The sequence below is a fragment of the Candidatus Brocadiia bacterium genome, assembly GCA_041658285.1.
In the GTDB taxonomy this organism is placed as follows: domain Bacteria; phylum Planctomycetota; class MHYJ01; order JACQXL01; family JACQXL01; genus JBBAAP01.
The window spans coordinates 57,672-110,926 of the sequence record JBBAAP010000006.1 but is presented as its reverse complement, the minus strand read 5'-3'; the positions used below and the strand labels follow the sequence as shown (position 1 = coordinate 110,926).

Sequence of the window (53,255 nt, the reverse complement as noted above, 5' to 3'; positions counted from 1 at the left end):
ATAAGGGACACTAACTCGCTTTTCTCGAAGTGTCTAATCCTAAGTATCGCCTTTGGCGATACCAGAATAAGGGACACTAACTCGCTTTTCTCGAAGTGTCTAATCCTAAGTATCGCCTTTGGCGATACCAGAATAAGGGACACTAACTCGCTTTTCTCGAAGTGTCTAATCCTAAGTATCGCCTTTGGCGATACCAGGATAAGGGACACTAACTCGCTTTTCTCGAAGTGTCTAATCCTAAGTATCGCCTTTGGCGATACCAGGATAAGGGACACTAACTCGCTTTTCTCGAAGTGTCCCTAAATAAAAAAGGGGGCCCGAAGGCCCCCTTTTTACTTTAATCCAACCTGGTTATCTGACAAACCTGGTTGTTATGTTCGAACTGTTACCGGTAGCTGAATCCTGAACAGCGATAGACCACCTATATGTGTGCCCGCTGACCAGCGCTGATATAGAAGCCCTGGTATCATCATTGAACACTATTGATGTCTGGGTGCTGGGCAAATTGTCCCACGTCTCCCAAACATAGTTGCTCCAGGTCCAGCCATATCCGTCTGTAAACTCCTCCTCAACCCGGATACGGTAACTATACACGGCTGGCGCGGAGGTCGGCGCGGCCCAGCTGAATGTCGGCGTCACGCCGGATGTTACATTCAAACTGCCGGCAAAATTATCAATTACGCCTGTAACCGAAGCGGTAACCGTCTCGCTCGTCACGTTGGCAAACCCTACATCCAACGTATAGGTATCGCCTATGTTCGGACGGGCTGAGCGGAAATCTATCCAGCTCCGGAATTCCCACTCCTTGGCCAGGTCTGTCGGGCCAAAGACGTTCGGTCCGGAAAGCAGTGTCACGGTAATCGGCGTGCACTTGCCATCCACTACGCTTACATTAACGCTGTAATTGTCGCCGTAATCCATATCCCGGTGATGGTTGGTCTGGACATACGCCACAACCTTGGAACTCGGGACAGTGACGTTTTTGGTCAGACTGGCGTTGTTAACCATTACCATATCCATATTCCCGCCATTGGTGTTTTGGTAATCGTTGCTGTTAATCACGCCATCACCATTCATATCAATAACCATAAAGAGCATGTATGCCCCGTTGACTACGCCGGGAATGCTGTAATCTATCGTGGCCGGAGGTCCAGCCGGAATCTGATAACCGCTGGTATATATGGTCAGATTGTTCTTATCTTCGGCATATGCCCCGACATACAGCCACTTACCGACAATACCCGGATCGCCTGTCGGCAGGGTCACTGTACCGGAAACAGTGTATCCGCCGGTCTGTGCGCCGATGGTGGTTGATATCACGGTCGTGGGCGAACTTGTTACACTATTGGATACTGATTCCAACACAAAGTAATAGTCTGTCGCATCGGTTAATCCGCCCTTAAAGTAATGGGCATCATCCTTGGCCGGCACTTGAACCTTAGTGCTGTAACTGGACGGCACCGTTGGCGTAATGGCCGGATTCGTACCGTAATAAATATTATAGGCTGAAGCTGCTTCCGTGTCGCTAATCACTGGCGTATCCCAGAACAGCATGAATCCGCCGGCGCCCGGGATGGCCATAACATTAGTCGGAGCCGCGGCTGTGACTGCGCCCGCGTCAGCCACGGTCACGTTCGCGTTGATATAATTAGCATTGAGTGCTATCGAACCGGAAACGCCGGACGGGTCGTTGGCATTAGCCCTGGCATTAAAGTTGCCAATGGAGGTGTCGAGCATGGCAAATATCTTGTAGTTGCCGGACCTAACGCCTCTTACAGTGTATGAACGGGTAGCCTGCGGCGGACCCATCCAGGCAATCGCAGTGCCCCACTCAGTCGTATCGAGGCCGCTGTTATCCCATACCACGAAAACAAACATCACACCCTGCTGGAAACCGCTGTAGGTAATGTTGCCTGAAATGCTGAAGGTCGTGGCCACGTCAAAATTGTTGCCGTAGGAATCGGCATTGTTAATAGTTACGCTCCTATTATCCGGCACCGTGGTAACCGCCGGATCAACCGTGTAAGTGCCGTTGGTCAGGCCTTCGAAGCTGTAAAAACCCGAGAAATCCGTTACCGTGCTCCTGGAAGTCGTGCCGGACAGGTTAACCGTCTGGTTGCCGACTACGTTTCCATCGCCATTCAGCTGGCCGTAAATACCATAGGTGTTGGCCACTGCCTGCGTCGCCGTGAAGTCCTGGTTTACCATATTGGAGTTATTGACAAACAGGGAAATGCTCGAGGGAGCAAAATAGTAATCCATCTTGTTCGGGGTCAGGGTGTAAGAACCGTTCTGAACGTTAAAGAATGTAAAGTAACCATCCGGATTGGTGTTTATGGTCAGGTACATCGAACCGTTCAGGGTCATCATCACATCGCCTACGCCGGCTGATGTGTTGGTGACTACCCGGCCACTGATGGTATAGGTCGTGCCGCCGTAAGTCGAGCCGGTAAAATTAATGCCGGTCCGGTTGGCGCTGCTAACGCTTACATTCTGGCTGTTCGGAGTAATCGTAAATCCCGGCTTGCTGGCCGAAATCGTATAGTTACCGTTGACCAGTCCGGGGAATGTGTAGTTGCCGATACCATCAGTCATGGTGCTGGCGCTGGACGGGCCGTTTAACATAACCGTCGCGCCGGAACCGACGCCGCCTGAAATGTTACCGGAAATGGTATAGGTCGAACCGCCGGCCGATGTGCTGGCCGTAAAATTCACGCCGCTCCAGTTGGAGCCGTTTATGGACAAAGCCATGCTGCCCGGGCTGAATGAATAGCCGGACAGGCTGGGGGTAATAATGTAATTTCCGTTGTTGACCAGGAAGGTGTAATTGCCGTTCATATCCGTGCTGGTGCTGTTGGACATGGCGCCGCCCATGGTCATTACCACATTCTGGAGCGGACCGCTGTTGGATAGCACCCGGCCGGAGATGTAATAACTATAGTTCGTCCCACCGCCGCTATCGCCGGTGTTATCACTTGTTTTGCTACTCATATCAAGGCATCCGCCTTGGCTCAGGATTACCACCGTTCCTAAAAGCAGGAACAGCCCCATCCATCTCATCCAGTTTCTTGCCATATCCGATACTCCTCTCCCCGATATCACATCAGGGGATTTTGTTCTGCAAACCCATGCCACAAATAACATTTGTGGGTGAGTTTGCAAAACTGATTAAGTTATATTGCTGGTTAGCATTTTTATTGCACTTTACCTATTAACCCAAATTTGTCAAGATAAAAATAGCGAATTCCGGAATTATATTAACCATCCCGTAATATGACCCGCCCAGTTTAACTATTGAAACCATCCCGAAGTTATCAAAACCTTGACTTCCGGCGCGTCCCCCGATATACTTCGCCCTTTTAATGTAAAGGAACAAAAACCTTAATAGGAAACTTTGTGTCCTTTGTGGTGAATAAAGGAGTTTATTATGAAGAAACAATTCCCCAAAGTAGTCCTGGCCAGCGGCGCCTGTTCGCCCCCGGAACGGGCCGTGCTGGGTATGTCCTACCGGCAATACCTGACCAATGTCACTATGGAAGCCCTCAAGGCGGCTAAGCTGACCATCAAGGACGTCCAGATCGGCGCCATCTCCTACAACGAGCGCAACATCACCGAAGGCGCCTTGGGCTGCGTCATCGCCGACGCGCTTGGTATGAGCCCGATTCCGTTCATCTCCATCTCCCAGGCCTGTCCGGCCGGCGGCATCTGCGCCGATGTCATCTGGAACTACATCGCTACCGGACGTTACGACGTCGGCATCGTCCTGGGCGTGAACAAGCCCGACAATTTTGACTTCCGCGACGCCATGGGCCCGATCGGCAACTGGTGCGACTACGACCATATGCTCGGCTTCACCCACGAAAACTACGGCGCACTGCGCGGCGAATATTACAAGCTCAAATACGGCTACGACAACAAAGCGGCCGCCCGCTGGTCGCAACAGTGCCACTGGTACGGCCGCCGTAACCCAATGGCCCTGCATAACTCCGGCCCGATGCCGACCGACGAAGAGCTCAACGACCCCACTCCGGCCGGCTACCGCATGCGCACCGCCACCGGACGCAATATGGCCACCTGCCTGGTGATGGTCAGCGAAGCCAAGGCCAAGGAGCTGGGACTGCCGCCCATTTACATTAATGTCTCTTACGCCCACCGGCCGGTCTACATCGGCAATATGTTCAACTTTAACGACGCCCAGGGCGTCTTTAGCAATATGGACCTGGCCGACCAGCCGGCCATCAAGGTGGCCGCCAAAGAGGCCTACGAAATCGCCGGCATCACCGCCAAGGACATCGACATCGCCCAGGTGCACGACCTGTCGCTCTACGACGGCATAATGGCCATGGAATGGCTGGGCATCTGCCCGCCCGGCGAAGGCGGCAACTACGTCCTGGCCGGCAACACCGCCGTGGACGGCAAATGCCCGACCAACACCGACGGCGGCGCCATCGCCTTCGCCCACTCATCGGCCGGCGGCGATTTCCAGTCCAAGATACACGAAAACTGGCTCCAGCTCACCGGCAAGGCCGGCGAACGCCAGGTCAAGAACCCCAAGGTAACAGTCGCCCACGCCTACGGCACGCACCATTCGCTAGACGTGGTTGGCGTATTACGCAAGGAGTAAAATTAGCCACGGAGACGCAGAGCACACAGAGTGCTGAAAAATAACAATTAATTCTCCGTGACCTCTGTGGCAAGATTAAGGAGCAAACTATGAATACCGAATTCACCGAAGTCATCCCCCGCCTGGAAAGTTACGGCACCATCAAGACCTGGCGCGAACGTCACGGCCGTTACCGGCTCCAGGGCACCAAGTGCAAGGCCTGCAGCGAGAAATGGTTCCCGCCCCGGACCGGCATGCCCTGCCCCAAGTGCCACGCCATGAATACCATGGAGGACTACGAATGCGCCCGGACCGGCGAGGTGGTTTCCCTGCAGTCCGAGGTAATGGGCTATCCGGCCATGGGCTACGGAGAACTGGCCCCCCGCCAGATATGCATGATTAAACTGGACGACGGCATACACGTGATATCCGAGGTGATGGACGCGCCCGAAGGCGACGTCAAGCCCCGGTCCGGCAAAACCCCCGGCACCCGGGTCAGGATGACCTTCCGCAAACACAAACGCGAAGACACCGGCAACTGGATGTACGGGTATAAGTTCGTAGTGGAGAAATAGGACGCTGATTTGCGCAGGCCTTCGGCACACAGATTATTATCCTGTCAATCTGCGTTTATCTGCGTACCATAAATGAAAAACATAATCTTACTCATCATCTTCACGGCCCACCTGATTGCCTTTGCAGTATTATATCTCCGATACCAACTCCTCTACCAGGCCCTGTTCACCGGCGGGTTCTCAGGGCTGGTGATATATTACGGCATTAACATCATCTGGCCTAAAGCGCCGGTATGGCTTCCTGCCCGACTGGCCTGGTCAGGCGGGAAAATATTCAGGTATCTGGGTCTGATACTGCTAGCTATAGGCACACCGTTGTTCATATATGTAAGGCCCGTGCTCGGGTCCATCATTACCGGCATCATCCTGCTGTTCCTGGTAGCCAAGTTCATCAACCTCAAACGCAGGCTGATGACCAACCCGCGCTTCATAATGTTCGTGATGCGGGTAATGCTCGCCTGGCTCAAATTCCGGGACAAATTCCGCAAAAACCAGCCGGAATAATCAACCATAAAAAGCATCCCTCACTGTTACAGGTCTTGATAACTATGTGAACGTCACCTGAATTTCCAAAGACAGGTCCATCTTATATTCTTCGGTTATGGGAACAGTCATTTTATTCAGCATGAAATCAATATGAGACGCCCCGCCCGGCCTAAACGGCGCGACATCGGCCGGGCGATATTTTTCCGCCAGCCCGTTAAGGCCTTTATTTGCCTGCTTGAGTTTTTCATCAAGCCGGCGGCTGGCTTTTCTTATTCCCGCGTAATAGAATCCGCCGCAGCCGCCCTTGCGGCTGGATGGTTTATTCGCGACTGATGCCAGGGCATTCAGCCACCATTTTAATTGCGCCCTCTCCTGCAATATCGCCGAACCGCTTTTCATCAGTTGGTTATTTAACGCCTTTTTGAAGTCGGCTATCTTATCCGGCAGGCATATCCGGATTGGCCGGCCGTTTATCTTATCTCCTGGTTTTAGGTATTGTTTATGCAACGCCGGCATATTAGCCAGCGCCATTGTGGCCAATGAGACCAGGCTCTTTCCGGGCGGTTCTGATAAGGTCAAGGGAAAAACAGATTGCATAGCTGATTTCTGATAGAGAGAAGCTGTTTCCTTGATGCAATTTTTGTATTCCTTCGCCTTAATCCCGCCCATCCGCCTGAACATCCGGTTTAACTTGGACAGATATTTTGGCGCCGACCGGAGCACTTTTTTCCGATAGGCGATGATGAGTCCTTGTCGGGAAAGGCCTTTGTCGCGATAATACCCCTCTAACGCCGGATGATAATAGGGGAAATACTTGATAAGCTGACGGGCAATCTTGTCCCGGAACTGGCGCCGGTTGCCCACCACGGCCCGGCGTGCCTTATTAATACCATCGGCCGCCCGGTCACAGGCAGACTGCCAGCGCTGGGTAACCTGCCGGGCATGGGCATCGCTTATCTCCGGCACCTGCACCTTTAACACAAAAACCCGTTCCCTATTTCTCATAATAAATGTTATTATAAAGGTAACCGCGTATTTAGGCAATATTTTGTATCCAAAATCCAGAAATTGGACGTCATCTGATTTACCCATTTTATAACTCATTGTTTTACATATAGTTATACCGCAAAAAACAGTGGGGAGGTGGGGGTATGGGGGGATAGGGTATAGGGGGACGTGCGAGGGGATTCCTGACCCTCCGGTCTAGGGTTCCCGGTACGGCCCTGATGGGTTCCTGGCCTAGCCCTGCCGGGTTCCGGGTACGGCCCTAATGGGCTCCCGGCCCAGCCCTGCCGGGTTCCGGGTACAACCCTAATGGGCTCCCGGCCCAACCCTGTCGGGTTCCGGGTACGGCCCTAATGGGCTTCCGGTACAGCCCTGATGGATTCCCGGTACGGCACTGATGGGCTCCCGGTACGGCACTGATGGGCTCCCGGTACGGTACTGATGGGCTCCGGGCACAGCCCTAATGGATTTCCGGTACGGCGGTAGTGGGTTCCTGGTATTCCGGTAGAAGGCTATCGGAACCCCGTCATACCAAGGCTCGCACCCCGCCAAAGGGCAGGTCAAAAAAAATGATTTTTCGAAAACTATTTCCTATAATATAGATAAACCAACGGTTGCAAAATATGTCCTTACCCGTGAGGGTTCTTGTCCCAAGACCCCTCAGGGTCTAGGGGCAGGAGGCAGTAGCTCTGGTCTGTCCCGCTTACCTCCGCTTACCTATTTACTAAAAACAGCGGCCAGAAATGAGTCTGGCAGGCGGGTTATAAAATCAGGTGTGTGTCACGGGTCTACAACCAGCGCGCACCGGAGGATTATCAACCGATACGACCCAGCGACCTGAATACCTCGATTGCCGTCTGCTCGGTTAATTCCTGTTCAGAATATTCGCTAACCATATATCTTTAGATTAGCGCATGCGTGGAAAAGCCCAACGGCCTGTTTTTGCATTCCACACTTTATTTAAATCATTTTTATTTAGTATAGAAAATACCGCCGGCTTAAGAAAAAGAGTTATTCTTCTCATTACATTCTTGAATTCCCGTGGGGCATTATCCAAACGCGCCTTGCGTAAAAAGGCAATCCATTGCTGCTGTCTTGATTTATCGGCATAAAATTCCGCGCGAAAAACCAAAGGATCATCGGGAAGCGGGGTTTTTCTTCTCCGGAAAGTCATTCCTACTGCCTTTTGAAGTATCTTGCCCTGGAAACTATGGTTAGAGGCAAGAATATAAACATCGTAGAAATCCTTCATCCGGCTATTTGCCATTGCCAGTTTAACCATTGCCTCAAACTTTTCTGAGATAACGCTTTCTAACGAATAAACCTTTATTTTCGGGGGCTCGCCTCCGGCGATAGTCGGGAATACCATCTGGTTAGATTTGGGCCAGATAGCATCGCCAAATCCGGTATCCAATTGCAATCGTTTGCGGGCTTTCCCGAGATAGGCATTTATTTTTAGTCTTATGCCGGGATATTCGGTATCAGGCTTTATTTCTTCTGAGCTGATGGATTGCGAGTCAAATTTAACCCCGTCGTCACAGGATATATCCGCAATCTCAGCAAAAACTCTTTTGATGTCTGCCGGAGTATTTTTCAATCCAACGCCCAGAAAATCCATATCCTTAGTCGCCCTGGATTTGGGGATATTGAGATAGATTAAAAACAAGCCGCCTTTTAAAACAAAATGGCGGTTAAACTTAGAAATGGTAATCCGGTACAAAAACCTTTCCTGGAAATACCGCAAGAGTAAGGCGTCAAAGTCAATCTTCTCCACTCGCGCCAGATTCAGCAATTTGGCTTTAATAGAACCTGCTCTATTTATAATCGCCTTTTTCATTTGTACTTTTACACCATGACGTTAAGCCATGTCTGGACCAGCGGTTTTACCCGGCAGATTTGGGCGTATTTCAGAAGTTCTTCCAGATTACGGTCATGGCGTTTGAGATATTCGGCCAGCCCTTCCTTAACCGTATCCAGCCCCAGTTTATTACGGTAGCGGAAACAGTCGCAAATCGTCTTTTCCGGGCAGTATATCCTGACCTTATCCGAGCCGATTTTTATTTCCCGAATGCCCGCATCAAATTGCCTGGCGGAAAAGTAATAAAATTCGACCGGCGGGTAAATGACTTTAGGACGCCGCATTCCTCTGGACAGCGCCATTGATATTACAGACGGATTAAATGTAGTCAGTTCAAAATAAGCAAGCGCGGAAAGCAGGCAAATTACACCGCCGGGAGCTGCCCGCTTCAGGTCAATAAACCCTTGGTGAGAAATTATATCTATCTCAGCGGAGCGATAAATGCCTCGTTTTACCCGGGTTATCTGACCTTTATCAAGCATTGTTTTGATATCCCGCGGGTGAACGCCTGTTTTTAGGATGTCGCTGGTTCGGGCAAAACCCTTATTAACTTTAAATAGTTTTGTTATAACGTCACTCTTGTTCATAAACAATCTTTAGATTTACTTCGTTCGCTACCGATGGCTAGAACCGTATACACTTCGCAATAAGTGTAAACTGTTTTATCCAAGCATATATCCTCACATCAATTGTGTCAATAAAATACAATATTGGGAACGATTCTCTTTTTAGCCCGCGCCGCTACAACTTTCCTTCCGCCAAATATTCCTGGGTATCTCGACCAGCGCGCGCCGGAGGATTATCAACCGATACGACCCAGCCCATTGGCTATGGCCTTGAGCGTGAATGCCGCCTCTTTCGTGGAGATAATCAGCGGCGGCAACAGCCGCACGGCATTGCCCGTGGACAGCGACGAGTGCACGCCGTTATCCTTGAGATGCGACTGCAATTCCGCCACCGCCTCTTTCGACGGCAGGTCAAACCCTATCATCAATCCTATGCCGCGTATGTCGCCGATTAATCCCGGGAATTGCTTTTTCAGCTTTTCCAGCCCGGACCGGAACTGTTTTGACCGGGCCACGACGTTGGATGTAATGTCTTTTTCGACCATCTGCCGGGTGGCGATATAGGCGGCGACCATGGCCATAGGATTACCGCCGAAAGTAGAACCGTCGTAACCGGGCTTCATCGCGGCGCTGACCTTAGAATTGGTCACCACTGCCGTGACCGGATACCCGCCGCCGAACGACTTACCTATTGCCATAATGTCCGGCACCACGCCGTATGCCTGTGATGCCCACCACTGGCCGGGCCGGGCGGCGCAGCGGCCGAACCCGGTCTGGACCTCGTCGCAGATGAGCGCGCCGTTGTATTTATCGCAGAGCGCCCGGACCTTTTTGACAAACCCCGGCTTGAGCGGCCTGACACCGGCTTCTTCGCTCTGGACCGGTTCCATAATCACAATCTTAGCCCGACCCTGCTTCATCAGTTTGGCAATGGCCTCATCGTCGTTGGGCTCGACGAAATAGACCCAATCCTGCTGGTCCAGGAAGAACGGCGCCCGGTATTTGATGTTATATGTAACCGCCACCGCGCCGTGGGTCCGGCCGTGGAACCCGTTCTTCAGCGCTATCACGCCTTTCTGCTTGGTATAGGCCTTGGCCATCTTGAGCGATTTGTCTACCGCCTCGCCGCCGGAGTTCTGCCAGTAGAACTGGGTCAGCTCCTTGGGGAACATGGGCTGAATCACCTGCAGGAACCGCGCCCGTGGGATATGCACCCGGTCTTCCTTGGTGGCGATTAACTGGCGCGCCTGGTTCATAAGCCCGATGGCTATTTCCCCGTTCTCGTTGCCCAGGTTGGTGGCGCTGTAGTTGGAATCCATATCCAGATACTTGTTACCCAGTGTGTCGTAGAGCCAGGCGCCCTGGGCCCGGCAAAAAACCAGGTCTTTTTCCAGGTGGGAAACCGGTATCTTATACTTTTCGTGCAGATCTATCGCTTCCTGCGTGGAGATTTCGGAGTCGTTGATGAGCGCGGCGAATCTCTTTGCCTCCGAGCCGGACAGCTCCTTAGCCAGCGCCCGGGCTAATTTAAAGGCAAGCTTATCGGTCAGGACCGAGATGCCGTTACGGCCTTTTACGGCGTTCTTGAGATGTTTATCGCATATCACGTCCGCCTTTGCCGGACAGACGATACCCAGCGCCTCCCTGACCCGGCCGACCGTGGCATTAATCCGCTCGGGATGTTGTTTCCTGTCACTGACCAGCGCGTTGTATAATGCGTTTCCCATTTTATACTCCTTTTTTATAGTCTGTCTGACAACTCTAAAACTCTATAAACCCTTTTAACTCTTAAAACTCAACAGCTTAATAGCTGTTGTTATTTGCTTATTGACCGCGTTCGTGGATGTCCCGCCGTAACTGTCCTTCGATTCCACCGACTTTATGGGATTGAATATCTTATAGACATCATCCTCGAAGAGCCGCGAGAATCTTTTGAACTTGGCCAGTTTCAGCGACATCAACGGTTGTTCCTGGCTGAGGGCATAATGAACGAGTTTGCTGATTATGGTATGGCTCTGCCGGAACGGCACCCCCTGCTTGACCAGGTAATCAGCCAGGTCAGTGGCGTATATGAAGCTGTTGATGTCTTCATTCATCCGGGCCGGGAATATCCGCATGGTATTGACGGCCAGAGCCAATATCTGCAGGCATTCTTTGGCTGTGCGCACCGTATCAAAAACCGGTTCTTTGTCCTCCTGCATATCCTTGTTGTAGCCGGTGGGCAGGCCTTTCATCACGGTCAACAGGCTGACCAGGTTGCCGCAGACCCGACCGGTCTTGCCCCTGACAAGTTCCAGGGCGTCGGGGTTGTGCTTCTGCGGCATCAGTGAGCTCGAGGTGGCCAGGCCTTCGGCCAGTTCGACGAACCCGAACTCGGCTGACGACCAGATAATCAGGTCTTCGCACAACCGGCTCAGGTGCGTCATCAGTATGGCGCCGCCGGAAAGCGTCTCCAGCATAAAATCACGGTCGCTGACCGCGTCCAGCGCGTTATCGGAAACGCCGCCGAACCCCAACTGCCGGGCCAATTTATGCCGGTTAATCCTGTAGGCGTTGCCGGCCAGCGCGCCTGAGCCGAGCGGACAAACATCCAGCCGTTTATGGCAATCGGCCAGCCGGCCTTTATCACGCTCCAGCGCGAAGAACCAGCTCATCAGGTAGTAAGAAAACAGAATGGGCTGTGCCTGCTGTAGGTGCGTGTAGCCGGGCATAACCACGCCGATGTATTTCTGCGCCGACTTGACCAGCGCCGACTGTAACCCGGTTACCGCTTTCTGAATCAACCCTATCTCTTTCTTGAGATAGAGCCGCTCGTCCAGCGCCACCTGCTCGTTCCGGCTCCGGCCGGTATGCAGTTTCATGGCGCCGGCGCCCATCAGCCCGGTCAACTTGACTTCCACGGCCGTATGGATATCCTCGACCGACAGTTTCTTGCCGCCCATCCGCGATTTCAGCCGGGCCAGGTTCTTGCGGATGCTCAGCGCCTCTTTGCCGGAAAGAACGCCCACGCCCTTGAGGGCCGACGCGTAGGCGATACTGCCGGCGATGTCCTCCTGCGCCAAATGACGGTCAACCGCGTAGGAGCTCTGGAACTGCTCCACCAGCGGATGTTTCAGTTTCTTCTTGGTCTGATACCACAATGTTTTACTCATAATTCACCGCGAAAGTTATACTAATGTTGGACAGTTCATCTCGGTTTCAACCACGGACCGATGCAACGGGTGAATGGCTTTCTTCATCACCTTGCCGTAGGTCTGCAGGTCCAGGCCCCATAGCTGGATGAACCCTTCGGCCGCCTTGTGGTTGAACGTGTCGCCGACCTCATAAGTGGCCAGTTTATGGTCATAAAGCGAGAAAGGCGATTGTCTGCCTACCACGGTGCAGTTGCCTTTGAAGAGCTTGACCTTGACCTTGCCGGTCACGGTCTGCTGGGTGCTTTCGATAAAGGCGTCCAGCGCCTGCTTCAGGGGCGAGAACCACAAACCGTAATAAACCTGCTCCGCGTATTTCTGCTCGATGCCCTTTTTAAAGTGAGCCAGTTCCCGAGTCAGGACCATCGCCTCCAGCGCTTTATGCGCCGCGTAGAGCACCGTGGCGGCCGGGCATTCATAGACCTCCCTGGACTTGATGCCCACCAACCGGTTTTCGATATGGTCCACCCGGCCGACGCTGTTGGCGCCGGCAACGGTATTAAGCTGGTTAATCAGGTCCAGCGGATAAGTCACCTGGTTGTCCAGTGCAATCGGCACGCCCTTCTCGAAGTCTATGTTAATGTAAGCCGGCATATCCGGCGCCACGGCCGGCGAGCTGGTCAGCTCGTACGCATCCTCGGGCGGCTCCATCCAGGCGTCCTCCAGCACGCCGCACTCGATGCTTCTGCCCCAGAGGTTCTGGTCAATGCTGTAGGTCTTGGTCTTGATAATCCCGTCCAACGGGATATCGTTGGCCTGGGCGTATTCTATGGCCGAGGACCGGGTGAAATCCCATTCCCGGGCCGGAGCGATAATTTTAAGCCTGGGGTTGATGGTCCGGACCGAGACGTCGAACCGGACCTGGTCATTGCCCTTGCCGGTGCAACCGTGCGCCACAGCCGTGGCGTTCTCCTGGACGGCTATCTTGACCAGCAGTTTGGCGATGAGCGGCCTGGAAAGCGCCGTCATCAGGAAATAGTTGTCGTCATAGGCCGCGTTGGCCTTGAGCGCCGGCGTGATGTACTTCCTAATAAACTCTTCCCGGGCGTCTATCATGATAGATTTGATGGCTCCGATTTTGAGCGCCTTGGCCCGGACCTTTTCCAGGTCGCCGCCCTGCCCGACATCGACAATCAGCGTGATGACATCGGCGTCGTATTTGGACTGCAACCATTTGATGGCCACCGAGGTGTCCAAACCACCCGAATATGCCAATACTATTTTTCCCTTGCTCATCTTAATCTCCTTTTCAATAATTGGTTATGTTTTTATTTTCTCCAGCACTTTCTTGAGCGATTGCTTGTCCTTGACTATTATCAAAAACGTATCGTCACCGGCAATCGTGCCCAGGACCTCCGGCAGGTTCAGCCCGTCAACCAGCCGGGCCGTGCCTGATGCCTCGCCGGGCAGTGTCTTGACCACGATCAGGTTGCCGGCGGATTTGATATCAGTTAAATAGCCGCCGAAGCGACGGGTCAGCTCGGCCCGGGTCGCCGGTCCGGTTGCTCCCGGATTCAGCTGGTAATGCCGTCCTGACGTACCGGGCACCTGAAGCACACCCATCTCCTTGATATCCCGCGACAGGGTGGCCTGGGTAACCCGGGTGCCCTTCTGCTTCAGGTATTTCAATAACTCATCCTGGGTGCCGATGGATTGCTCTTTGATTATCTGTGCAATCTTCGATTGCCGGGCTGACTTTTCTTTCATACAAAATCCTCCGTTCCAACTACTGAATATTTATTCATAATTTCTGCATATTTATACAATTAGAAAAGTATTAGTCAAGAAAAATATGATTTTTATGGGCTATCAAGTATGATTTGCGTATCCGATGCTTTCCGGCTGCGCCGGGATATTACCAGAGCTTCAGATGGAAGGCTTTTTTGGCCACTTCTACGAAACTCCAGGCCATCAGGACGAACCAGAGCGCGGCGCTCAACTGGACGGTGGTATGGTATCCGCCAATGTTGCCGAAGCACATTAACCCGATGACACCGGTATAGATGCCCAGGGTCAGCGCGGTGAATACCCAGCGCGGACCGCTCCAGACCGTCGGACCGTCGTGGTCGTGACCGGGCAGGGCCGGACCGAGCAAGGGATTGTAATACAGGCTCAGCAGAATGACGTGGCCCAGCCAGATGGCGTAAAAGGTCATCAGGAACTGGAACACGGCCGGATGGGTAATGGCGCCGGCCTTGATAATGAATACCCAAATGACACCGGCCAGTACCAGGATAGGCAGTTGGCCGTAGCCGACCTCAATGTGGGTGTTGACGCTGAATTTGGCTTTGAGTGTTTCGGCTATCTCGCCGAACAATGACCACATAACGATACCGGCGACGATGCCGGCCAGCCCGGCATAATAGCTGTCTGTCGTGCTGATGCCGTAATACATCAGGCCGATGACTATGATGCCGCAGGCAATGCCGGCCAGCACGGTGGCTCGTGCGCCTATCCGGTAGATGCGGCTTAAGACCACATGGGCCAATCCGAACAGGACAAAAATAATCCCCACCGCGGGCCAGAAAGGATGTTCCATAATCACTAATAAATCCGAATGTCTAAATCCTAAATCCGAAACAATTACTAATAACCCAATTTTCCAAACGGAGAGATAATACACGGAACCCGGAAGGAAGTCAAGGAATAGTAGCACGAATTGATAGCAAAGGTGTTACGGAGAAAGATACGGGATACACGTATCACGAATCGCGTATCCCGCGACTTACAGATAATTCGTCAGCATCATCGGGGAGCGGACGAGTTTGTTCTCGTACTTGGACGCGGTGGCGTAGTCGACCATTAGCTTGTCGTCTATCTGCTCCATGACCAGGTCCTTTTTGGGGCGTTTGGCTTCTATGCCGGCCGTGGTCTTGAAGGACAGGCAATCGCTGCCGGCGCCTGAGCCATATGCGGCTACAAGGACGCGTTCGTCCGGGCCGGCGTTGTCCAGGATATGGGCCAGCGGAATCAAGGTTCCGGCTGAGCCGGTATCGCCCAATGACGGCGTCATAACGCCCTGCATCACCGCGAACATATCCAAGCCTAATTTCCCGGCTGCCATCATCGGCTGGATGCCGTTGGCCTGATGTATTGCCACGTGGTTGAAGTCCTTGGGCGTAAGTTTGAGTTTCTTAAAGAGGTTCTGTCCGGCCGGAACTATGTGTTCCAGCAATCCCCAGGCCGAGACGTAGCCTATCCAGCCACCGCCCAATTGGATATAGCGCTCGCCTTCGGTCCGGAAGTAATCGGCCAAATCGGCGCAGTGCGATGACCAGCCTTCCAGCTTGGCGATAAGGTTGTCCTTGCCAACGATGCAGGCAAAGGCGCCGGCCGAAGCGGAGTATTCCATCTGGGTGCCGGGCGGGAAGTGGCGGTTAAGCGTATCGGCACCGATGGCAATGGCGTAATCACAGGCGCCCGAGGCGACAAACGCCGCGGCCGTGATAATAGCCGAGGTGCCGGATTTTCCGCTGAACTGGATATCGTAAGCGATTATGTCGGACCTGAGCCCGAGCGCGTCCTGAACCACCGTGGCGGCCGGTTTGGTGGCGTAGGGGTTGGTGCCGGAGCCGAAGAACAGCCCACCGATTTGCTCGCGCTTGAGACCGGACCGATCCAGGGCCAGCTGGGCCGCGTTGACGGCGATGGAAATGGAATCCTCGTCGGGCATGAGCACTACCCGCTCGCTGAATGACATCTTGTCGAACATCTCCGGCGTGACGTTGCGCCAGACCCGGTAGATTTCCCGGACGTCTATCCGGTGCTTGGGTATATGCGTGCCGTAACTAACGATACCAGTTTCCATATTTTAACTTTCTAATAATGGAACCGCGAATTTTGCGGATTGGGCTGATTTATTTATCCGCTTCATCTACTTAATCTGCGGTTACTTCTTATTGCGGAACAACCGGAATATTCCAGATGGCGTTGAAGGCGATGCCTTCGGTCATCGGGCCGGTGAATTTCATCTTCTTGGAACGGACCAGGTCCATCGGCTGGATTTTGCCGGTGAAATAACCTATGAAATCGCCGCTTTCCATCTCCAGAATCAGCTTGGCGTTTTCCATCTTGCCCGGATGAACGGTGCACTGCTGGTTCTTGATTTCCAGCCACCACATTCCGGCTTCGGCGCCGGTGATGTTGAGCATGATGTTGCGGTTATAACCCTTGGCCCGGGCTGAGTTAAACATTCCGGGCAGTCCTTCAACCAATTCTTTTACAGTCGCCATAAATTCCTCCTCTTTTCAATACCGCTCTTGCCGCAAAGGCAAGGGTGCGGGATAATTCATATCTATCTGGTCGCTATCATTCCTCCGTCCACGAATATGGTCTGGCCGGTCATATATTTTGATTCATCCGAAGCCAAAAATAGTATGGCCGGAGCAATTTCCTCGGGCACGCCCAGCCGTCCGAGCGGTATCTTATCCTCGAACCACTTGACCCGGTCCGGGTTAGCAAACAGGTTTTTGGTCAGCGTGGTCCGGACCATGCCCGGCCCGACGGCGTTGACGTTGATGCCGTAACAGCCCAGATCGTAAGCCATGCCCTGGGTGAGCATCTTCAACGCGCCTTTGGAAGCGTTATAAGCGTTCTGGCCCTTGCCGGCGATGACCGACATGACCGAAGTGACGTTGATAATCTTGCCGTACATCTTTTCGGTCATGAAAGGCAGAACCGCCTTGATGCAACGAAACGCGCCCGTGAAATTGACATCCATTATCTTGGCCACGTCCTCTTCCTGGAGCACCGGGAAGGGAATAAAATCGTTGATGCCGGCGTTGTTGACCAGAATATCAACCGTGCCAAACGCCTTGGAGGTGGCTTCGACCATTTTGTCTATCTCATCGTTCTTGGTGATATCGACCTTGACAGCAATGGCCTGGCCTTTATATTGTTTATTGATTTTGTCAGCGACTTCCTGTGCGCCCTTGAAGTTGTAATCGGCCACGGTAACCTTGGCGCCTTCCTTAGCGAAAAGCTCGGCCGAAGCCGCGCCGATGCCCGAAGCCGCGCCGGTGATGATGGCCACTTTGTCTTTCAGTCTCATAATTATGCCCTCTTTCTGTAAGCGGATTTAGCAGGTTCAACTGATTATCCGTTAAATCTGTTTAATCCGTGTACTAAAATTCACTCCCGAATACTTTACCCTGGGCGGCCAGGAAACGTTCCATATCGTCGCCCGGGAACAGTTTGGTTTCGAATATGCAGGACTTATCGCCCAGGGCCAGGGTCTGGAGCATCCGGACCACCGGTTTCATGCTGGGCGGAACGAATATCTGGGTGTTCTTTTTGCCGTGTTCCTCGCAATAGGCACACATGGCCACGCCCGAATGCTTGACCGGAGCGTTCATCTTTTTCAAAACCGTATCAAAGATGCTGTATTCCTGGCAGTTGAGAAACTCGGTGGTCTTAACCTTGGGCTCTTTATCTTTCTTGTCTGCCGGCGGCAGGATCTCTTTGGTAATCAGGTCCTGGTCGGCGAACATGCCGTAGCGGCCGATGACCTGGAGGTCGGTCACGTCGGTGATATTGACGGCCGGGAATACTTCCACGAAAAATGCCTTGCTCACCCGCCAGCCGTAATCATCGCGCGATTTGTCCACCAGTTCCTTGATGCCGGCCTCGCCGGATTTCTTGATGGTCAGCCCGGCCAGAACGGCCTGCTTGATCAAGCCGAAGTTATAGGCAATCACGCCGTTCAGGCAAAAAGCCAGCCAGCGTTCCAGAAGTGTGCTATCCATCTTGCCGGAGCTAATGGCCGATTCAGTTTCAGTCATTAGTTTCTTAAGCTGATCGGCCCAGTCATCGGACATCCGGGGCGGATAGTTTTTGGTCACTTCGTTAAGGTATTTTTCGTCCAGCAAATTGTCGCGTTTAATCAGTCCGCGCACATCGTCGATGAAGTCCTGGTAGAACTTCTTAACGTTATCGTTGAATTCCTTATCCTTGGCCAGGTCCGGCAGTGTGGCGTGTTCGGCCATGGCCTCGAACCGGCAGCGCATCATCGAGTCCTCGGCCTTCCAATAAGGCGCCATGACCTTGAGTCCGGGGAATATCCTCTTTTCGTCCTTGAAATCGCCTTGGTAAAGAAGCTTCAGTTCTTCCCTGGCCTGGTCGGCTTTGCCGGCCTTGGACAGCTCGTTGACCTTGAGCGCCCGCTGGACTGATTCCTTAAAGTTCTTGGCCCACTTGTGAGAATGATATTCCGGATAGTTCATATTTTATCCCTTTCGAGAACCGCTATTGTTATCACCCTTAACTAATTTGGCAAGATTTTTAAGACTTTTTATGCACTGCTCAGGACAAAATATATTGACATTAGATAATTTCTATCATAATCTTATCATATGCGGTTATTACTTATCGTTTTAATATTCATTCCCCTGTCTTTATCAGCTCAGGAGGTGATAAACAATCCCGAGTCTGTCGAACCGATGTCGGTTCCGGAATCTATCCGGATGGGTCCGATGATGACCAGCGGCAATAACCTTTTCCATTCGCTGGTTTTAGTCCCGGCGCTGGAATCAGCCCGGTTAATCGAGCCGGACCGGGGATATATTTCTGCGGGACTGAACTATGATAACTCCCAATTCAGTAAACAGAGTCCCGACTGGCTGGTTGATTACGACGCCCGGCTGATCGAAGGATTCCTGGATATCCGCTACGGGGTATCGGAAGAAATCGAAGCCCGAGTTACGATTACCGGCGGCGCTTTATTTGAGGACGCACATAATTTAGTGCTGTCCAAAAATAGTGTTTCTTACCTTGCCGGCAACCGGGGCATCGGACCCAGCGATATGATTATAGGCATCAAGTATAATCTGACCGAACCGGAATTGGGTTCAGCCCAACAACTTTCCGCCAATGCGCTCAAGGTATCGCTAAAAATGCCTGTGGCCGATAAGAAGGACCTGCTCAGCTCCGGCGGGATTGACCTGGCCGCGGCTTATCTGGGCACTTACCAGATAGATGAAGCTACCCGGGTGCATTATCAGGTTGGCTATACCATCACCGGCACCGAAAACGTATTCAGCCATAATGTCAATATTGACAATCTATTCTTCTACGGAGCAGGCGTCAGCTGGCTGATGCTGGAAGATACCGCGATAATCGCCCAGATTCAGGGCAACACCACAGCTTACGATTCCATAAAACCGTTGAAGGCGAATCCCCTGACCATCCATACGGGTATGCGCTACAGCGAAGACGGGCTTTTATTCACCGAAGGCAGTCTCGGCTTCGGACTGAATGACAGTTCGTCCGGACTTATTCTTATGTTCAGCGTCGGCACGGCTTTTTAAACGCTTATTATGAAACCGAAAATCATATTGGCCGTAATAATTATTGCAGGCGCCGGAATGGTCATCGGATTTACATTATTCCATAATAATAAACCGTTTCAACCGCCAAAAACATCTGCCGAACCGGCCAATATCCCGGTAATAAGCACGGCTCATTCCGCAGAACCAACAGTTTCGTTAAATAAGAATGTTTCTCCGGTAACCGCGGAAACGCCCGCCCCGAACAATATTTCCCCGAAACCTGCACAAAAACCGGAGCAATTATTCAAATCCTGGCGGCAGGCAATCATCATTAAAAATCCGGCTAATATCGAACAGTTGAGCATAACCATCAACGGCATGGGCGCGGAAGCCATTCCCTTCCTAAATGAACTGGCTCTAGACGACGATAATGAGCGGGTCAGAGCCTTTGCCGTCAGGTCACTGGGCCGGATGCGCCGGACCGACCTGATGCCGCTGTTTATAAACCTGCTCCGGAACGATTCCAGCGAGTTCGTCAGGACCAATGCGGTCTGGTCGCTGGGAAACCTGGGCGGTGCGGATGCATTAGCGGCCATTGAAAAGGCATCAACAGATGATAAATCGGAGAACATCCGCACTCAGGCAAAAGAAACCCTTAACCGCCTTAATTCGAATAATCCCAAATAAAAGGAGATTTACCATGGAGAAAAATAAACCGAACGCCCCCAAAAAGAAATACCAAGCGCCTAAAGTGCAAACCGAAAAAATATTCGAAGGCAACGCCCTAGCTTGCGGTAAAACCAAGCCTCAAACCGCCGGATGCAGCAGAGCCTTAAAAACGTCATAAGTAGTTGTTCGAATAGTCTATCCGGTCATTATTAAAATGTATACCTTCAGTTTGGACATATGTAATATTGAAACCAAGATTACATTAACATGTAGCCCATTATTCTGGAATGCCGTTAAAGACCGTTACCAAGAGTTCATTAACAACTCAATATCCAATCTGCCGGCAGTATATATAGACATCAGTGTAAGCAACAATAAGAATTTACCACTCGTCCCTAAACCTGAAGTTACATCTTCTAATAATAAGCTTAATATCAAAGGACACGCCTACGAAACAATCCTGTGCAAAAAGGATAATTTATGGTCAGGCAAGGCAAGTATCCAGGAGAACATCTATACGCTTGACACATTATTACGGGTATTATGGACCCAATTACTGCTGGAAAGAAATGGTTTCCTGATCCATGCCTGCGGACTGATTCATAAAGGAGAAGGATTACTTTTCCCGGGTAAATCGAGCAGCGGCAAAACCACCCTGGCCAGAAAGGCCGGGCGGGATAACACCTTAAGCGATGAATTAGTCGGAGTGCAGCTAACTCCGAACGGATGCCAAATAATGGGAACGCCGTTCTGGGGCGAATTCCAAAAAGGAGGCAACCCCATAAACTGCCCGCTTCAGGGCATATATTTTCTGCGCAAAGCTAAAACCATCTCGACCCAAAAGCTGAGCACCAAAAATAACCTAAAAAACATGCTCCGGCTGATTCTGTTTTTCGGAACGAACACCAACCAGGTTAACCAGCTGTTAAGCCTGGCTAAACAATGCGCCGAAATCCTGCCCGGGTTTAATATCCGGCTGGCAAAAGATACAAATTTCGAATCAATCATGGATTTGATAGGAAACAAAAATGCGGTCATCGCCTGATAATCTTAATCATCCGCATGCGCTGGAAATAACCGGCACCAGCATGAAGCCTTTCCTGCAGTCGGGTGACTATGTGCTAACCGAGAACTGCCTTCTGTCAAAGGCGATACCGGGCGATGTCGTTATTGCCAACCTGGCAAATTCAGAGCACCGATTCTGTGTCCACAGATTGCTCTGGCGGACAGCCCGACTGATAATGCTCAAAGGCGACGGTATTTCATCCTTTGATTGTTTGCGTATCGGCCGGGATGCCGAGTTCTCCGGAAGAGCGACGTACCTGTTAAGAAACGGACAGAAGATTACGCTCAAGAATAATTGGGCAAACTTATTTAAATTAATTATTTCTATATACCTTATCCCCTGGTATTTATTGAGAGGCCGGTAACATAAATGAACCAAAACCAGATAATCGAACGAATCGCCGATCACCCCTTCCAGAAAATAGAAGACACTACGGTTATCGTCGACACTAAAGAGCGGATGATGCACCAACTTAACGACCTGGGATCACGCATCTGGGAGCTCCTGGATAAAAAAAAGACCTTCCAGGAATTAATCACACTATTGGCTGAAGAATACGAAGCTGACATCCAAATTATCCGGGCGGATGCAATCAAATTTCTGGAAGACATGTCGCAAAAAGGGTTGGTCAGATTAGACTAATTATGCTAAAATCTATCCTAGAAACCATCATTGAAAAAGCCGAGAAATCTCTGATACCGTTGTCGGCCCATCTAGAAATAACCAGGCAGTGCAATCTCAGGTGCAAGCATTGTTACCAGATAAAATCTGACTGTCGTCCGGAAATGCCCACAGAAAAAATACTAAACGTTATCGACGAGCTGAGAAACTCCGGGTGCCTTTATCTATTAATAAGCGGCGGGGAGCCGTTGGTCCGCCAGGATTTCCTGGATATCTGCCGCAAGGCCCACAAATCCAATCTGGCCATTCACATCGCCACGAACGGCACACTCATAAACAACCACATTGTGGCTCAATTATCAAAGCTGAATATAATGGACGTATCCTTAAGCATTTATGGTGCTTGTCCCGAAACACATGACCGAATTACAGGCAAGGATAGCTCATTTAAACAAACCATAAGCGCGATAGAATTACTTAAGAAATACCGCTTAAACCCCAGGCTCAAATTTATCATGATGCGGGATAATATAACGGAATATGAATCTATGATAAAAATATCCAGCCAACTGGCCATACCATACGACATGGACCCGTTAATAACGCCCTGCGACAACGGAGACAAGAACCCTCTTGAATGCAGGCTGTCCGATAACGAGCTGAGTGAAATCTACCGCAAGGAATATGCAAATATGCCTGCCGGTCCGGAAACGAATGATAATGCCGGGTGCTCACTGGGCAAGTCGCACTGTGCCATCAACGCCTACGGCGATGTTTATCCCTGCATCCAGCTGCCAATATCGGCCGGTAATATCATGAAACAATCTTTCAAAGATATCTGGGACAATTCAAAGCTATTCCAAGAAATACGCCAATATTCAAATAGCCGCGTCGACGCCTGCAAAAACTGTGCTAACAAGGTTTATTGCCGCCGATGCCCGGGATTGGCCTTTGTGGAAAATGGCGATATCTTAAGCGCATCATCCGAGACATGCCGGCACGCCCTGATAACCAGTCAATCAAGATAAGCCCGCCTTAACACCTGAAAAATCAGCCGGCTGACCCGCCAGAGGTGGCTCAGGAAACGAAACGGGTAATACACATACGAAATCATCGGCGATACATTATACCTCCGCTGCATAAAATCAGCCGGAGGCAAGAATGATTCGCTTAGAATCCCCATCCTGCCCGGCCGGGCAAGCGCCCGAAGCACAGGCGCGACATCGTCATTATCGCTCCGGTGTTTAATCAGGTACCGATAGAGCATTAATTCCCAGGATTTTTTACCAACAGGTTTTATAGCATTGAAAGCCTCAGTTGGGATAACAGCATATTTCTGGCGGATGACCTCCGATAGCACAAAATACAAAACGGCTTCAAGCCGGTATTGTTTCATGCGCTTAATTAATTCCGGCCAGTCGAATTTTCCGGCAGCGATTTCCTGGGAGCAGATAATCATAGCTATGTCGCTCAGTACCGTCTGTGTTATCCGGGCATGCCCAACCACGGCGTCAAATCCGGCATATATGATTGCATCTTCGGGACCAAGCACCAACGCATCAATTCCGTTCAGCTTAACCTGCCGGGCCTGGGCCATAGTATCATCTAAATCACTATTGCTTAAATAAGGCAGACTGGTATGCACATCCACGTGCAGGGTGAAATTATGGATTTGTTTTCGGTAATGACTTTCATTATCCCGACTTATTTCAAGCTTATAATCAAAACTGGCCAGTTCTTTTCCCACGGCTGATAAATCGGAGGCTTTGACCAGTAAATCAATATCCGACATGGGCCGGTAACTCATATCCGGGTAAACTGTCGCCGCCAGCGCGGCGCCGGATAAAACTATGGCTTTCAGCCCGGACCTGTCAAGAGCAGGCAGTATCTTTTCCAATTCCCGGTAAATAATGACGTTGCGGGCCACTACCCAATTGCGTTCTTGTTCAGGGAACGGTTTTAATACTGGCATGAACAAATTAACAACCATGCAGCCGTTTATAGCGAAACCGGAGAATGAGAGCTCCGACTCCTATCAATAATATACAAACTAATATTTTCACAACGCCACCGGCTGTAACCATAAACCAGGAATAACCCACCGGCGCTGCAAGCGCAACTTGGGTCAGCCGTTTGGCCCAATCGTGCCGGCTGATATAATCAGCCAGAGGCGGGCTGTAATGGTAATATCGGCTGACAAACCAATTGCCCGGCCGGTTAGTCAGGAGGTATTCGTCGCGGAACTGCCTTAATATACACACGGTCGGCGCAATAGGCGAGCCATAAGCGGCCGTGGCAATGAAGCATTTGGTCTTCGGCCCGGAACTGCCGGTCTCCGAACCGCCGATTATGCCGGCAATATTGCTGCTGGTGGTAGCAGAAATAGTATTACCGTAAGCACCCATATTAATCCGCCCACCGTTGGGCTCCGGCTCATTTGACCAGTCATCAGCCGGATCGCCGGTATCTATAGTAACCGAATCAACCACTTCGCAATAACTATTGTTAAACTCATCCACGAAAACAACAGCCGCTGAAATATCGCCTGTGCCCGCGGCGCAATTAACATAATCGGTGTTATTGCCATAAACATCGTTATACGAAATAACCAGCTTGGCCGTATCAGACTGGCTGCCCCACCAACATATGCCCTCAGGATTATTCAAAATAATATTATTACGTATTATCGCAGCACCGGACACGTATATACCCATACAAGTATTAGACACCAGCGTATTGTTAACGATATCAATGGTTGAAGTATCGTTGCCATAAACACCATAGGCGCATTCCTTAATAACTGTATTCTTGACAGAGACCTGATAGCCGCCAGCGGCATCAATGCCTGTATAAGCCCAGTAAATCATCAGATCAGATATATTTCCTTTATTCCCGGAATTCAACCCTGTTAATTGTATGGCCGTATCTATATTAGACGCATCCAGTATGGTTTGGTGCGGAGACAGACCTTTGAGGCTTACGCCTTCTTTTATATACAATGTTGCCGGCAGAACAAATGTATTGGCACCCAGTGTTATGACGTCTCCACTCTGGGCCACGGTTAGAACATCAGCAATGGTCGTATATGCCAAACCATTCATAAAAACCATATAGTTGGGTGCAGCAGATATTTCCACCGGGGTACTAAGCCAATCGGTATAATCCTCAGTCCAGACCCTGAATGTATAAACAACCCCATTGGTCAGACCTGTGACCTGATAATTCGTCACGTCACCGATGAACAGAGGTGTCCCAAAAACTCCGCCGGCCGGCTGATATGCCATCAAATATCCCTGCGCATCAGCGCTTTCGGACGCGTTCCAGTAAAGGTCGACACAACCATTACTAGAGCTAGCCCTGAGATTAGACGGCGAATCCGGAGGCGTGATATCCTGTTGTACCAGGAATGATTGCGGGCTGGACCATTCGGAATAAGCCACCAACGGGTCAATTACCCTTAGGCTATAAGTATATTCAATACCTGATTGATTGGCCAACAGTGTAACCACCCAGGAAGTATTACCGGCAGTTATCAAAGAACTATAATCATAATTCTCTATCACCTCTCCGTCATCATCTATCCGGATAAGATAACTCAGCACGGACGGTGTGCTTTCCGTATCCGAAGCATCATTCCAGGAGATAGTAACATTAGTACCGGTAGCCGCAGTGTAGATGGTCACTCCGTTAGCCGGAGAAAAACCTGCTATCGGCGGTGCAGGCGCGTGGTTAACATCATTCTGTAAAGCATAGACCGACCCGTTCTTAGTAGCAACAAATATACGGCTGTTGGATACGGCCGGCGACGACTGGGTAGAGTCATCCAGCGCGTAAGCCCGAAGCACGCTGCCGTTGGCCGTATCAACAATCCTCAATTGCGAAGCCAGCGATGATGCCACAGCCAGCAAGTATCCCGAAGCCGTCCTGAATGCGGCCGGGCTGGGACAAAGCCCGAATGGCGGAATATTATTCTGATTAGCAGTATTAAAACTGCCCGTGGCTATCTGCCACTTGACTGTTTTGGTTGCGGGATTAACCGTTACGGCATACTCGTTAAGTACATACTGGTCTGCCAGGGTGTCGGCATTAGTGTCCATCGAATAATCAAACCTGACAATAAACCCGATATAATCACCGGCCTTGACCAGCGATGACGTAGCCAGATTCGTCCCCAAAATAGCACCGACCGGCTGGTTAGGGTCGGTCAGCGTTATATCCCAGTTGGCGCCCGGCCAGAGCGTCGAATCCATATCAATCCTATAAAATTTGGTATTCGCTCCACCGGGCAATAGATATACGGAATTCCCCTCAACTAAAGGCGATGATAACAATACTCCACCGCCGGTGTTATAGTTCCATATCTCAGCGCCCAGAACTTTATCAAAAGCATAATACCGCCCGCTATCACAACCGATAATTATTGCAATACCCGATATGGCCGGCGAGGAATAAACAATCTGCTCTACTGCTGCCTGCCAAAGCAGTTGTGGCTGAGCGGCAAGAATATCAAGCGCGATAACGCGGTGATTGGGAAATCCCGACCCCATGAACAAAACATTATTTGATATGTTAGGCGATGATATTTCCGTACCGCCTGAGGCATAGTCCCATATCAACACTCCGTCGCTCAGCCTCAAACAGTATATCTTACCATCAGCGGCCGGGGCATAAACCCGTCCGGCCGAGATAGCCGGCGAAGCAACAATTTCACTGCCCGTATTGAATGCCCAGATGTCAGACCCGTCTGATTCTTTCAGCGCCCTGATGTAACCGTTACGGTCGGCAAATACCACAAATCCGTCGGAAATCGCCGGCGAAGCAACTATGGTCGGACTGATACTGTATTGCCAGCTCGGACTAAAACTGTCCGATAATACTTCAGCGGTATTTATCCGACTGCGACCGGCATCATTACCCAACGACGTCCAATCCTCGGCCCAGACGCCCACCGCAAGAATGCAAAGGATAAACACAATTATCAATCGATAAAACATATTATTGTATATAATACACCCGTCCGCTACTGGTCGGCACAATGAACCGGCCGTTATCCGCGTCATAACCGATATCACCTATTTTGATGCCCGCTCCGAATGAATAGGTCTTAGTCACGGAACGAGTGGCTTCATTAATCAAAAATACCTTGCCGTTGTTGTTGCCGATATATATCGACCCTGCAAAATCAGGCATAGGCGACGATTCTATCGGCGTGGCCGGGGTGACGCTGTCCGGCTGTAAAGGGTAAGATGCCCCCGGATTATAAATCGTGCCATCCATATTGCGCACATAAAACCAGCCGGCGGTATCCCCGTAAAGAATCCGGGTATCAGGGGACAGATACATCACCATTGTCATTGAAGTAATCGTACCTGCAGATGCTTGCCCCAAAGGATGAGTCACCGGGAATCCGGTCAGGTTGTCAAAGTTAGCCGAGAATGGCGACACACCCTGCATATAACCGTAACAATCACCAGCATAAATCCCGATATCACTGCCCCATTCCCAATAAACGGTTTGGGCGCGGATGTGGTTAAAGGCAGTCTTGTTTTCCTTGTCAATCAGTCCTGTTGTAACATTAACCCGGTATAAAAGCGTCCGGCCGATGGAAAAAGTAAGCGCTGATTCGGCTGGCGTAAAACTGCGGTCTGTCGTAACCTGTGTTTCGCTGTCTACTGAAACGACCCTGTAGCGCCCCTGTTGTACGCCGCTGCTTATGACCACCACATCATTAACCGCTACTCCATTAGTTAAAAACATTGCGGTAACCGAAGTCAATGTTGTTTTATTATTTTTGACTGCACCGTCAGCACCGCTGGCTAAGACATTAAAATCGGAGGCGGCAAACAGGTAGGTGGTCGCTCCGTTTATCGCCCAGGAAGGAGTGGCCGTGACCCGGGCCGAGTTCAACCCGAACATCCGGTTCCGGCTGGCAATCTCATAATTGAATATCTTATTCACGCCTGTCTCCACCCCGCCGAAATACAGGTTGACGCCGTCCGAAATCACCGCCGAAGTTACCTCGCTACAAACACTCAACGGCCAGCTGGCCGTCAAGTTCAAGGCGCTGCCGGTATCAACCAGCCGGAAAAGATACCCGCCGGTGGTGCCGAAATAAAGGGTATGCGTCGTGCCTTCGGTATACCACCACGGCGCCGATACGATATCGCCGTATGCCTGCGTCAGATCATAAGAATATTTCATGGTCCCATCCGCATCAATCACATAAACCCGGTCATTGGTACCGACACCGGTCAGGTCGCGCGAGACCACATAGGTGGAATAATAGGCGTAGGTGTTCAGGTCAAAGGCAATGGTCGGATAACCCTGGATTCCGCCGGCGCTTTCGGTATCAATCACCGACCTCTGCAGCCACATAACCACGGCCCCGCCGCTGTCGGCCAGCCCGTCATCATTGGCATCATTATCATAATCCTTGACCTCGCCGCCGCCCGGGCCGGAACCATAGTTCTCCAGCCGAATCACTGACCCCGAACCGGTGGCATAAATATTGTAGCCAGCCGTAATCGTATCAAACCAACAACCCCTAAAATCCGTATTCAAGCTAGCAATTGCTACACTGATAAACCGGTCTGTTGCTCCACCCGGATGATTATAGAACTTAACATCCTTAATCCGGTTAATCGTAGCTCCGGACTGGATATTCAACCCTGAGGCGTTGGTTGATGTGATGAAACATCCATCAAGTCCTATTTGCCCATTAACACTGAACAAGAATCTGTCTGTTCCGGGCGTAGTTGTGGTAATGGAAGCATTGCCGGTAGCGGTGAATACACCTCCCGCATCCACGTTCAGCGCCGCATTATTGCCGAACCTTATCAGCCCACCGTTCAGGGTATAAACCCCGCCGGATGATACACTGAATGAACCGTTTGGTGCAATAATGATATTAGAGCCCGAAGCCGTGCCGGCATTGGTCCCGCTGACATTAATATTATAGAAATATGGCGTGCCGCTACCGAGCCGAACATTCTGGCCGGTACCGTTGAAATAAACGGTAGAGCTGCCCGGGGAGAATGTCATATCGCCCCAGACACCGGAAAGATATACAACTCCTGCTCCGGTGCAGGCAATCGTGCCTGTGCCGGTAATTCCGCCGGTAACGATAATCTCGGCATTGCTATCAAGCGTTAGGCTGGCCGTACCGTTGATAGTCAGCTCATCAGCGGCTAATGCTGTCTGAGCTGCAGCTGCAAAAAGAATACAACCAATAAATATAAACCGGCTATATTTCATATCTATTTGATACAAACGTATCAGCTCGGATTCCGCTATTTTACTCCGTAAACCCGGATGCTGTGCGCCATCATATAAAGGGCTGTATCGGCAACGCTCATCTGCCCGGTAATGCTTAAGGTGGTGGCTGAACCCTGACCGCCGGCAAAACTTGTCTTAAGCGTTGCAGACTGCCGTGTATTAAAAGGCTCCGCAGCGCTACCGCTGTTATCACCGCCATTCCTCCAAATTAGGGTTTTACGTGTAGTAGCGCCTTCTTTAAACCGCCAGGTCAGATCGCAGTTCCCAACCGCATCCGCAAAACGCCGTCCTTGCACCTCGGCTTCTATGATTATTCTGGAATAAGTGTTGGCCGGGAGCGACCATGACTTTACGGTCGTTTCAACAGTCGAGTTGCTCGTTTCGGTGGAATCGGCTTCATCATAATAAAGCAATACAATAGTTCCGGTTGGTAGATTAGCAATGGGCAACCGTGAACTGGCATCCAGCGGTGCCACGCCGTTGGCTGAGTTACGTTCCGAGCCCTGCAAAGCGGTATTAGTCGCTTGACCATAGGTTACGCTGAAAGCGTGGTTATTGGTGGCCGAGGAAATACTCAGCGTATTATTGGGTGTTGAGAACGTCTGGGCCGCGCCGGTCTGACCTCCCAAACTGGTAATCCCGCTACCGGCGCCACCGGCATCCGCTGACCAGACCCAGTTCCCGCCCGCACTATTCCATTTAGGGATATAACCATCTGTCGGCGTGCCCGTCAGGAAATCGTGCAGGGTCAAGGTATTGGCATCACCTGCTCCTGTACCTAACGCCAAATACGGCTGTTTGATGGTCGTCCCCTGCCAAGTACCGGTGCCGATGTTACCAACAGTTGTAATATTAGCAGAACCGGACCAGGTAGATAAAGCAGTATTTTCCGCGTTACCCAACCCTATTTGCGCCTTGGTAACCGAATGAGGATTACTGGTGCTGCTAACATGACTATTAAAAGTGCTCCAATCGCCCGAAGAAAGATAACCGTTGGTTGAGCCGTTGGCTTGTGCAAGAGAAACTGTATCCACCGCCCGTGACAGTGGCGCATTAAAGGTCAAGGCGTTCTCCTTACTCACCCAGGATAATGTACCAGCGCCGTCGTTGTCTACCAAACACTGGCCGGTTGAGCCGAAGCTTAAGGGCAATGTAAAAACGAGGTTGGCCGCTAAGGCCGGGACTTTGAATCCGCCGTAAAAAGTATTGGCGCTGTTATAGAGCCGCAACTCCACCGCGCTCGCCCCGCGGGTATAAAGTTTGGTATTACCGTCAGAATCCACCCGGAAAGCCGCATTGCTTCCCGAATCCTGGATGGCGAATTCGGATACGCCGGTGCTGTCCGTCAGTTTTATCTTGGCGTCATCCGCCGCATAAAGCGCCACGCCTATTAACAACATCAATATCATCTGTATAACCAGCTTGCTAGTTTGTTTTTCTGTCCTCATAATTACCCTCCTTATAAATATTTTAACTTATGCTTTATGCTGTTTTTGGTTTAATTCCCTCTATTTATAGTTCGGCTGTTAGAACGTAGTGAGTTATCAGCCGACTATACCTGGCAGATAATTCGCTCCGCTCAAACTGCCAGAGTATATTAATATTCTATATATCAAAAAAGTCAATTATTTCCAGCACAAATATTTGAGTGATTAAATAGATGGGAATTATACGGTTGGCCTTGCTCCGTACATGCAGTAACCCCAGCGTAACATCAAAATACTCTAAATTAAGGATAATTACTACCTAAAATCGGGGCGAGTGGATTCGAACCACCGACCTCTTGGTCCCGAACCAAGCGCTCTGAACCAGGCTGAGCCACGCCCCGATTTTAGATATCCTCAAGGAACCTTTTAATCCCCCCGTTTCTTTATTTTATATTCTAACCTGACCGCTTCGGCCCTGCTGTAGGTATAATATTGCATCGACCTTGGCGCCGCGATGCCACGCTCTGAACCAGGTGGCGCTATTTTGCGCCCCGGCGTCTTTAGCGCCACTGAGCCACGCCCCGTTAGAGATATTATATCAACGGCTAAATACTTTTTGTTCTATTACCAGGCTATCTATCGTCGCAGACACCTATAATTATTAATATCACTTATCTCCAACGGGGTCAAGATAAAATACGCCTAAATGCTCTTGCCCTATTTCAGGCAGGCAATAACCTCTATCTCGACCAATACATCCTTGGGCAGTTTGGCTACCTGAATCGTGGACCGGGCCGGATAGTCCTTTGTGAAATATTTCTGGTAAACCGCGTTCATGGCTGCGAAATCATTCAAATCCTTGAGGAAAACACTGGCCTTGACGATATTGTCCAGCGTCCCGCCGGTGCTCTCTACCACCGCCTTAATATTGCTCAGCACCTGCTCGGACTGTTTGGTGATATCGTTTTCCACCACCTGGTTGCTGACCGGGTCAATCGGTATCTGCCCGGAAAGAAACAGCCAACCGTCAGCCAGCACTGCCTGGGAATAAGGCCCGATGGCCAGCGGCGCCTTGTTCGTCTTGATAATCTTTTTGTCCATATCACACCTTTCTGATTTACAATTAATATTAAAAATATACCCCGCATCTATTCCACAGGGATAGTTGCGGGATAAGAATTTCTAACCTCATTCGTCCTCCCGAATATCTTCGGGATGACTGCGTTCGGAGAATCTTATATCAAAACTATACCCCGATTTCGCTTGCGCTCATCGGGATAAGAGTCACTAAGTCGCACAGTTTACCCCGCTTCGGCGGGACTCCAAGTGACTCTATATCGGGGCGGCCGGATTCGAACCGGCGACCTCCTGCTCCCAAAGCAGGCGCGCTAAACCAGACTGCGCTACGCCCCGTTTTCACCACAAAGGCACTAAGGACACAAAGAGGAAGATAAATTAAACCTTCGTGTTCTTTGTGTCTTTGTGGTGAATTATCCTAAAATTCCTTATAAACCCCGTTGTTCTGTTCGGCCAGTTTCTTCATCAATTCGGTATCGATGGAGAATGCTCCAGCCGGCGGTCCGCCGCCCGGACCACCACCGCCTCCGGGCCCGCCGCCTCCGCCCATTCCGCCACCCATGCCGGAATCGGCGCCTACGCCCAGCGCCAGGGTGTTAATCCGTATCTTGCGGGTCTTGTTGAGCGCCCGGACCGCGGCCAGTATCTGGTTCGGGTCGGTGTACTTGCCCTGGTTGGCCTTGCCGTCCGTCAGAATGCATATGGTATAAGGCGACGGAGTGCCGCTGCCGCCGGTGACCACGGCTTTCTGACCGCCCTTGTTCTGGCCGACCAGCGCCGTTTCGAGACCATCGTAAATGTTGGTGAACTGCCCCAGCTTTAACTCGTCAATCCATTTCAAAGCCGCATTTTTGTAATCATTGGTTATGGGCACCAGCGACGGCTGCCATTCCTGGGCCTTTTCGGAATACGCGATGATGTTGAACTTAACCGGAGGCTTTATCTGCGACATCATGTCAATAGATTTCTTTAGCTCCCGGATTAAAACCTCGTACCGGGTCGGGCCTTCCTTGGTCCGACCCTGCTTCATGGACAGGCTGACATCAACCACAAAAACCACGTCGCCTTCGAGCGGGATGTTAAAGAATGCAAAGGTCTTATTGCCCTCTTCTTTGCTGGCCATGGTCGACTGGGCCAGTATGTTAATCGCCTCGGAGATATCGTTGCGGAACCGGCCGGTCTCTTTGGGTCGCATGCTCCGCAATGCTTCCAGCGCCTTTTTCTTTTCCTCTTCGTTCTGGAGCTTGGCCATATAGCTTATGGCACAGGCCTTTATTTCCCAGGTCTTGGAGCCGAGCGCTTCCATCACTTTGGCAAATGCCTCAGGCGGAGTAGTCTCGCTCAACGCGTCAATAGCTGCCATCTTTACGGCCATATCGCTGCTGTTCAGTCCTTCCAGCAGGACAACCCTGGCCTCGGGGTTCTCGTATTTGGCTATCGAGCGCATCCAGATTATCCGGGCCGGACCGGCAGATTTCTTGGTAGCGCTGATGACCTCGCTGACGGCGTTGGCATCCCTTAACTGCAGCAGCGCATTGGTTATCGTCTCCATCACCAGAGCGTCTTCTTCCTTGAGCTCGCGGGGCATAATCGTATTGGCCAACATCTTGACCGCTTCGGGATGGTCCGAATCGAGCAGTTTCTGTATGGCAATGGCCCGCTCGGCGCCTGCCTTGGCCTTGGCGTAGGACTCGGTGAACTGCTTCTGGGTCTGCTTCCAGTCCTCGTCGGAAACAGCCGTCCCGAAAACCACCGCCGCCACCAAACAAACCATCAGGCCGGTTAATACTAATGTAAGCTTTCTGTTCATAAGCCATCTCCTTTATATGAGGATAATATTTCGTTCGCCCCGTTAGAAGTATGTTTATTTACCTATACTTCTAACGGGGCACGCCCCTTGCTCTTTTTATTACAAAAACACCTGTCAAAAAGTATAATAAATCTCTAATATGGTCAAGATAAATAACTTGCCAAAGCAAACAGCGGAATATAATATCTTTTTATGAAAGCAAACGGATTCAGCCGGCAGGAACGGCTCATAAATAACCGGGATTTCCAGAAGGTCTTCAAGGAAGGCCGGCGCCTGAGCAACGACCTGCTTTTCGTCCACACCCTGCCGAACGGGCTTGATTACTGCCGGTTGGGCCTGGCCATCGGCAAAATGGAGGTGCACCTGGCCGTCTGGCGCAACCGCATCAAACGCCTGCTGCGCGAATCGTTCCGGCTCAACAAACCCGCGCCCGAACCAAAACAGGGTTGGGACATAGTCGTCCGGCTCAGGTATGACCGGGCCGTCGTCCATAATACCAAGCTGGACGTGTCCGAGCGCAAGCTCGATGCAAAAATAAAGGCGCTTAAACTGTCCGAGGTGCAAAAAAGTATGGTCGAGTTGATGTCCAAGTCAACCGGGAAGTAACACGTTCAGCGGCCGTTCAATCCATCTACCAGATTATAATAGCGAGACTTCATCACGCCCCAGGATATCCTGGAATAACTCTCCAGCGCGCGCCGGGCCTGCGACTGCCCCTTGTCCGGCTGTTGATAAAGTGCCCATATGGCTTCGGCCAGCGAGGCCTCATCGTCCGGCTTGTAGAAACTGACGCCGCTGTTGCCGAAATAGTGCGCCACGGTCCGGCGTTCAGCCGTGATGGCCGGTATGCCCAGCGCCACGTATTCGACCAGCTTGGTCGGGAATGCCAGGTGCGTGAACTCCGAGCCGTTGAGCGGCACGATGCCGGCGTCAACCCCGGCCAGCAACCCCACCACCTGCTCCTGCGAATGATGACCCAAAAAATCCACCGCCTGCCCCAGACCCAGGCTGTCCACCAGCGCCCGGTATTCGGGCTCCTGCGGGCCATGGCCGATAACCAGGAACTTGATACCCGGTATCCGGGCTTTGAGTTTTTTCAGCGCCCGAAAAACCACGGACAAATCGTAGATGTCCGAAAGCAGGCCGTGATAGGCCAGGACAAATTCAGGTTTCGTATCTCTCTGCGCCTTGCCTCGGCGGGAGATTTCTGACTTAAATAGCCGGTCATCGGCCGAGTTCATCACCACGGTTATGCGGTTGGCCGGCACGCCACGGGCAACCAAGATATCCTTCAGTCCGTCCGAAACCGTGATGACCCGGCTGGCAAATGCCGTTGACATCCGCTCGGACAGGCGCATCAGCCTGATTACCGGATGCCCGGCCGAAAGGTCATACCGGTAGCTAAAGAACTCCGGCATTACCTCGTGCATATCCAGGATTATTTTGGCGCCCAAAAAACGCGGTATCAATGCGCTAAAGACCAGCCAGTCCGGTATGGTATGCACCTGTATCACCTGGTATCGGTTCCGGATGAACAGCTTGGTTGACTGCCATAAAGCCAGCAGAAAGAAGCTGAGATATTCAGTCAGGTAGGTCACCAACCCGCTGCCCCGGTGGCGGCTGACCGGCAGGCGGTAAACATTTATCCCGTTGACAGTCTCAAGCAACAGCTCATCCTGATTTCTCAGACAGACTATATCCACTCCGGTGCCCCGGTCGCTTAAAGCCTCGGCCTCGCGCCTGACCCGCGGGTCGTACGGGTAATACGAATGGACCAGCATCAGCACCCGGCCTCCGGTTCTGGCGCCGGCAACCGTTACGGGCTGACTGATTGCCGGGGTTTTGTTTATGCCCGAGTATAATTCCAGAATCCGGCCAGCGATATGGTTGAGTTCGAACCGCTCGGCCCTTTCCCGTCCGTTGGAGCGCTGGCTATTCTTAAGGATATCCGTCAACCGGTTGGCCATAGCCTGCGGCTGTCGCGGTGTAATGTAACAGTTGGTTGCGCCCTGAATCACATCCCTGACATCACCCACGTCCACGGAAACTATGGGCAGGTTGCAGGCCATCGCCTCCTTGACCACCAGCCCGGCGCCTTCGTGCACCGAGGTGAACACCAGCGCGTCGGCCGCGTTCATATAAAGCGCTATCCGCTCTCTTGGCTCCGCCTTGGCCAGCGTCACCAGCTCGGCTTCGGGTATGGCTGACTTGGCCAGTTTAAAGGCCGCCTCAGCTAACCCGAAATTCTTTACCGGGATGACCGGGTCAGAGGGAAAGAGGATATATTTCCGGGCAGAGTCCCAGCCCAGCGTCTGGCGCGCCTTGGCCCGGTCGATGGGCCGGAAGACGTTCAGGTCAACGCCGCAGGGAATTACCTGGGCCGAGGCCAGCCCCGATTTGCGCCACATAGCGTCGGACTGGACGATAATTGCGCTGGATAAACGAGCCATTATCTTGTTCAATCCGGCCAGCACCCGGCTGGTAAAGCTGTATCTGAAATTTGGAATCTGGGATTTGGAATCTGTAATCTGTACCGGAGTGCCGAGCAAATCATCCCCGTGGAAGCTAACCACCACCGGCACGGCGCACTGCAGGCGGGCCACCCAGCCGGACAGGCCGTAATGGGCGTGGACCAGATCGTATTTGGTGCGGCTGATACGCCGGCGCAGTTCGAAAATGGCCTTGATGTAATTGAGCTTGCTCCGGTAGCCCTCAATAAAGAGCACGTCCACCTCGGCGCCCAGTCGGCGCAGGGATTCCACCTGTTCCTTAATAAAGATGCCGAAGGCCGGCCGGTCCGGCACCGGGAACATATTAGTCACCACCAGAATTTTCATGCCAGCCTAGTATAATTCTTAGTCCGGCTTTGACAATATATTTGTATCAAGGCGTAGCGAATAAGATGTTCTGGTCTATGGTCTATAGTCTTTAGTCTATTGTCATTCTATATAGCCACGTAACCAAACGTTAATCGAAATAAATGCGCCGACAAGTGCAATAAGATCCCAAATTGTCCCGATAACAAGCCGGATAACAAAAGCTAGCAGGAGTTATCTATACCGACCATCCCTGTTTTCGATATGCCCTATAGGGGTTTTCGATACAGCCTATCCCTGTTTTCGATATGGCCTATAAGGGTTTTCGATACAGCCTATCCCCGTTTTCGATATGACCTATAGGGGTTTTCGATACACCCTACCCCCGTTTTCGATACGACCTATAGGGGTTTTCGATACAGCCTATCCCCGTTTTCGATATGGCCTATAGGGGTTTTCGATACGCCCTATCCCCGTTTTCGATACGCCCTATAGGGGTTTTCGATACAGCCTACCCCCGTTTTCGATATGACCTATAGGGGTTTTCAATACGCCCTACCCCCGTTTTCGATATAGCCTATAGGGGTTTTCGATACAGCCTATCCCCGTTTTCGATACGCCCTATAGGGGTTTTCGATACAGGTATTAGGGGTTAGGGGGGAGGGGGGTAGGTATCTCCCCCCCCCTCTATCTCGAATTAAATGAGGATTTGGGCGAAAAGAGGGCTATTCTTAGGAAATAATGCCCGGAAATGAGCCTGGCAGGCGGATTAGGAAATTAGGTGTGTGTCACCGGTAAATAATTAGGTGTGTGTCACCGGTAAATACTACTGTCCAAGCTGAGTAAGGATGTACCTGTGCGGGTCGCCTGTCCCTAATTGGCCAGAGGTGTTATCGCCCCAGCCCCAAATGGTGCCGTTAGTTTTTATGGCTAAGGTGTGTCCGTTATTACCGTGGGCCGTGATTTTTGCCCAGTCCGTATCAAAGCCGACCCGGACGGGCGTATTCCTGTCGGTCGTGTCGCCCAGGCCCAATTCACCAACGCTATTTTTCCCCCAGGCCCAGAGTGTGCCGTCTGTTTTGATTGCCAGGGTGTGCCAGTAACCGCAGGCGATCTGTTGCCAGTTGGTATCGGTGCCAATCTGAGTCGGAATGTTTTTAGATACATTTGTACCATCGCCTAATTGACCAAACCAGTTTTCGCCCCAGGCCCAGAGGGTACCATTGGTCTTGAGAGCGATGGTGTATGCGTAACCGGCGGCTATTTTGGACCAATCGGTGTCGGTTCCTGCCTGGGTCGGGGTATTTCTGTTGGTCGTATCGCCCAAGCCTAATTGGCCGTAATTGTTCTGTCCCCAGGCCCAGAGGGTGCCATTGGTCTTTAGGGCAACGGCATGTTGAAATTGATAATTACCGCCAGCCGTGACCTGCGCCCAATCGGTATCAGCCCCAGCCTGCGTGGGTGTCGTTATCGGATCGGAGACAAACCCCAAACCTAGTTGTCCATACCCGTTTGATCCCCAAGCCCAGAGAGTCTTGTTGGTCTTTAGGGCTATGACGAACCCGCATTTGGTAGAAACAGCCAACCAGTTTGTATCAGCGCCTATCTGGACCGGGGAAGTTTTCTTGGTCGTATCGCTACCCAGTCCTAATTCGTTATTGGAGTTAAAACCACAGCCCCAGAGTATACCGCTAGCCTTGGTGGCGATGGTGTGATTCGCACCTACGGCAATCTGGCTCCAGTCAATGTCGACGCCTATCCGGGTCGGTATGATTCTGGCTGTTTCGTCTGCCATGCCTAATTGACCGCTTCCGTTTTCGCCCCAGGCCCAGAGGGCACCGCTGTTTTTGAGCGCAATAGTATGGGAACTGCCCGTGGCAATCTGGCTCCAATCGGTATCGGTTCCGATTTGATGAGGGCCGGTGTAATTAAACTGGTTATTTACCCCTAATTCCCCGTTGCTATTGATACCACAGGCCCAAAGAGCGCCGTTGGTTTTCCGGGCGATGGTGTATGCAGCGCCGGCGTCTATTTCAAGCCAGTCGGTATCGGTTCCAACCTGGGTCGGAATGTTTCGATTGGCAGAATCGTTCAAGCCTAGCTGGCCGTAATTGTTTTCTCCCCAGACCCAGAGGGTGCCGTTGTTTTTTATGGCCAGGGTGTGCCCGCCAAAAATATCTGTCGGAAACGAAAAGGGCGCGGCAGATATCTGAAGCCAGGTGTTTTCGCTGCCTATTTGGGTTGGGACATATCTGGTGGTCGTGTCGCCCAAGCCCAATTGGCCGTTATCATTCTGTCCCCAAGACCAGAGCGTGCCGTTGTTTTTTAACGCAATCGTATATTTATGGCCACCGCGGACTTTTGCCCAATTTGTATCCGTGCCTATCTGTACAGGCGTGGTTTTATTCGAGGTAATGCCCACTCCTAACCCTCCCCACCCGTTAAATCCCCAGGACCAGAGGGTGCCGTTTGTTTTCCGGGCAAGGGTGTGCCAGCCACCGCAGGAAATCTCCGCCCAGTCAGAGGCTGTTCCTATCCGGGTGGGAGTATTCCTGTCGGTCGTGTCGCCCAAGCCTAATTCACCTGTTGAATTACCTCCCCAGCTCCAAACAGTTCCGTTTGTTTTGAGTGCCATATTGTGGGAAACCCCAACTGCCAGGACAAGCCAATCTGTATCGGCACCAACCTGGGTGGGCGTATTCCTGTCGGTCGTATCGCCCAGTCCTAATTGGCCGGCATTGTTAATTCCCCAAGCCCAGAGGGTACCGTTGGTTTTAATGGCTAAGGTATGATTTCCGCCGGCGGCTATTTGGGCCCAGTCGTTCTCGGAACCTATTTGGTTCGGCGTATTTTTATTATCATATACAGCCAGACCTAATTGCCCCCACCCATTATATCCCCAGGCCCAGAGGGTGCCGTCGGTCTTTAAGGCAACGGTGTGCTCCGCGCCGACGGCGACCTGCGCCCAGGTTACTACGGCAATAGTCGTTCCAGCCGCTTCATTAGAATAGCCGCTATTACCAATCGTATTATAGGCATATATGCGGTAGTAGTAAGTTGTACCCTGAGTAAGTGCAGTGTCAGAATAAGAGGTTGTATTCGGAGGTAGTGTCACACATAATATATATGTTCCAGCAATACCCGTTTTACGTTCTATCTTGAACCCGTCTTCATCTGTAGAATTGTCAGCCCAGATAAGATTAATTTGTGATGAAGAAACTACAGTAGTAGTCAAGCCGGACGGGACATTGGGAGATGCAGGTCCATCCAGCGTGGTGGCGCTTGGTTCGTTAGAATATGAGCTCTGCCCATCACCGTTATACGCTCTTACCCGATAATAGTAAGTGGTCAATGGAGAAAGGCCGGTATTGGTGTAGGCGGTAATATTAGCCAGTACCGAACCGGCAAAGGCATAGGTGCCGCCGGCGCCGGTTTTGCGCTCTATCATAAACCCGTCTTCGCTGGTGGAATTATCAGTCCAGACGAGGCTAATGGCATAAGCGGAATTAACGGTGACGCTGAGGTTTGTTGGTGCGGCTAAAGGAAGCGTCACTGCGATAGTATTGGAATAAGCGGAATTACCCCGCGTATTAAACGCCCTGACCCGATAGTAGTAGGTGTTTCCGTCAATAAGCCCGGTATCAGAATAAACAGGGGTGTCGGCCGCAACAACGGCTATCTCGGTGAAAGTACCCTGATTTACAGAACGCTCTATCTTGAAGCCGTCTTCGTTGCCGGAGTTATCCTGCCATGAAAGATTGACCTGGGATGAAGACGCGATTACCGCGAAAAGTCCTGACGGCGCAGTGGGCAATAGCGAACCACTGCTGCCTGTGTCAGGATTAGCTACTCCGCAACCGCCGTAATTGAAGCTGGTTATATATGCCACACATATTAAAACTGCGGCAATCCACATCCAACGGTTTCGCATGATTCACCTCCATCGGATTATCGAATTAAAGCACTGCCAAAAGAACCTTGTTTTAATTATGTAACACTTCCGGCAATTTTGTCAAGGGAAAATATTATTTTCGGGCAATATTATTTATCCATTATCCATAAATATCGGTTAACTCTCCAGGATGTTATTGCTATGCATCATCTATCCGGTAATATTTTTCTTGACTACTCTTATGCTTTGAGTATCATCCAGAAATATTTATCAACAACTTTTAGGTACACATCCCCGAACAGGGGAATGAAAGGACGGGAGTTATGGCGAACCCTTTAATCATTACCGGACAGAACCTTAAGATAGAAAACGTGGTCGAAGTAGCCCGGCACAAACGCCCGGTCGAGCTCGACCCCGAGGCCGTCAAGCGCATCAAGGCCTGCCGGGTTATGCTGGATAAGAAAATAGCGGCCGGCGAAATTATGTACGGCATCACTACCGGCATCGGCGAGTTCTCGGAGAAGGTCCTTAATGCCGAAGAGGTGGGACAATTCCAAAAATACCTGGTTTATAACCACGCGGCCGGCATCGGCGAACCGGCTCCGGAGGAATTCGTCCGGGCCGCCATCCTGGGCCGCATCAACGTCCACGCCCACGGCAATTCGGGCAACCGCCTGGAAATCACCCAGACCTTCGTCGACCTGCTCAACAAGGGCGTCACGCCCTATGTCTGCCAAAAAGGTTCGGTCGGCGCCTGCGGCGACCTGGCCCCGATGTCGCAGATAGCCCTTCTGCTCTTGGGCGAAGGCGAAGCCTATTACAAAGGCAAGCTGATGCCAGGTAAAGAGGCGATGGACGCGGCCGGGATTCCCATCCCCGGGCTCAAAGCGCGCGACGGTCTGGCCGCCATCAACGGCTCTAACTTCCTGACCGGCATGAGCGCCATCTTCCTTTACGACGCCAACCGGCTGATGAAACAGGCCGAAATCGCCTGCGCCATGACGCTTGAGGCGCTCAAGGCCAATATGAAACCTTATACGCCCCTGCTGCACGAAGTCAGGGGATTCAAAGGCGCGGTCCGCTCGGCGGCCGCCATCCTTAAGTGCGTCCAGGGCGGCGACCTGCAGTTGGGCAAGATGAAGTGCAAGGTCCAGGACGCCTATTCGATGCGCTCCACGCCGCAGGTCATCGGCGCGGCGCACGACGCACTGGCCTACGCCCGTTCCCAGGTCGAGATAGAGCTCAACGGCGTGGGCGACAACCCCATCTTCTTCGCCGAGAAGAACCTCCAGCTTTCCGGCGCCAATTTCCAGGGCTCGCCGGTGGCCGTGCCGATGGATATGGCCGGCGCCTGCGTCACCATGGTGTCGGTGCTTTCGGAACGCCGCCTCAACCGGCTGACCAACCCGGCGCTGAGCGTCGGATTACCGCCGTTCCTGGCCACAAACCCGGGGCTGTTCTCTGGCCTGATGCTTTCCCAGTACACAGCCGATTCGCTTATCGTCGAACAAAGAATTCTGTCCATGCCGGCCTGCATACAATCCATACCGGCCGCCGCCGACCAGGAGGATTTCGTATCCATGGGCATGAACACTGCCATCAAGAATAAGCAGATTCTCAAGAACGCCTACGGCGTGGTCGGCATAGAATTCATAGCCGCGACACAAGCGCTCGATTTGAGGAAGGGCGAATACCAGTTCGGCAAAGGCACCCAGACGGCCAGAGAGGTCGTCCGCCGCCACGTAAAATTCCTCGACGAGGACCGGCCGCTTTACCCGGACAACACCAAGATGATGGAAGTGGTCGAATCCTGCGAGATTCTTGAAGCGGTAGAAAAAACCGTCGGCAATCTGGAATAAGTCTCGGAATCACAGAGTGGTTTTTATTCCTATGGCGTTCTAGGATGCAAGCAGGCTCGGTACCACGAACACCCACCTTCATTTAGGAAGTTTTTTCAGTTCTTTCGTTTGTTTGAGATAATTAGTTTTGGCAACGATAGACCTACCCAGCCGTTTTTCTAATTGTTTTCTAGCATTGCCGGCTATCGCGCCGCCGGTTTTGGCATCCGATTTCAGCTTCGGCACGCCTCGGGAATCGTCTGTGCGGTGAATTTCTGTGGTGGCGCGCTCGCCTAACATGGTGAATATCAACTCGAAATCATCCATATGGTCCCTGAGGTTCTGCCGTTGCAGTCCTTTTAGTTCCTTATATTGGCTGGGCGTGACGCCGAAGGTGGCTTTTGATATCTCCGAGGTCAGGATTTCATAATCTTTTTCCTCTTGCGCGCCGCGTTTTTGCCATTCATCGGTAAGTTCCTCGCGGATAGCGATGCCGCGCATCCGTTTTTCTATCCAGTCGTCCGGGTAACCCTTGGCCTTATACAATGCCCGGGTGCGTTTGGTGGCGATTTCCGGGTCTTCTATTTCCTTTATCCGCTCGTAACCGACCTTAGCCAGCCAGCGCTTGAACGGTTCGGCCTTGGGCGAGGGAATGGACTGGATGATGCGGAAAATGCCTTCGGTATTGGCGCAGTTCATCTTTTGTGGGCCACCGGCCGTGCTAATCTGAAGGGTATGGACAAATTGTCCATACCCTTTATTTAATTCCTCATCTCTTAAGCGCATTTTATTGATATAATCTTTCGGGTTAGTTGAATCAGTCAGCGCTAAAACTACATCTTCTATGGCAAACCACCATTCGTTTTTATGCAATGCCTTGCGGATTTTTCGTCCGCGGAAAATAGCTATTTTCGTTGCGGGGGTAAGTTCATTATTCATATTTACTCCTTCCGGAATCTCAATATCACTAAGACTAAAATCCCGCCGAAATAAACCCCTAAAGGGAAGCGGTAACTCTAACTTATGGATTCGAAGCGGCTTTAATATATCTAATCCTACCGAATTAATCAAGTATTTACAATATCATCAATCACCGTAAAAACTCTTCAGGCGTGTTTTGTATTCAGGCTGGTCCATACTCTGGACATGGTCAGCGCCATCCACCAGCCATAGTTGGGCTTTGCGGTTTGTGGCTTCATAAAGCCGGATTGACTCGGTATAAGGGATGAAACTGTCGGCGGTACCATGGATAATCATCACACGGCGGCCGTCCAGCCGGGGCATTAGTTTTTCGGGCTGGTTATCGGCGATATCCACCCCGGTCCAGACCCATCCCCAGAACCGACTCAGATACCAGACCGGCGTAGCCAGCGGCCCAAAGTTCTTGAGCACCTTGGCCCGGGCGACGGTTTCCAGTTGGCCGAACGAGGCATCTATGACAATCCGGTTAAAAATACCGTATTCAGCCGCGGCCCGGATAACGGCCGACCCGCCCATAGAGTACGACAGCGCGTAAACCGGAACACCGGGACAGGTCCGGGTTATCCAATCATAAGCGGCCTTGATATCTCGTGATTCCTTTATGCCGAAGGTGGTCAGATAACCACCGCTGTCGCCGTGGGCGCGGAAGTCACATATGAGGGCGTTGTAACCCAGCTGGTGGACCATGGCTACCGGTTTCAGGAAGTTTTCCTTATTTACGCCCAGCCCGTGCGTAACCAGTATCACGGGTTTCTTGGACTGTCCGGCCGGGATAAACCAGCCGGAAAGGCGGATGCCGTCAGAATAGAATGATACGTCGGTATAGTTTTTGAGTCCGGCATCGGCCGGCGTGCCTTTGGGCGAGACTTTTTGCGGGTGTAACTGGATGGCCGCGAATAAGAACGGGCCGGCGATAAAGACAACAATTCCGAAATGAAGAAGTCCGGTCACCAGTTTCCGCGCCCTGGTTTTGGGTTTGATTATTCCGGCTACGGCCCGCCTGACCCCATAGCTAAAAATATGAAGCAGAATAAGAATCAAGCCTAAGGCAATGACATCGAACAGGAACGAGCTGAATCTGTAGCGCCCGGAAATAAGCCCGGCCAGGGCTAGCCCCCGGGCGTAAACAACCGCGGACAATACCGCGATATAAATTGCAATAAATATCAGCCGCTTGCGGGTCAGCATATCGGCCATAAACAACCGGAGACGCTCTTTTATCACAGGCGTATTATGCCCGGCATTCCGGCGGTGTCAATAGAATTATTCCAAGCGCCGCGCATTACGATAAAAACATTGACAATTTTGCCGTAATGGGCTAAATTATCGGTGTTAAAAGAAGGAGTAATCATATGAAGAATGAAAAAGGATTCACGCTGATTGAATTATTGCTGGTGGCTGTCATCATCGCCATCCTGGCATCAGTGGTGGTCGGTAATTTCGTCGGCCAGGAGAAGAAAGTCTATGACGCCAGGGTCAAGGCTGATTTCGCCACGATATCAACGGCCTTGGACCTGTATTCTCTGGATAACGGCATGTTCCCGTCCACCGAACAGGGGCTGAAAGCACTGATTGAAAAGCCGTCTTCCACGCCGGTGCCGTCAAACTGGACCAAGCGCTATCTGGTTAACGACCCGGACGACCCCTGGAAAAAAGAATATAAATACCGTTACCCGGGCGAACATAATAAGGACCGTTTTGATATCTGGTCCACCGGCCCGGACGGCAAAGACGGCACCGAGGACGACGTCGGTAACTGGAAAACAACACAGTAGACCAAGTTACAAGCCCTGCTTTTATCGGCCGTAACCCAATATCCTGATGAACAAATATTCCGAACCAAAATCAGGCTTCCGTAAACCGGCCAAGGGGTTCACCCTCATCGAGTTAATGGTTTCCGTCATTATCATTTCCATCAGCGTCATCAGCATCTACCAGGCATTCATCGGCTGTATGGACGGCAAGGTGGCGGCGGAGAATTATAACCGCTGCACCGTCCTGGCGCTGGAGCAAATCCAGAAGTTCGAGGAGGAATCAACCGGTTCGGGCGGAACCGAGCAATTGTCGGAAAATAACCGGCTGTTCGAATGGACCATCGAAAGAAAAGACCTGACCGGAAACGCCTATGACGCTTACCCGTCACTGAAAGCCATAATCCTGAATATGAAATGGCAGGGGCCGGGAGAGCACCGCAAGGGACAGATGACATGGACTTATTACACAATACCTCGGCAGGAATAAAACCCGATCTCGGCCGGACCGAAGCCGGGTTCACGCTCCTGGAGCTTATCGTCACCTCTGTGCTGGCCGCCATGGTGATGATGTCGGTCTATTCGGTTTTTAATTCCGGCATTACGGTCTGGAACGCCACTTACGAGGCGAGCAATACGGACAACATTTATCTCAACATCGAACGGATTAACCGCGAGCTGTCCGGCATGCTCAATTTCGCGCCGATTGGTTTTACCTGCGATAACCGCCGAATGACCTTCCCGGCCATGGTCAATGCCCCGACTGAGGATAAAAACACCACCGCATCAGACCAAATACCGGCCGAACCCGCGAAGACATTCGGCCGCCCGGGCTGGATAAGCTATTGGTTCAACGCCGACAAAGGCGAGTTATCACGAAACCAAGGTGTTTACGGGAAGCGCCTGACCGATGATAAGTACCAGGTGCTGCTCACCGAACTCAAGGATGTCAGTTTCTCTTTCGTAAAAACCGAAACCGCCGGCTCCTCGGAGCAGGGTTTCCTGCCTCAGACGGTCAAGATAGAAATCCAAACCAAGGACAAAACTTTTACCAGAACCATATACATACCGCTGTCCAAAGCGGCCAAGAACGAGCAAAGATGAATATTATAGGTTGTGAACGCAGTGCGCCACCCCGCCGCAGCGGGCAAGGAAGCATCCTGGTTTTTACGGTCTGGGTGATATTTATCCTGACCATATTCGCCATGACCCTGGCCGGCATCGTTTCGGACCGGATATTCTTCGCCCAGGGCTACCGGGAACGGGCCCAGGCGTACATCGCCGCCTGCTCGGGCATCAACCAGGCCATAGCCGAAATCAAGAAAGACACCCAGGCCAATAATTACGACACCCTTAACGAACTCTGGTGCAGCAACGCCGAATTATTCAATAATCAGCCTATAGGCAGCGCCTTTTTCAGCATTTCTTTCAATTGGACGGACGGCGGCATATCATACGGTATGCACGACGAGGAAAGCAGCATCAATATCAACACCGCGTCGCAGAAGGTGCTGGAAACGCTGTTTAAGAACCGGTACGACCTGCTGACCCCGTCCGAGGCCGAGTCCATCGCCAACGCCATAATCGACTGGCGTGACGAGGACAGCAACGAGCGCCAGGGCGGCGCAGAGAATAATTATTACCAGTCATTATCCAACCCCTACCCCTGCAAGAACAAACCCTTTGATTTTATAGAGGAACTCCTACTGGTTAAGGGTATTACCGACGATATCTACGATAAAGTCAGGGATATCATTACCGTATACGGAGACGGCCGGGTCAACATAAATACGGCTTCCGGCGCTGTATTTATGGCCCTGGGCCTGAGCGATGAGCTGGCCAATAAGGTTATCCGTTACCGCAACGGGCCGGATGAAACCAGGCAGACCGAGGACGACCGGTCTTTTGTGGAGATGTCATCCATCGTCAGCGTCATCAACCAGGCCATCCCGCTGACCAGCGACGAATCGCAGGCGCTCAATAACCTGGTGGCCACCAACGCCATCATCACCAAATCAAACCATTTTCGGATACAAATAAAGGGATTCACCGGCGCGGCCGATGACCCTAAAAATAGCCGGACTATTACTTGCATTATAAAGCGAAATGGTAAGATTTTATACTGGAACGAGTAGGACATAGCCGATATAAAATATATAACTTCATATGAGCCTATTATTTAAAAATCAGACGACACTGGCCATAGAAATCAACGCCGAGGTGATAAAAATAGCCCACCTTCAGGCCGGCAATAATCCGGAACTGCTGGGTTTCGCCAGCAACGATATCCGGGCGGCCAGCGACGACCAGATTGTCGAATTCATCCGCAATTTCACCACTCTTAACAAAATCAAGACGCCCAACGTAATCAGCGTCATCCCGGGACGGTTCACCATCACCAAGAACATCGAACTGCCCTCAACCGACCCGGTCGAGATAAAACAGATTATCCAACTCCAGGCCAGCCGGCACAGCCCGTATTCACGCGATGAAATCATCATCGACTACCTGCCGATCGGGGTATTCAAGGGCGGATATACCAGGGTACTGCTGGTCATCGTCAACCGCGACCACATCAAGAAAAATCTGGATATCATCGAGCGGTCCGGGTTGAGGGTCAAGAAAGTGGTCTTTCCACCGAAACCATGTCCCAATGGTATACCCAGCAGTCAGACAACCCGGTCGGGGTGCTTCATATAGATTCGGGCAACATGGATTTCAGCGTCGTCCATAACGGCAAGCCGATATTCTTGAGAATCATCACGCTGGGCGCCAACCAGCTCATCTACGACCACGATAAATATATACAAAAATGCCAGGAGGAAATCCGCCATTCGCTGGAGGCATACCAAACCGAGAACATGGGTAGTGTCAGTCAGCTGATAGTCACCGGCGCGACCGAAAAGGCAGATTTCGGGAATATCGTCCGCGATGCCACCGGCATTCTGCCCAAACTGGAACCATGGTCCGGACTGGTTCCGATTGCCAAAGAGGCCGAAGAGCAAAAAGCGGCCGCTGCTCCGGACGTATCTTTCCACGCCGTTATAATCTCAGGGCTCAAATATAATAAAACCAGGATAGACCTGACGCCGGAGGAATTAAAGCTCCAGCAATCCGTAGCCGAGAAAAGCCGCGACGTCATCAAGCTGGGCACCTTGGTTATCGTTATCCTAGTCCTAATAACCATCATCTTCGGCCAGAAAATATGGCTGAAGACCTCGTTTACCACCAAGCTCAAGTCATACTATGACCAGCACCACTCCAAGGCCGTGGAACTGAGCCAGAAACACAAGAAAACGCTAGCGGTGGACAACTACCTGCGCCAGCAGAAAATGCCCCTGGAATCGCTGGCCGAACTGCAAAAACTCACCCCGGATACGATATATTTCGAAACAACCACCTACGAATACGGACGGGACAAGCGCCGGATGATTATCCGGGGTGTGGCCAACACCAGTAACGACGTAACTTTTCTAAGGGAACAGATGGAAAAATCATCTTATTTCAATAAGGTTGAAATAAAATCAATGGCAATCCAGGCAGTCAAAGAAGGAACGGTTATAAAAGAAGTTATCAATTTTGAAATCGCCTGCGGATTTAAAGATTCCAAAACAGAACCGGCAAAATAATTAAAGTATGAAGTTTCTATCCAAAATGTCCAGCCGGGAACGGACGCTATTTTACGTGACATTGATCACAGTGGGATTTTTCCTGATAATGCGCTTCATTATTTCGCCCATGCGCGATAAACTGAGCACCTTAAACAGCCAGATAGAACAATCCAAACAGGAAATCGATAATGACAAAACTGTCCTCAGCCGTGAAAAGGCCATTAACGATAAATACGAGAAATACAAGGAGTATTTCCGTGAACCTAAATCCGACGCCGATATGCTGGGCGACCTGATCAAAACAGTAACCGAACTGGCCAATAACTGGAGCCTAGTCATTGTCAGCAATAAACCGGCCATCGAGGAGAAAGACAACAAGGGCGTCAAGACTAAATACTACGTGGTCAGTATGGAAACCGAAGGCAAAATGAACCAACTGGTTAATTTCCTTTACGAACTCAACACCAAGAAGCGAATAATCTACATCGAGAAAATAGAGCTCAGCCCAAAAGTCAAAAGATCGGACACCCTCCGGGCGTCAATTACCATATACGAAACTTTTATACAATAGCCCGGTAACAAAACGGTATGCATTCTCCGGCTAATCACGAAAATCCCGCACCCGGCAAATCCAAAAGCACCATAATAATAATCTTCATGGCCGGATTGCTGGTTTCAGCTGTCGGCCTACTGGGGATACTTTTACCTAAAGGCCCTGTCGAAATCTCGCCGATGACAACCAACCAGCCCGCTCTGCCGGAAGTCCCAGCGCCCGCAGACAATCCCGAACCGGCGCCGGAGCCGGCCCGGAATCCCGAGCCAACCCCGGTAACTGACCCTGCCACCAAACCTGTCGCTCCACCGCCCGAAAAGCCGGAGATATCAGCCCAGCCCAGGCCCCAAACACCGGCCGACCAATCCGTAAAGCCTTCCGAACCATCCGCCGGGTCAAACCAACGGGTCCAAAACGCAATGAGCAAATGGTCCGATACCAAAACTAAAATCATCGGTCTGATAAAACGGTTCAAATACCAGGAAGCCATCTCTTTGGGAAATGATTTCTACAACAAGGAGGTTATCCCGATCGAGTCCATCACCAATTCCAGCGCCGCTGACATAAGCCGCCTAAAGAAGGAAACCAGCGCTTACCTTAATGAACTGACCGGCACGCGCCAAGTATTCCAGAACATTATCAGCTCGCTTACACCACAGGTCAATAAAACCGGGAGCATCTCTCGTAAGAAAATAAGCTTCGATACTCTCCAAATTTGGGTAACCAATGCCGACGAGACCGGCATCGAAGGCGAAATCGCCGGCGCCACCGGGAGCAAATACTACCGCCAGTGGCAGGATATCCAGCCCCGGATTGTTTATGAACTCCTGCCTAATACTACCGGGAAAGACCAGGTTTACAAGGCCATTTTCTGTTACAACCATAATCTGGAATCGGACGGCGAGCAAATACTGATTTCCTATTTCCAGCGCAGTCCGCAGGAAAAAACCTGGATAGACGAAATCCTGTCCCGGTATGACCCTGAATTCGGCGGCATAATCCCCCAGGGCGGCTTTGTTATTTACCAGAGCCAGTGGGTCCGGCCCGAGGACAAATATCAACTGGAACGCGGCTACGTAAAATACAACGGCGCCTGGATATCTTTCGACCAGATGATGCAGTTGAAAGGGCTGGTCAAGTTCCATGACCGCTGGGTCACAGCCAAGGAAAAAGACCGGCTGGACGCGCAGTCCAAGGCATTGGAGGCGCTTAAAGCCAATCTGGCGCCCAAGGGCGTAATTGATAAACCCGGCGCCGACACCGAACAGCTGGCCTGGAACCTTGCCCGAACCAAAACCACGCCGCATTACAGCGTCAAGACCAACCTTTCACAGGACGCGCTCAACGACATCGGTTACGTCATGGAATGCCTCTATTACGAATTCAAGAAGATATTCAAGCTGATGGGCGACTTCCAATTCAAACTTGATGTGCTGGTGTACAAGAACCAGAAAGAATATTACTATAACGGAGGCATGAAAGACACGGGCGGATTTTTCTCACCCCGTAAAATCGGTAACAACTCGGGCGGATTGATTATGGCTTATTACCAGACCAATCCGTTGCTCAACACCAGCATGGTCCTGCTCCACGAAGGCACCCACCAATTCCTGATGCTGGGCACTAAAATCAACGTGCCCATCTGGGTTAACGAAGGCCTGGCCACTTATTACGAATCGAGTAAATTCGAAGGAGAAAACCTTAAAACTAATCTTATTAACAAAGGCCGATTGGCCGAGATTAAATACGCCTTACAGGCTGGTAATTACGTAAAGCTCGGCGATTTCATCACAACCACCTCTGACAAATATAAAGGCGGCGGCTATTATGCCGAAGGCTGGAGCCTGATGTATTTCTTGTTCAACTGGCGGGACGGCTTTTACGCCGACGAACTGGAGGCGTATATCAATTACTTCCGAAATAACCCCAGCCTGACGGCTCAACAGCACATCGATATCTTCGAGCAAACCTTCAAAACCAAGGTGGAGATTATGGAAGCGCAGTGGAAAGATTACACCAAATCTCTCAACTGATTTACTTCTTGACCGGCTCCTGAGGCTGAACTTCCTTGGACTTATCAAACTTATTTGCAAACGGAGCATACATCGGTATTGACGCCGGGTTGACGCTCTGTTTGGTTACCGCCTCAACAACAGCCCGCTGGAGAATCAGGTCATCCTGCAGGTCAATCAAAAATTCCTGCCCGCGTTCGTCCGCGACGCGCCGGCGGATATGCTGCCTAAGCGCTTGGCGAACTTCTTCCTTCTCCAGGCGGGTCTTAAGATTCTGGTAGAGCTCGTCAAACTTGGGGTAACGATTGCCGTCCATACCGTCATCATCGGCTAATGCCTGGAATAATTTTTGTGAGGCCGCGTAGTTGTCATTAAGATAATTATCCAGTTGTCCGGAATCGAGCAGTTTATTGAACTCGTAATCCTTGGACAAGTCCCTTTCTGTCTCAGAAACCTTGATATCCGGTTCCAATCCGCCCACTCCGTTAGTTTTATGTATAGAACGGCCGGTAGGAAGGTAATACAAGGCTATAGTCATTCTCAACACCGGGTGCGGGTCAAGAGCCTTAAGCTCAAAAAGGTGCTGAACACTGCCTTTGCCGAATGTGGTTTTACCGACCAGAACAGCCTTTTTATGGTCCTGAAGAACGCCGGACAGTATCTCCGACGCGCTGGCCGAGTATTCGTCAACCAGCACGTAAATGGGCACATCTATTTTATCAGGCATTACTGACTTGTATTCTTCCACATTGCCCTGCCGGTCACGGGTAGTAACCAGAATCATGTCTTTGTCCAGTATGCGATCAAGAATCTCGATGACCGCCTTGAGGTACCCGCCTCCGTTACGGCGCACGTCTATTATCAATGATTTCATGCCCTGTTTGGTCATGGCATCCAAACAACTCTTGGCCTCATCGGCGGTCTTGTCGCCGAAGGTGGTAATCAACAGGTAACCGACCTGGCCGGGAAGCATCTCGTACCGGGCGGTCTTAACGTTGACGATGGCCCGGGTAAGGGTGAAGTCGCGCTCCTTGGTCCAACCCCTCCGGAAAACCTTGATTTTAACCTGGGTGTCCGGGTCTCCCTTGAGTTTATTGACCAGGTATTCCATATCCTTGCCCCGGGTGGATTCACCTTCTATTTCGGTTATCCGGTCAAGCGACCTCAGCCCGGCTTTGTAAGCCGGCCAGCCGTACATCGGGCGCTCGATAGTCAGGTATTCATCACGCACATTGACATAGGCGCCGATGCCGCCGTAACGCATATTAAGCGACTCCTGGGCCTTGCGCCGTTCATCAGCGTTCTGGTATGAGGAAAATCTGTCCAAACTGCCGACCAGACCGGCCGCGGCCGCTTCCATAAGTATTTTATTGTCTTTTGATTTATTCGGATCCACATATCGTTCCTTAACCAATCCAAGTATCTCATCCAAAAGCTGGTAATTATTGCCCATCGACCCCTTACTTTCCTGCATCTGGTAATAGTCCTGAAGCTCCTTGTATTTCAGGAAAAGGCTTGCCATCCGGCCGGTTTCGGTCGGGTCTATGCTGAGTTCCCTGAGAACCTCCTTGCTCCGTTCAAACTGGTCCATATCGGCCAGGGCCAGCGCGGCGGCTAATTTCAGGTTCGGGTCTTTCTGGTTAAGTATCTCCCGGACATTAGCCACGGCCTTGGGCTCGCCGGTCAGCTGGTAAAGCAGTTTGCTTAAAGCCAACCGCTGGTAAGTATTCACCGAAGATTCCAGTATGTCACGGAGCGCGTCAACCAGCTCTTTGCGGGGCGCTGTTTCCGGCTGATTGTACCTGACCAGGCTGCCTAGGAGCTCGGCGGCTATCAGGCCGGCCTTCCCGGCGCCTTGTGATTTTATGATGCCGATAAAAACGCTGATGCTTTCGGGTTGGCGGTCCAGCCGGTAAAGTATCCGGGCGCAGGCCAGGCGTATGTTGACGCTGGGGTTTTTAAGCCCGTCCTCAACCACCAGAAGCGACAGGTTCCCGACTGATTCTATTTCGCGCACGGTGGCCCAGAATTCAGAGGTCTCAATGGCGTTTTCCGTAGCCGCATTATACGCCTCCAGCTTCTTCATTGACTCACCGGGATTTATCGCATCCTCGGCAAAGGCAACGGATATCAGGACCAAACACATCAACGCAAACATCAGCTGCTTTTTCATAATACTCTCGTTTCTTTAAGGGAATCGGTTATTTGAATTTTATATTTATCTCTTCGGCCAGTTCGACCTTGAATGCGCCGCCGGTCAATTTACTGAGCTCTTCCATGGCACCTTTCATGTTCACTATGTTATCA

At 51.4% G+C, this 53,255-nt stretch carries 47 protein-coding genes and 2 tRNA genes (1 of these 49 only partly in view); 20 read left to right on the top strand and 29 right to left on the bottom strand.

Going from position 1 to position 53,255, the window contains the following annotated elements; translation table 11 throughout:
• Both WC980_07335 and WC980_07330 read right to left on the bottom strand, forming a co-directional pair.
• Positions 1 to 275: hypothetical protein (locus tag WC980_07335; GenBank protein ID MFA5794862.1), on the bottom strand; the 275-nt coding region annotated here is incomplete at its 3' end.
• Positions 276 to 351: 76 nt separating this feature from the next.
• Positions 352 to 3,075 (bottom strand): carboxypeptidase regulatory-like domain-containing protein, encoded by a 2,724-nt coding sequence (locus WC980_07330; GenBank protein MFA5794861.1) that lies wholly within the window; start codon positions 3,073 to 3,075, stop codon positions 352 to 354.
• A 352-nt stretch (positions 3,076 to 3,427) separates the two neighbouring features.
• Here WC980_07330 and WC980_07325 point away from each other — a divergent pair, with 352 nt between their 5' ends.
• From WC980_07325 to WC980_07315, 3 genes are all read left to right on the top strand, one after another.
• Positions 3,428 to 4,624 carry a thiolase family protein gene (locus WC980_07325; GenBank protein ID MFA5794860.1) on the top strand — a complete coding sequence of 399 codons (1,197 nt, stop codon included), beginning with the start codon at positions 3,428 to 3,430 and terminating at the stop codon, positions 4,622 to 4,624.
• An 89-nt stretch (positions 4,625 to 4,713) separates the two neighbouring features.
• Complete coding sequence (locus tag WC980_07320) at positions 4,714 to 5,178, top strand: 2,4-diacetylphloroglucinol biosynthesis protein (GenBank protein MFA5794859.1); 465 nt, start codon at positions 4,714 to 4,716, stop codon at positions 5,176 to 5,178.
• A 72-nt stretch (positions 5,179 to 5,250) separates the two neighbouring features.
• Complete coding sequence (locus tag WC980_07315) at positions 5,251 to 5,682, top strand: hypothetical protein (GenBank protein ID MFA5794858.1); 432 nt, start codon at positions 5,251 to 5,253, stop codon at positions 5,680 to 5,682.
• A gap of 42 nt (positions 5,683 to 5,724) precedes the next feature.
• Here WC980_07315 and WC980_07310 read toward each other — a convergent pair whose 3' ends face one another.
• The 12 genes from WC980_07310 to WC980_07255 form a co-directional block, all read right to left on the bottom strand.
• The gene (locus WC980_07310; protein ID MFA5794857.1) at positions 5,725 to 6,768 is read right to left on the bottom strand and encodes a hypothetical protein; all 1,044 of its coding nucleotides are present in this window, start codon (positions 6,766 to 6,768) and stop codon (positions 5,725 to 5,727) included.
• Between the two features lie 808 nt (positions 6,769 to 7,576).
• Complete coding sequence (locus WC980_07305) at positions 7,577 to 8,506, bottom strand: nucleotidyl transferase AbiEii/AbiGii toxin family protein (protein MFA5794856.1); 930 nt, start codon at positions 8,504 to 8,506, stop codon at positions 7,577 to 7,579.
• 8 nt (positions 8,507 to 8,514) lie between these two features.
• Positions 8,515 to 9,114: a type IV toxin-antitoxin system AbiEi family antitoxin domain-containing protein gene (locus WC980_07300; protein MFA5794855.1), complete on the bottom strand. Its 600-nt coding sequence runs from the start codon at positions 9,112 to 9,114 to the stop codon at positions 8,515 to 8,517.
• A gap of 215 nt (positions 9,115 to 9,329) precedes the next feature.
• Entirely contained in the window at positions 9,330 to 10,820 is a 1,491-nt protein-coding gene (locus WC980_07295; GenBank protein MFA5794854.1) for an aspartate aminotransferase family protein, read from the bottom strand.
• Positions 10,821 to 10,874: 54 nt separating this feature from the next.
• A complete protein-coding gene (argH, locus tag WC980_07290) occupies positions 10,875 to 12,245 on the bottom strand; it encodes an argininosuccinate lyase (GenBank protein MFA5794853.1) in 1,371 nt (456 codons plus the stop codon).
• A 15-nt stretch (positions 12,246 to 12,260) separates the two neighbouring features.
• Complete coding sequence (locus tag WC980_07285) at positions 12,261 to 13,520, bottom strand: argininosuccinate synthase (protein ID MFA5794852.1); 1,260 nt, start codon at positions 13,518 to 13,520, stop codon at positions 12,261 to 12,263.
• A gap of 24 nt (positions 13,521 to 13,544) precedes the next feature.
• Complete coding sequence (gene argR, locus WC980_07280) at positions 13,545 to 13,991, bottom strand: arginine repressor (GenBank protein MFA5794851.1); 447 nt, start codon at positions 13,989 to 13,991, stop codon at positions 13,545 to 13,547.
• Between the two features lie 148 nt (positions 13,992 to 14,139).
• Positions 14,140 to 14,823, bottom strand: coding sequence for a hypothetical protein (locus tag WC980_07275; protein MFA5794850.1), 684 nt, complete (start codon positions 14,821 to 14,823; stop codon positions 14,140 to 14,142).
• A 186-nt stretch (positions 14,824 to 15,009) separates the two neighbouring features.
• The gene (locus tag WC980_07270) at positions 15,010 to 16,092 is read right to left on the bottom strand and encodes a hydroxymethylglutaryl-CoA synthase (protein ID MFA5794849.1); all 1,083 of its coding nucleotides are present in this window, start codon (positions 16,090 to 16,092) and stop codon (positions 15,010 to 15,012) included.
• Between the two features lie 88 nt (positions 16,093 to 16,180).
• Positions 16,181 to 16,516: an SCP2 sterol-binding domain-containing protein gene (locus tag WC980_07265; GenBank protein MFA5794848.1), complete on the bottom strand. Its 336-nt coding sequence runs from the start codon at positions 16,514 to 16,516 to the stop codon at positions 16,181 to 16,183.
• Positions 16,517 to 16,578: 62 nt separating this feature from the next.
• Positions 16,579 to 17,334, bottom strand: a complete 756-nt coding sequence (locus WC980_07260) for an SDR family oxidoreductase (protein ID MFA5794847.1) — start codon at positions 17,332 to 17,334, stop codon at positions 16,579 to 16,581.
• A 73-nt stretch (positions 17,335 to 17,407) separates the two neighbouring features.
• Positions 17,408 to 18,505, bottom strand: a complete 1,098-nt coding sequence (locus WC980_07255) for a hypothetical protein (protein MFA5794846.1) — start codon at positions 18,503 to 18,505, stop codon at positions 17,408 to 17,410.
• Positions 18,506 to 18,634: 129 nt separating this feature from the next.
• Between WC980_07255 and WC980_07250 the strand changes: the two genes are divergently transcribed.
• The 7 genes from WC980_07250 to WC980_07220 are packed head-to-tail and all read left to right on the top strand — an operon-like array spanning position 18,635 to position 22,933.
• Complete coding sequence (locus tag WC980_07250; protein ID MFA5794845.1) at positions 18,635 to 19,588, top strand: DUF3187 family protein; 954 nt, start codon at positions 18,635 to 18,637, stop codon at positions 19,586 to 19,588.
• A 9-nt stretch (positions 19,589 to 19,597) separates the two neighbouring features.
• Positions 19,598 to 20,236: a HEAT repeat domain-containing protein gene (locus tag WC980_07245; GenBank protein MFA5794844.1), complete on the top strand. Its 639-nt coding sequence runs from the start codon at positions 19,598 to 19,600 to the stop codon at positions 20,234 to 20,236.
• Positions 20,237 to 20,249: 13 nt separating this feature from the next.
• Positions 20,250 to 20,396, top strand: coding sequence for a hypothetical protein (locus tag WC980_07240; protein ID MFA5794843.1), 147 nt, complete (start codon positions 20,250 to 20,252; stop codon positions 20,394 to 20,396).
• Between the two features lie 51 nt (positions 20,397 to 20,447).
• Positions 20,448 to 21,263: a hypothetical protein gene (locus WC980_07235; GenBank protein ID MFA5794842.1), complete on the top strand. Its 816-nt coding sequence runs from the start codon at positions 20,448 to 20,450 to the stop codon at positions 21,261 to 21,263.
• Complete coding sequence (locus WC980_07230; protein ID MFA5794841.1) at positions 21,247 to 21,648, top strand: S24/S26 family peptidase; 402 nt, start codon at positions 21,247 to 21,249, stop codon at positions 21,646 to 21,648. The genes WC980_07235 and WC980_07230 overlap by 17 nt, the downstream gene beginning before the upstream one ends.
• Before the next feature lie 5 nt (positions 21,649 to 21,653).
• Complete coding sequence (locus WC980_07225; protein ID MFA5794840.1) at positions 21,654 to 21,926, top strand: PqqD family protein; 273 nt, start codon at positions 21,654 to 21,656, stop codon at positions 21,924 to 21,926.
• 2 nt (positions 21,927 to 21,928) lie between these two features.
• The gene (locus tag WC980_07220; protein ID MFA5794839.1) at positions 21,929 to 22,933 is read left to right on the top strand and encodes a radical SAM protein; all 1,005 of its coding nucleotides are present in this window, start codon (positions 21,929 to 21,931) and stop codon (positions 22,931 to 22,933) included.
• On the opposite strand, the gene WC980_07215 is transcribed toward WC980_07220, so the two are convergent.
• The 8 genes from WC980_07215 to WC980_07180 form a co-directional block, all read right to left on the bottom strand.
• Complete coding sequence (locus WC980_07215) at positions 22,921 to 23,877, bottom strand: nucleotidyltransferase family protein (GenBank protein ID MFA5794838.1); 957 nt, start codon at positions 23,875 to 23,877, stop codon at positions 22,921 to 22,923. The genes WC980_07220 and WC980_07215 overlap by 13 nt on opposite strands.
• Before the next feature lie 7 nt (positions 23,878 to 23,884).
• Positions 23,885 to 26,899, bottom strand: coding sequence for a PQQ-binding-like beta-propeller repeat protein (locus WC980_07210; protein ID MFA5794837.1), 3,015 nt, complete (start codon positions 26,897 to 26,899; stop codon positions 23,885 to 23,887).
• A gap of 1 nt (position 26,900) precedes the next feature.
• Entirely contained in the window at positions 26,901 to 29,159 is a 2,259-nt protein-coding gene (locus WC980_07205) for a hypothetical protein (GenBank protein MFA5794836.1), read from the bottom strand.
• Positions 29,160 to 29,194: 35 nt separating this feature from the next.
• Positions 29,195 to 30,628 carry a hypothetical protein gene (locus WC980_07200; GenBank protein MFA5794835.1) on the bottom strand — a complete coding sequence of 478 codons (1,434 nt, stop codon included), beginning with the start codon at positions 30,626 to 30,628 and terminating at the stop codon, positions 29,195 to 29,197.
• Between the two features lie 304 nt (positions 30,629 to 30,932).
• Positions 30,933 to 31,008: transfer RNA gene (locus WC980_07195), tRNA-Pro, on the bottom strand.
• A 316-nt stretch (positions 31,009 to 31,324) separates the two neighbouring features.
• Positions 31,325 to 31,708 (bottom strand): RidA family protein, encoded by a 384-nt coding sequence (locus tag WC980_07190; GenBank protein ID MFA5794834.1) that lies wholly within the window; start codon positions 31,706 to 31,708, stop codon positions 31,325 to 31,327.
• A gap of 236 nt (positions 31,709 to 31,944) precedes the next feature.
• Positions 31,945 to 32,020 (bottom strand) — tRNA-Pro (locus WC980_07185).
• Positions 32,021 to 32,102: 82 nt separating this feature from the next.
• Positions 32,103 to 33,494 (bottom strand): HEAT repeat domain-containing protein, encoded by a 1,392-nt coding sequence (locus tag WC980_07180; protein ID MFA5794833.1) that lies wholly within the window; start codon positions 33,492 to 33,494, stop codon positions 32,103 to 32,105.
• A 192-nt stretch (positions 33,495 to 33,686) separates the two neighbouring features.
• Here WC980_07180 and rnpA point away from each other — a divergent pair, with 192 nt between their 5' ends.
• Positions 33,687 to 34,100, top strand: coding sequence for a ribonuclease P protein component (rnpA, locus tag WC980_07175; protein ID MFA5794832.1), 414 nt, complete (start codon positions 33,687 to 33,689; stop codon positions 34,098 to 34,100).
• A gap of 5 nt (positions 34,101 to 34,105) precedes the next feature.
• On the opposite strand, the gene WC980_07170 is transcribed toward rnpA, so the two are convergent.
• Both WC980_07170 and WC980_07165 read right to left on the bottom strand, forming a co-directional pair.
• A complete protein-coding gene (locus WC980_07170; GenBank protein ID MFA5794831.1) occupies positions 34,106 to 36,331 on the bottom strand; it encodes a glycosyltransferase in 2,226 nt (741 codons plus the stop codon).
• 805 nt (positions 36,332 to 37,136) lie between these two features.
• Positions 37,137 to 40,241: a fibronectin type III domain-containing protein gene (locus WC980_07165; protein MFA5794830.1), complete on the bottom strand. Its 3,105-nt coding sequence runs from the start codon at positions 40,239 to 40,241 to the stop codon at positions 37,137 to 37,139.
• Between the two features lie 284 nt (positions 40,242 to 40,525).
• Between WC980_07165 and WC980_07160 the strand changes: the two genes are divergently transcribed.
• The gene (locus WC980_07160; protein MFA5794829.1) at positions 40,526 to 42,061 is read left to right on the top strand and encodes an aromatic amino acid ammonia-lyase; all 1,536 of its coding nucleotides are present in this window, start codon (positions 40,526 to 40,528) and stop codon (positions 42,059 to 42,061) included.
• Between the two features lie 78 nt (positions 42,062 to 42,139).
• Here the strand turns inward: WC980_07160 and WC980_07155 are convergent, their stop codons facing one another.
• The 3 genes from WC980_07155 to WC980_07145 all read right to left on the bottom strand — a co-directional run bounded on the left by WC980_07155 (position 42,140) and on the right by WC980_07145 (position 44,373).
• Positions 42,140 to 42,979: a Bro-N domain-containing protein gene (locus WC980_07155; GenBank protein ID MFA5794828.1), complete on the bottom strand. Its 840-nt coding sequence runs from the start codon at positions 42,977 to 42,979 to the stop codon at positions 42,140 to 42,142.
• Positions 42,980 to 43,126: 147 nt separating this feature from the next.
• Positions 43,127 to 44,245: an alpha/beta hydrolase gene (locus tag WC980_07150; GenBank protein MFA5794827.1), complete on the bottom strand. Its 1,119-nt coding sequence runs from the start codon at positions 44,243 to 44,245 to the stop codon at positions 43,127 to 43,129.
• Positions 44,242 to 44,373, bottom strand: a complete 132-nt coding sequence (locus WC980_07145) for a hypothetical protein (protein ID MFA5794826.1) — start codon at positions 44,371 to 44,373, stop codon at positions 44,242 to 44,244. The genes WC980_07150 and WC980_07145 overlap by 4 nt, the downstream gene beginning before the upstream one ends.
• Here WC980_07145 and gspG point away from each other — a divergent pair, their 5' ends adjacent.
• The 8 genes from gspG to WC980_07105 are packed head-to-tail and all read left to right on the top strand — an operon-like array spanning position 44,374 to position 50,969.
• Entirely contained in the window at positions 44,374 to 44,796 is a 423-nt protein-coding gene (gene gspG, locus WC980_07140; protein MFA5794825.1) for a type II secretion system major pseudopilin GspG, read from the top strand.
• A gap of 46 nt (positions 44,797 to 44,842) precedes the next feature.
• Positions 44,843 to 45,262 carry a prepilin-type N-terminal cleavage/methylation domain-containing protein gene (locus WC980_07135; protein MFA5794824.1) on the top strand — a complete coding sequence of 140 codons (420 nt, stop codon included), beginning with the start codon at positions 44,843 to 44,845 and terminating at the stop codon, positions 45,260 to 45,262.
• On the top strand, positions 45,229 to 45,876 hold the full coding sequence (locus WC980_07130; GenBank protein ID MFA5794823.1) for a prepilin-type N-terminal cleavage/methylation domain-containing protein: 648 nt from the start codon (positions 45,229 to 45,231) through the stop codon (positions 45,874 to 45,876). The genes WC980_07135 and WC980_07130 overlap by 34 nt, the downstream gene beginning before the upstream one ends.
• The gene (locus WC980_07125; protein ID MFA5794822.1) at positions 45,873 to 46,907 is read left to right on the top strand and encodes a general secretion pathway protein GspK; all 1,035 of its coding nucleotides are present in this window, start codon (positions 45,873 to 45,875) and stop codon (positions 46,905 to 46,907) included. The genes WC980_07130 and WC980_07125 overlap by 4 nt, the downstream gene beginning before the upstream one ends.
• Before the next feature lie 31 nt (positions 46,908 to 46,938).
• Complete coding sequence (gene pilM, locus WC980_07120; protein MFA5794821.1) at positions 46,939 to 47,472, top strand: pilus assembly protein PilM; 534 nt, start codon at positions 46,939 to 46,941, stop codon at positions 47,470 to 47,472.
• Positions 47,418 to 48,401, top strand: a complete 984-nt coding sequence (locus tag WC980_07115) for a PilN domain-containing protein (protein MFA5794820.1) — start codon at positions 47,418 to 47,420, stop codon at positions 48,399 to 48,401. The genes pilM and WC980_07115 overlap by 55 nt, the downstream gene beginning before the upstream one ends.
• A gap of 7 nt (positions 48,402 to 48,408) precedes the next feature.
• Complete coding sequence (gene pilO / locus WC980_07110; GenBank protein MFA5794819.1) at positions 48,409 to 48,954, top strand: type 4a pilus biogenesis protein PilO; 546 nt, start codon at positions 48,409 to 48,411, stop codon at positions 48,952 to 48,954.
• Between the two features lie 17 nt (positions 48,955 to 48,971).
• Entirely contained in the window at positions 48,972 to 50,969 is a 1,998-nt protein-coding gene (locus WC980_07105; GenBank protein ID MFA5794818.1) for a DUF1570 domain-containing protein, read from the top strand.
• Between the two features lies 1 nt (position 50,970).
• Here the strand turns inward: WC980_07105 and WC980_07100 are convergent, their stop codons facing one another.
• Both WC980_07100 and WC980_07095 read right to left on the bottom strand, forming a co-directional pair.
• Positions 50,971 to 53,121: a S41 family peptidase gene (locus WC980_07100; protein MFA5794817.1), complete on the bottom strand. Its 2,151-nt coding sequence runs from the start codon at positions 53,119 to 53,121 to the stop codon at positions 50,971 to 50,973.
• Between the two features lie 28 nt (positions 53,122 to 53,149).
• On the bottom strand, positions 53,150 to 53,255 hold the end of the coding sequence (locus WC980_07095; GenBank protein MFA5794816.1) for a hypothetical protein. Its footprint extends 809 nt past the window's final position; the window shows 106 of its 915 coding nt (coding positions 810–915); its start codon lies beyond the right edge, outside the window; the stop codon is at positions 53,150 to 53,152.

What these genes read in the sequence shown, in the direction of transcription:
- WC980_07210 (MFA5794837.1), bottom strand. Translation starts at nt 26,899, where the DNA reads ATGTTTTATCGATTGATAATTGTGTTTATCCTTTGCATTCTTGCGGTG.
- WC980_07145 (MFA5794826.1), bottom strand. Translation starts at nt 44,373, where the DNA reads ATGATTACTCCTTCTTTTAACACCGATAATTTAGCCCATTACGGCAAA.
- WC980_07125 (MFA5794822.1), top strand. Translation starts at nt 45,873, where the DNA reads ATGAATATTATAGGTTGTGAACGCAGTGCGCCACCCCGCCGCAGCGGG.
- WC980_07220 (MFA5794839.1), top strand. Translation starts at nt 21,929, where the DNA reads ATGCTAAAATCTATCCTAGAAACCATCATTGAAAAAGCCGAGAAATCT.
- WC980_07250 (MFA5794845.1), top strand. Translation starts at nt 18,635, where the DNA reads ATGCGGTTATTACTTATCGTTTTAATATTCATTCCCCTGTCTTTATCA.
- WC980_07275 (MFA5794850.1), bottom strand. Translation starts at nt 14,823, where the DNA reads ATGGAACATCCTTTCTGGCCCGCGGTGGGGATTATTTTTGTCCTGTTC.
- WC980_07325 (MFA5794860.1), top strand. Translation starts at nt 3,428, where the DNA reads ATGAAGAAACAATTCCCCAAAGTAGTCCTGGCCAGCGGCGCCTGTTCG.
- WC980_07310 (MFA5794857.1), bottom strand. Translation starts at nt 6,768, where the DNA reads ATGAGTTATAAAATGGGTAAATCAGATGACGTCCAATTTCTGGATTTT.
- WC980_07265 (MFA5794848.1), bottom strand. Translation starts at nt 16,516, where the DNA reads ATGGCGACTGTAAAAGAATTGGTTGAAGGACTGCCCGGAATGTTTAAC.
- WC980_07190 (MFA5794834.1), bottom strand. Translation starts at nt 31,708, where the DNA reads ATGGACAAAAAGATTATCAAGACGAACAAGGCGCCGCTGGCCATCGGG.
- WC980_07270 (MFA5794849.1), bottom strand. Translation starts at nt 16,092, where the DNA reads ATGGAAACTGGTATCGTTAGTTACGGCACGCATATACCCAAGCACCGG.
- WC980_07230 (MFA5794841.1), top strand. Translation starts at nt 21,247, where the DNA reads ATGCGGTCATCGCCTGATAATCTTAATCATCCGCATGCGCTGGAAATA.
- WC980_07320 (MFA5794859.1), top strand. Translation starts at nt 4,714, where the DNA reads ATGAATACCGAATTCACCGAAGTCATCCCCCGCCTGGAAAGTTACGGC.
- rnpA (MFA5794832.1), top strand. Translation starts at nt 33,687, where the DNA reads ATGAAAGCAAACGGATTCAGCCGGCAGGAACGGCTCATAAATAACCGG.
- WC980_07300 (MFA5794855.1), bottom strand. Translation starts at nt 9,114, where the DNA reads ATGAACAAGAGTGACGTTATAACAAAACTATTTAAAGTTAATAAGGGT.
- pilM (MFA5794821.1), top strand. Translation starts at nt 46,939, where the DNA reads ATGAGCCTATTATTTAAAAATCAGACGACACTGGCCATAGAAATCAAC.
- WC980_07160 (MFA5794829.1), top strand. Translation starts at nt 40,526, where the DNA reads ATGGCGAACCCTTTAATCATTACCGGACAGAACCTTAAGATAGAAAAC.
- WC980_07105 (MFA5794818.1), top strand. Translation starts at nt 48,972, where the DNA reads ATGCATTCTCCGGCTAATCACGAAAATCCCGCACCCGGCAAATCCAAA.
- WC980_07165 (MFA5794830.1), bottom strand. Translation starts at nt 40,241, where the DNA reads ATGCGAAACCGTTGGATGTGGATTGCCGCAGTTTTAATATGTGTGGCA.
- WC980_07200 (MFA5794835.1), bottom strand. Translation starts at nt 30,628, where the DNA reads ATGAGGACAGAAAAACAAACTAGCAAGCTGGTTATACAGATGATATTG.
- WC980_07240 (MFA5794843.1), top strand. Translation starts at nt 20,250, where the DNA reads ATGGAGAAAAATAAACCGAACGCCCCCAAAAAGAAATACCAAGCGCCT.
- WC980_07285 (MFA5794852.1), bottom strand. Translation starts at nt 13,520, where the DNA reads ATGAGCAAGGGAAAAATAGTATTGGCATATTCGGGTGGTTTGGACACC.
- WC980_07130 (MFA5794823.1), top strand. Translation starts at nt 45,229, where the DNA reads ATGGACTTATTACACAATACCTCGGCAGGAATAAAACCCGATCTCGGC.
- WC980_07305 (MFA5794856.1), bottom strand. Translation starts at nt 8,506, where the DNA reads ATGAAAAAGGCGATTATAAATAGAGCAGGTTCTATTAAAGCCAAATTG.
- argH (MFA5794853.1), bottom strand. Translation starts at nt 12,245, where the DNA reads ATGAGTAAAACATTGTGGTATCAGACCAAGAAGAAACTGAAACATCCG.
- WC980_07215 (MFA5794838.1), bottom strand. Translation starts at nt 23,877, where the DNA reads ATGCCAGTATTAAAACCGTTCCCTGAACAAGAACGCAATTGGGTAGTG.
- argR (MFA5794851.1), bottom strand. Translation starts at nt 13,991, where the DNA reads ATGAAAGAAAAGTCAGCCCGGCAATCGAAGATTGCACAGATAATCAAA.
- WC980_07330 (MFA5794861.1), bottom strand. Translation starts at nt 3,075, where the DNA reads ATGGCAAGAAACTGGATGAGATGGATGGGGCTGTTCCTGCTTTTAGGA.
- WC980_07225 (MFA5794840.1), top strand. Translation starts at nt 21,654, where the DNA reads ATGAACCAAAACCAGATAATCGAACGAATCGCCGATCACCCCTTCCAG.
- WC980_07245 (MFA5794844.1), top strand. Translation starts at nt 19,598, where the DNA reads ATGAAACCGAAAATCATATTGGCCGTAATAATTATTGCAGGCGCCGGA.
- WC980_07260 (MFA5794847.1), bottom strand. Translation starts at nt 17,334, where the DNA reads ATGAGACTGAAAGACAAAGTGGCCATCATCACCGGCGCGGCTTCGGGC.
- WC980_07295 (MFA5794854.1), bottom strand. Translation starts at nt 10,820, where the DNA reads ATGGGAAACGCATTATACAACGCGCTGGTCAGTGACAGGAAACAACAT.
- WC980_07180 (MFA5794833.1), bottom strand. Translation starts at nt 33,494, where the DNA reads ATGAACAGAAAGCTTACATTAGTATTAACCGGCCTGATGGTTTGTTTG.
- WC980_07255 (MFA5794846.1), bottom strand. Translation starts at nt 18,505, where the DNA reads ATGAACTATCCGGAATATCATTCTCACAAGTGGGCCAAGAACTTTAAG.
- gspG (MFA5794825.1), top strand. Translation starts at nt 44,374, where the DNA reads ATGAAGAATGAAAAAGGATTCACGCTGATTGAATTATTGCTGGTGGCT.
- WC980_07205 (MFA5794836.1), bottom strand. Translation starts at nt 29,159, where the DNA reads ATGAAATATAGCCGGTTTATATTTATTGGTTGTATTCTTTTTGCAGCT.
- WC980_07155 (MFA5794828.1), bottom strand. Translation starts at nt 42,979, where the DNA reads ATGAATAATGAACTTACCCCCGCAACGAAAATAGCTATTTTCCGCGGA.
- WC980_07100 (MFA5794817.1), bottom strand. Translation starts at nt 53,121, where the DNA reads ATGAAAAAGCAGCTGATGTTTGCGTTGATGTGTTTGGTCCTGATATCC.
- WC980_07135 (MFA5794824.1), top strand. Translation starts at nt 44,843, where the DNA reads ATGAACAAATATTCCGAACCAAAATCAGGCTTCCGTAAACCGGCCAAG.
- WC980_07170 (MFA5794831.1), bottom strand. Translation starts at nt 36,331, where the DNA reads ATGAAAATTCTGGTGGTGACTAATATGTTCCCGGTGCCGGACCGGCCG.
- WC980_07115 (MFA5794820.1), top strand. Translation starts at nt 47,418, where the DNA reads ATGTCCCAATGGTATACCCAGCAGTCAGACAACCCGGTCGGGGTGCTT.
- WC980_07315 (MFA5794858.1), top strand. Translation starts at nt 5,251, where the DNA reads ATGAAAAACATAATCTTACTCATCATCTTCACGGCCCACCTGATTGCC.
- pilO (MFA5794819.1), top strand. Translation starts at nt 48,409, where the DNA reads ATGAAGTTTCTATCCAAAATGTCCAGCCGGGAACGGACGCTATTTTAC.